Here is a 40,438-nt window from a genome sequence, read left to right on the forward strand (position 1 = left end):
CGCCCAGACCACCCTGCGCAAGGTGGTGGGCCGGCACACCCTGGACGAGACCCTGTCGGAGACCGACCGCATCAACCTGGACATCCGCGAGATCCTCGACGTCGCCACCGTCGAGTGGGGCGTAAAGGTCACGCTGGTCGAGCTCAAGGACATCCAGCTGCCCGAGAGCATGAAGCGCGCGATGGCCCGCCAGGCCGAGGCCGAGCGGGAGAAGAGGGCGAAGATCATCAACGCCCAGGGCGAGTCCCTGGCCGCAGCGGCCCTCGGGGAGGCGTCCGACATCATGATGGACCACCCCCTGGCCCTCCAACTGCGCAACCTGCAGAGCCTGGTGGAGATCGGCGTCGACAAGAACACCACCGTCGTCTTCCCCGCCCCGCTGATGAGCACCATCGGCGAACTCGGCTCCTTCCTCGCCCGCGAGACCGCGGCAGCGGGCTCCGCGACGACGCCGCCCGCCAAACGCGTCACGACCAGCCCGGACCCCGTACCGAACGGGACCCCCATGGCTGTCTGATCAACCGCGTCACCGTGGGGGGGGGGGGGGGGGGGGGGGGGGGGGGGGGGAGGGGGGGGGGGGGCGGGGGGGGGGGGGGGGGGGTGTAGGTCACCACCCCCCCCCCCCCCTCCCCCCCCCCCCCCCCCCCCCCCCCCCCCCCCCCCCCCCCCCCCCCCCCCCCCCCCCCCCCCCCCCCCCCCACGGTGACGCCGGGTAGTGGTGCCTTGTGCCATACCTGAATGGGGCTACGCTGGTGGTCAGACGTCCTGGACCCCGGCGGCACACTGCCAGTTGACACGGATGTATTGGGCGGCCCCGCGTACGGCCGCCCCGTGCTTCCCCGGCGGCTACCGGCGCGATCCCGACTCTCCTGCCGTAGGCCGCATTCGCGGACGCACGGTGCTGGGCGTGGAGCCCATGACCGTGTCCTGGGGCATCTGCAAGGACCGTTGCTCCAGTCCTCACTTTGCGAAGACACACGCCCTGTCCCGCATCATGGCGCCGTGCCGACCGCTTCCGGATAGAGGCACCATGCCCATCCCTCACGTACTGACAATGCATCGGCACAGCACAGGTGGCCGTGCCCTGACCACCGGGACAGGCGAACCCGGCGCCGGTCCGGTGTCCCGTACCGGGCCTTCCAGCGGGCTTGCGCCCGTGTGCCCGGACATCGAGCCCGGCATCCGGAGCTTGCCGTGGTGACCACGCCGGACAGAACCCAGGCCGCCGACACCTCACCCCATGAGCTGCAGATCGAACAGCTCCTCGCCCGCCGGCGCTCGGTCGTCGCCTGGTGCAACCGTCATCTGATGGCCATCCACGCCCTGTCCACCCTCATGACCGACCACCCGGGCGTAGTCGACGCGGCTCTGTCCGAAGTGCTCAGCGACCCGGCCGAGCCAGCTACCGCCCGCGCCCCAGGAGAGGAATCTGCCGCTGCTGCGCCCGCTCCTCACCGAGCACGCTCGCACCCCGCTCCCGCGCATCTGCCCGCTACGAGGGACCGCTGTCCCGACGTAGCCGCCTCCCCGTTCGACCGCGTCGAACTCGCTCTCCACCTCATCGGAGACCGCTCCTGCGCCGCCGTCTCCCACCTGCTCGGTCTCCCCGAGCGCGCCGTCGTCGCCTCCTTGCGCTCGGGACTGTGGGTGCTGTTCACCCCCTGCGACGGCGATTCCGGCCACTCGCCGCGGGCGCAGCACTCCGCCACCGCAGCGGACCACCGCCACGGCCCGGCCTGAACCGCAGTGGAGGCGGACCACAGCCTGCGGTGCCCTTCGTGGTGCCGCCGGCCCTGCACGTGAACAGACAGCGAGGAAGACCCCTCTATGAGCACCCGCATCAACAACGAGGCGCCCGACGCCGCCCAACCAGCGCCTCAGACCCGGCCCCCGGACAAGGCGGCACCGGCGGGGCGGATCTCGCGGATGTCCAGGTTGATGCGGTCGGTCTCCGACAGGGTCTCGTCCAGGGTGTGCCGGCCCACCACCTTGCGCAGGGTGGTCTGGGCGATCTGGTTGATCGCGTCGTGCACGTTCTCGATCGCGATGACCGACTTCACGGCATCTACGCCACCGCCGACACGTCGACGCTGACGTTGTCGCGCGTGATGATCCCCTGCGACTGAATGGGCATCGTGACGATCCGCAGCGAGACCCGGTGCAGCACGTCGACGAACGGGATGATCAGTCTCAGCCCCGGGGCACGTGCCCCCGCGATCCGGCCGAACCGGAACACGACCCCCTTCTCGTACTGCCGCACGATGCGGATCGACGTCGCCAACCCGATCAGGGCCAGGACGACGAATACACCACGACTGTGATCAAGGCTGCCTTGTCGGCTCCCTCGGAAGACGGGCCAGTGCTCGGCGAGCAGTCAGGTCCGGGGAATGCGTTGCCTGCCGGACTACCGGACAGGCGCGGGGCCGATGGCAGGTCCCGTGGTGAGCCTGCGCCGCCTGCGGGACCCGGGGGTAGGGCCGAACGGGCCCCGCAGCCACGCTGACCGGCCCACCCGAACCGGCCCTGGCGGAAGGCCCAGGACATGGTGCGGCATCACGGGATGCGAACCAGTTCCCCGACTGCGGTCGCGCAGCCGGGCCCCCGGGCGGCTGTCGCTGTCCAGGACCGAGTCCGGGGACTAGTGTGGGTGGTGCTGCCCTGGTCCCCGGCCGCGCCGCTTCACCGCGATGTCGCACCGGAGCACTTCCGCTCACTCGTCGCAGGGCCGTGTTTCGTTCTTTGGACCCGGTGGCCCTGGGCTACCCGATGCGTCCAGCGAGGCGTCTCTCCTGCCTCGCCCTCCTCGACAGGCCATCGAAGCCCTGGCGGTACTCATGTACCTGCTGCTCCTCCCAACGGTGCTCCCGCTCGCCCTGATCGGCACGATGACGGTGCTGTCCTGGTGGGAGGACTGCCTGATCCCGCCAAGACAGTCCGAGGGGCTCCCCGCAGCGTCGGTGGTCGTGTCCCTTCGCCCCTCGGCGCTTGCCGAGATGTTGGCCGATGGGCAGCACCGCACGCTCGCAGGGACCGCGGAACGGGGACGCACAGCTCGTACGTCGCTGAAGCCTGCGCCTGTTTCAGGACTCGGCTCGACCGGCGTGCTCGCGCACCCCGTCGCATCCGTCAACCCTTCAGAGAGGAGAAGAAAGCATGAACTGCTACGAGTGTCACCAGTCCGGGACGGCCACCGCTGCCGTCGCAGTCTGCCGGAACTGCGGAGCCGCCCTCTGCCCCGATCACGTCAAGGTCAACCCGCAGCATCTGGAGCGGCCGGAAGGCATGGGTGTGACCACCCTCAAGGAACCCGCTCGCCGCATCACGTGCCTCACCTGTCATGACGCGGAGCACCAGTTCTGACCTGGCCGCGCCACCCACCGGGCACCAGCAACAACAGACCGCCCGGGACGACCGAGCGACCGGAGGCAGCAAGTGAACGTCGAGGAACACGCACGGTCCGGGATGGTGCCGCAACTGCGTCTGGACGAGCTGCTCGAAGAACTCCAGACCCAGATCCGGGTGGTCCGCGGCACGCGAGGGCGCCTTCACGGGCTGCTGCAGGCGATCCTGTCGGTGGGCCGCGAGCTCGATCTCTCCCAGGTGCTGCGCCACATCACCGAGGCCGCGGTGGTCCTGGTCGATGCCGAATACGGCGCACTTGGTGTCATCGGTCCCGATCAGAGCCTCACCCAGTTCATCACTATCGGTGTCAGCGAGGCCGAGCAGGCCCAGATCGGGGCTCTGCCCGCCGGGCACGGCGTACTCGGGGAACTGATCAGGCATCCGGAACCGCTGCGGCTGGCAGAGCTGTCGCAGCACCCGGCCTCGCACGGCTTCCCTCCGCATCACCCGGCGATGCACTCCTTCCTGGGTGTGCCCGTCAGTGTCCGAGGAGAAGTGTTCGGCAACCTCTACCTCACCGGGAAACGCGGTGGTGCGCAGTTCGACAGCGAGGACGAAGCCGTCCTGTCGACCCTGGCCGTAGCGGCAGGGGTGGCGATCGACAACGCCCGCCTGTACGCGGAGGCACAGGTCAGAGAGCGCTGGATGGCTGCCGGCGCCGAACTCACCCGCGGCCTGCTCTCCGGAACCCCGGAGACGAAGGTGCTGGAGCTGATGCTGACCCGGGCGCAGGACATCACCTCGGCCGATCTCGGCGTGGTCGACCTGGTCACTGCCGGAACGCAGGAACTGCGCGGCGTACTCGCGCTCGGGGAGGGTGCCGCGCTGCATCGTGGTGTGAGGCTGCCGCGCGAGGGAACTCTGAGCGGGGCGGCCCTGGCCGCAGGGCAGTTGATCGTCACCTCGGATGTGGGGAGTGATCCGAGGGCCACCTACTGTCCCGAACGCTGGACGGGGCTGGGGCCGACGGTCGCCGTTCCCATGAGTACCAGTGACGGAGATCGCGGGGTACTCGTCCTCGCGCGCACCGCCGGGTGCCCGCCTTTCACCCAGGCGGAGATCGAGCCGCTGCCCGGCTTCGCCGGCCAGGCCGCCCTCGCGCTGGAACTCGCCGACCGGCGCAGGGCGGCCGAGCAGGTGAGCCTGCTGGAGGACCGCGACCGTATCGCGCGCGACCTCCACGACCTGGCCATCCAACGGCTGTTCGCCACGGGAATGACACTGCAGAGCGCGCATCGCTTCGTGGCGCACCCGGAAGGGACCGAGCGGATCGACCGGGCGGTCGACGACCTCGACACCACCATCAAAATCATCCGGTCCACGATCTTCGGTCTGCGGGCCCACGACAGCACCGCGACCGGCCACGGCCTGCGGGCCCGTGCGTCCAAGACCGCCGAGGAAGCCGTTCTCGCGCTGGGGTTCACTCCTTCCCTGCTCATGGAGGGACTGCTCGACACCGATGTCCCGCACGCCATGGCGGACGAGGTCGTGGCGGTGCTGAGCGAAGCGCTGGCGAACATCGCCCGGCACGCACACGCCTCGTCCGCGGAGATCGCACTCGTCGTCCGCAAGGAGCGGCTCACCCTGACCGTCACCGACGACGGTGTCGGAATCGGCGAAGGCGGACACCGCAGCGGGCTGCGCAATCTCAGCGAGCGAGCGCGGAACCTGGGCGGTGAACTCACCCTGGCCGCACCGCCCGAGAGCGGCACCCTTCTGTGCTGGGGCGTACCGCTTCCCGATCGGCGCTAGCGCGGCCCTGCGTATCACGTGTTGTGGCACAGCGGTGCGAGCCGGACCGCCAGGACCGCTGCCTGGACGCGGCGCTCGACCCCGAGTTTCGCCAGAAGCCGCGCGATGTGGTTCTTCACGGTCTTCTCCGACAGATAGATACGCTTGCCGATCTGCCGATTGGTGAGACCCTCACCGATGAGATCCAGTATCTCGCGTTCGCGCACGGTCAGAGCGCCCAACTGTCCTGCCTCTGAACCCGGTTGCCCGGAGGGCGCGCGCAGACTGCCCATCAACCGTCCGATGGTCGCCGGGTCCAGCATCGACTGCCCCGACGCCGCTGTCCGCACCGCCGTGACCAGATCAGAGCCCTTGATCTGTCTCAGGACGTAGCCAGCCGCCCCGGCCATGATCGCGTCCAGCAGGGCATCGTCATCGTCGAACGACGTCAGCATCAGACAGGCCATCTCTGGCATCCGGGCACGCAGTTCACGGCTGACGGTGATGCCGTCACCGTCAGGAAGGCGAATGTCCAGGATCGCGACGTCCGGACGCAGCGCCGGGCCGCGGACCAGCGCCTGGGCGCTGGTACTCGCCTCGCCGACCACCGTGATGTCCGGCTCCAGATCGAGCAGGTCATGCGCTCCGCGTCGTACGACCTCTTGATCGTCGAGCAGGAAGACCCGGATCGGTGACTCCGGTGTGAAAACGCGTTCCTGGCTCACATCGCCCTCCGGGCGTCGGTTGTCCCCGTCGATCGGGCCTGGCCCTCTTCAGTACCCGCCCATGTCCGTAGCCCCACCGCCGCTCCCAGCCCGAGGGTCCTCCGGCGCACATTCCGCACCGCGACGGCAACGAACTCCGCGGCGCGCACCGGCCGCAGTGCCGGCCCCCAACTGCCACACCTAGGGAGCGAACAGCCATGACCACTCCACGAGTTGACCCGGCCCCTGTATCAAGATGCTCTGCGGGAAGCCTGGCGTCTCAGGCCCGATGAGCCCATTGAGGCTCGACATCGGCCCAGGCCCGATCCCACTCGATCAACCGCCGGCGAAAGCCGATACGTACGACAACCAGCCGGACATCGAGCACCGCGAAGATGACACCCGCGAACGCGGCGACACCTGCACCCGCGGACCGCGCCACGACGGCACAGGGATCAAGCGGTGCCGCTGTGACTCGACTGCGCCGATCAACCCAGATCGTGGTTGTCGTCCCGCTGAGGCTGTCGGCCGTTACCGTGGCGATCCCGGTCTTCTCGTGGCCCCGGACGCTCCAGCGGACAACGGCCTTGCCTTTCGTACCGACCACTCCGCGCTCTGTGTTCAGGTTCTCCGCGGGAGCACTCCCGATCAGCGTCGCCTGCACCGGATTCCGGGAACTTCGTTGCTGCTCACCCCTGTCCGGCTCGTGGTGGCAGGTGGCCTCGACCGCCACCTCGCAGGCGAGCGGGGCGGCGAGCACGAGAAATGCTCCCAGCAGGAGCCGGGTCCACGCCTCGACAATGTCCGAGGTCCGGCGCAGCGGATTGCTCCGCCACCGCCACATCGCGGTCCGGCGCTCGTCATCACACCTGCGCCTCCGCGGCGCTCTCCTGCGCGATACCGGTGGCCCACGAGGAGATCCGGTCGAAGTCCCGATAGTCCCCGCCGCGTCCGGACTCGACGATCATCCGTGCCATGCGGCCTCGCGCCCCGGCTTCGAGCCGGCCGCCGAACGTCACGTGCTGCCGGGCGTCGAGGCGCACCGACGCGCGCCGGGCGCCCCGCACCGGTGGGATGTCCCGCTTGTCGGCCGACGCGTCGAGCGGACCACTGCTGAACAGCCACACCGCCCGATCCAGCAGCGCGGCACGGTGCCGGCGCGCGAACCGCACCGCGTCCCCGTGCCAGCGGCCCGCGTACAGCGCGCCGCCGAGAACCACCACGTCGTACGGGCTCACGTCCCTGACCTCGGAAGCGGGATACACCTCGGCGTCCATCCCGTGGGTGCGCAAGGCATCCGCGACGGCGTCGGCTATCCCCTGTGTCGAACCGTTCTTCGTCCCATACGCGATGAGTGCTCGCCGTGCCATGGCCGATCCTCCCTCTCAGAGTTTGTGGATCCAGGCGTCCGCGACGTCCTTCAGGTCTTCCTCCACCGCCTCGCCCACGCTGTCGTCGATACGCCAGGTCAGCTCGGAGACGACATCGATCACACCGTCGACCTGCTGGATCATCCGCTGCGCGACCGTGGCCTCGATGCGCCGCTCCACCTCGCCCGTGAGCGTGACCACCCCGTCGTGCACGTCGACAGCAACCGCTGCGGGTGGCAGGCACAGGGCCCCGCCCAGTACCTCTTCCACGGCCTCACGGTGCAGGTGCGCGTCCGGCCGCAGGAAGATCTGCAGCAGGTCCCGCCGGGTCACGATGCCGACCAGGCGGTCCTCCTCGTCGACGACCGGCAGCCGTTCGACCCCGTGCTGCGCCATCATCCGCGCGCCGACGGCGACGGTGTCCTCGGCGTGCACCGTGACGGCCGGCTTCGACATCAGTTGGCCGGCCGAATGGGACCGAACCCTGACATCGTCGTCCCCGACCCCTCGCCCCTTGGGCAGGAAGCGCAGGCGCGGGGGCTCGGGGGAACCCGCTGTGCGTGCCTGGTGGAGCATGAGGTCGGTGCCGGAGACCACCCCGATCACCCGCTCGTCGCCGTCCACGACGGGCAGACCACTGATCCTTTGGTGGGCAAGGAGACGGGCGACCTCCTTGAACGGAGTGCCGAACTCGACGTGTACAACGTCGCCCGTCATCACAGAGCCGATCTTGCTGTGTCGCATGACTGCCGGCCCCTCAGCTCAACCAGTGGTTGTCGCGCACGATCGCCCTGCTCTCCCAGCCACGGCCAAGGCCCCACACCCGACCGGCATGGCCGACAGCGAGGGCGATGAGAATCGCGCCGTACAGGACGTGGTAGTCGACCAGCGGGTTGGACGACATGCTCGGCGCACCGGTCGCGAGGTGCTGGGCCGGCGGCCACTCGGCAGCCCACATCAACGCCATCATCACGGTGCCCGCGACGGCGGCGAACCGCAGCGCCACGCCCGACATCACGGTGACGCCGATGGCCAACAGCCCCAGCATGAACAGCCAGTCCACCCAGGTGTCGCCCGCCATGCTGTGGAAGGTCGACTGCAACGGTCCCGCAGCGACCCCGCTCAGGAAGCCCTTGGTCGGCGAGCCTCCGTCGATCCAGCCCTTGCCCGAAGCGGTCGCATAGCCCAACCCGAAAGTCTTGTCGAGGAAAGCCCAGAGGAAGACGAACCCGGTCAGGATCCGTACGCCCGCGAAGACCATGGCGAACGCGGTCGACCGGGTGGTGTCACGCGCCGCGACGGATGTCGCCGAGGTCGATGCCCTGCGGCGCGAGGGGAGCCCTAGTCCGGCTCGCCCGCTCGAATGATCGTGAACTGCCATAGCGATCCCGTCCTCCTGGCGCTGCCACCGCAAGTGCGGTGACCTCTCCAATGTCCCGCTCCGGCCGTCGTCGCGCTCTGGGCCGAAGGACCATGCAGGGGGCCAACCGGCCCTAATACGAGGCGCGATCAAGTTCTCGGCAGAAGCGGCTGCAAGCCGTGGAGAGCACACGCCGGACGTGACACATGTGTCTGGACACAGCGGCTCCGTCAAGAGGAGTCCTACGAGGACAACGTCCCGCTCCTCATGATCGGCCAGAACCGGCAAGCAGAGCTCCAGCAGGCAAAAGCTGATCACGACTTCGTCGGGCAAGAATTGGAGCTCCAGACGAACACCGAACCGACTCGGGCGATCCATGCCATGACCACAGAACTTCACCGCCGAATGTTGGAAGCCCCGACCAGCGGTAACAGTCCTGACACGGGTAACCGTCGGTAGAGCGATCGCCGGGTGAGCGCCGGAGCCGCATCGACGGCCTCGTTCGATATCCGGACTGCCTGGACGACCAGTTTGTTCCGGCGTCGCGCTACAGCTGTAGGCGAAAGTCTGAACAGGCCGCCCCGCAGCCGTGCAGGAAGAGACCGATCGGCCCATGGAGTACGGTCCGGAGCCTTGCCAGGCTCAACTCAGATTTCACTGGCACGCTCGTCGCGGAACGCCACCTGCCGACCATCATGCCCTCCCCTGCAACGCGAACCCTTCGCCGAAGCCCTGACCGCGGTCGAGGAGTACCTGGAGATGCCGTACCGCATACGACGCCGCCCGGCGTCCTCGGACCTGGTCCGGCAGCAACTCACGGACGAGGTCAGCAGTCTGCCGGCGCGCATGGCGTTCCACCAGGCAGGCTCCAGATCGAAGCGTCGTCCGTCGCAGGGCCGTACGCGATCCTCGTCGCCACGGCCCGCGCGGAAGCCGGCGCACAGATGAGTCTCGCCTGGCAGCAGGCACCCATCAGGACCGACGAGGGGATGAACCTCGGCTCCACCTATCCCCGTGACCGATCAACAGCCGCCCGAGCAGCCTGCATTGAGGTGATGCGCCGTCACCTCTGAGAAGCAGCAGCGATCTTGGTGCCAACTATCCCTCTTTTGTGCCAACCAAAAACCCTCGTCACAGCAGGCTAACGCCGTACGCGCGGCATACCCAGACCGATCCACGAGATGATCTCCCGCTGGATCTCGTTGTTGCCGCCGCCGAAGGTGAAGATCACCGCCGAGCGGTAGCCGCGCTCCAGTTCACCGTGGAGGACGGCGCCCGCCGAGCCCTCCTTCAGCGCGCCGGCCGCCGCGACGATCTCCATGAGCCACGCGTAGGCGTCCCGGCGGGCCTCGGAGCCGTAGACCTTGACCGCGGAGGCGTCCTGGGGGGTCAGGGTGCCGTCCTGGACGGCACCCACCATCCGCCAGTTGAGGAGCTTGAGCGCGTCGAGGCGCATGTGGGTCCGGGCGAGGAGGCGGCGCACCCAGGGCAGGTCGATCACGCGGCGGCCGTCGGTGAGCTTGGTCTCCGACGCCCAGCGCTGCACGTTGTGCAGGGCGCGGATCGCCATCGTGCCGTGGGCGGCGAGCGTGACCCGCTCGTGGTTGAGCTGGTTGGTGATCAGCCGCCAGCCCTGGTTCTCCTCGCCGACGCGGTGCGAGACGGGGACGCGGACGTTCTCGTAGTAGCTGGCCGTGGTGTCGTGCGAGGCGAGGGTGTTGATGACCGTGCACGAGTAGCCGGGGTCGGTGGTCGGCATCAGGAGCATGGTGATGCCCTTGTGCGGCGGGGCGTCCGGGTCGGTGCGGACGGCGAGCCAGACCCAGTCGGCGGTGTCGCCGTTGGTGGTCCAGATCTTGTGGCCGTTGACGACGTACTCGTCGCCGTCCCGTACCGCGCGGGTCTTCAGGGACGCCAGGTCGGTGCCCGCGTCGGGCTCGCTGTAGCCGATCGCGAAGTCGATCTCACCGGCGAGGATGCGGGGCAGGAACCAGGACTTCTGCTCGTCGGTGCCGTACTGCATGATCGTCGGGCCGACGGTGTTGAGGGCCATCAGCGGCAGCGGTACGCCGGCCTGGGCGGCCTCGTCGAAGAAGATGAACTGGTCCGTCGCGGTCAGTCCGCGGCCGCCGTACTCCTTGGGCCAGCCCACGCCGAGCCAGCCGTCGGCGCCGAGGCGTCGGATGGTGTCGCGGTAGAAGCGCTTCTGGGCGTCCCGGTCGGTGAAACGGGCGTGCGCGTTGTCCGGGACCAGATCGGCGAAGTAGGTGCTCAGTTCCGTGCGCAGCCGTTGCTGTTCGGGTGTGTGGTCGAGATGCACGACGCCTCCAGGCTCCCAGGCCGGTCCTGACGGCGCACACCGTAGAACGTGTTCCAGAAATTGGGAACGGTCAGACCAGGGTCGCCATGAAGTCCGTGCACACCTGGGCGCACTCGCGGCACGCCTTCGCCGCGTCCTCGTTGCCGGCATGCCGGTCCAGGACCTGGGCGCACTCAAGGCACACCGACCGGCACCATTCCAGCTGGACGCGGATGCCGGCCTCGTCGAGATGGTTCTCCTCGGAGAGCACACGGCAGGTCGCGTCGCACACCTCCGCGCACATGATGCCCTTGCGGCGCAGTAGTTCCTGCTCCTCGGTGCCGTCCGGATCGACCAGGCTCGCACGCAGCGCACAGATGCGTGCACACTCGGTGCACGCCTGGGCACAGGCGAAGCGGTCCTCCAGGAAACGGAAGAGTTCCTGCTGGGAAGTAGTCGTCGTCACACCGGGCGGGTAGCCGTGGTCCGGGCCGCCAAACCCGGTGTTCCCGGGGTTTCCGGCCTGCCGGGCCGAGTCGGTTCACCCGGGGTGCCCGGGGTACTCGCGTGGCATGAACCAAGCCGTGAACACCGAATGGATGGACATCGCCGCGGGCCGGGGCGGCCTCGCGGCCGGGCTGATCGTGGCGGGTGTGGTGATCGTCGGGGTCCTGATCGGCGCCTTCTGGCTGGGCTCCCGGGTCAGGCGCAACGAGTCTCGCCCGCCCACGCCCGACGAACAGCCGAAACTGCCCGAGGGCGGTCCGGTCCGTGAGGTCCGGGAGCACCGGGAGGCCGACGAGATGCCCAGGAGCGAGACCCGGCTGAACCCGCACGAGCTGCCGGGCCACGGCAACAGTCCCACCCGGACGGGCTCGTCGCAGGAGCGGCCCCGCTGGGACGAGGGCGGCAGCGGCGGCTTCGGCAGCGGTGGACCGGGACGCAGCTGACGTGTCCGGCCGGTGAAGGTGCTCAAGCACTTCCACGGCCGGGCACCTCTGCGTCCGGGCACTTCCACACCCTGTACGGCTGGGAGCGCAGGCGGGGAAGCTGAGGCCAGCGACCGGGGACCGGGTCTGCGAAGCGGACGGCCCAACGCTTCAGGGAGCTGCGGCACCGGAACCCGGGAAGCGGTCTCGGATGGGCGACAGCCCGGCACCTTCCCCGGCTCCGACCTTCCGGTGGGCGACAGCCCGGCACCTTCCCCGGCTCCGACCTCCGGTTCGCCGAACGTCCGGCTCCCGGGGCGGCCCGAGGGTGCGACACCCCGGCGGCCGCCCCGGGAGCCTTGTCTGCCCTCAGCCCTCCCCGCGGCTCCCCGCCGCCGTCGCCGTCGCCGCAGCCCCCTCGACGGCGACACCACCGCCCGCCGGGTTGGACGCGGCGACCTGCGTGTGCCCGGCCCCCGCGTTCCAGGGGCGGCGCAGCAGGACGAGGGCGACCAGCGCGGCGAGCAGGGTGAGTGAGCCTGCGACCGTCAGGCACAGCCGCAGCCCGTCCAGGAAGGCCTCGCCCAGGGCGCCCATGGCCCGCCCGGTGTCCGCCCCCAGGTCGAGCCCGGCGACCGCGCCCAGGCCTCCCTGTTCCGCCGCCGCGAGGACCCGTTCCCCCGCCGGCCCGGTCACCCCGGCCTCGGCCAGGTGAGCGGGGAAGGTGTTCAGCGCCCGGGTGGTGAGCAGGGCCCCCAGGACGGCCGGGCCGAGCGCGCCGCCGACCTGGCGGAAGGCGTTGTTGCCCGCCGCGGCCATGCCCGCGAGGTGGTGCGGCACGGAGGCCACGGCCGTCGCGGTCATCGGGGTCATGACGACCCCCATTCCCAGCCCCAGGGGCGCCAGCCGCCAGGCCAGTGACAGGAAGGAGGTGTCCGCGTCGACGCCGGTCAGCGCGAACAGCGAGGCGGAGACGAGGAGCAGACCACCCGCGATCAGCACGCGCGCGGAGATCCGGTGCATGAGGCGGCCCACGGGCCCGCCGACCAGGAGGGCGCACGCGGTCACCACCAGCAGTCGCCGGGCCGCCTCCAGGGTGTCGAGTCGCTGCACCATCCCGAAGTAGAGGCTGAGCAGGAAGAAGAAGCCGATCAGCGCGAGGAAGGTGATCATCGCGACGAGTGTGGTGGCGGTGAAGGCCGGGCTGCGGAACAACGCGAGGTCGAGCATCGGACTGTCGCTGCGCCGCTCCGCGAGCACGAAGGCGACACCGCCCACGACGGCCACCGCGAGGGCCGTCAGCACCTTCGGGCCGGTGAAGGAATCGGCTCCGCCCTCGATGACGCCGTACACCAGGGCGGTGACGGTCACCGTGGCGGAGATCTGGCCGGGCCAGTCCAGCCGCCGCTCGAAGGGCGCGCGCGAGTCGGTCAGCAGCCGGGCTGCGATGCCGGCGGCGAACAGCGAGACCGGGATCGCCAGCAGGTAGATCCAACGCCAGGCGAAGTGGTCGAGGATCACCCCGGCGACGATCGGGCCGACGGCGAGCGCCGCCATCAGCGAGGTGGCCCACAGGCCGATGAACGTGCCGCGCTCCCGGTGGTCGGGTACCGCGTGGCTGATCAGCGCCAGCGTGGTGGGCAGCAGCGTGGCCGCGCCGAGTCCGGCGAGTGCCTGGCCGATCCACAGCATCTGCACCGACTGGGCGGTGAGCGCGACGGTGGCACCGGCCGCGGAGAACAGCAGCCCGCCCAGGAAGACCTTCTTGCGTCCGTACACGTCACCGACGACTCCGGCGGTCAGGATGAACGCGGCCATGGGCAGGACGAACGCGTCCTGGACCCACGACAGTTGGGCGGTCGTCGCGTTCAGCGCCGACTGGATGACGGGCAGGCTCACGGCGACCGTGGTGACCGGCAGGTAGGCGACGAAGACGCCGAGGCAGGCCATGACGAGCGTGGCCGTGCGCCGCTCGGCCGGCCCGCTTGCCGGGGTCGTGACATTCACGGGGAACTCTCCTCTACGGCGACGCACGCCGCGGTCGTTCACTTGCTTCTCGGGATCTCGGGCGCCCCAGCTTCGGTGACACGGGCCCGAACCCCCAACGCCGTAGCCGAAAGTGCATGTAAACCTCCACGGCGGTCACCCCTGCTGCCACACTTCTCCCATGGCCGACGAGATCGACAGGAAAATCCTCCGCGCCCTGCACCACGCCCCGCGTGCCTCGTTCCGGATGATCGGTGAGGTCGCCGGAGTGTCGGAGCAGACCGCTGCCCGGCGCTACCAGGCTCTGCGGCGCGAGGGCGTGATGCGGGTGGTGGGCCTGGTCAACCCGGAGGCACACGGCCTCGCGCGCTGGATCACCCGCATCCGCTGCCGCCCCGACCGGGTCGCACCGCTCGCGGACGCGCTCACCCGCCGACCCGACATCGCCTACGTCGGTCTCGCCTCCGGCGGTTCGGAGATCATCTGCATGATCCACTCGCCGGTCGACGCCGCGCGCGACGACATCCTGCTCCGGCAGCTGCCCAAGGCCGCCTCCGTGCTGGACGTCAGCATCGACCTGCTGATCCACCCCTTCGGCACCAACGGCTTCTCCGGGTGGGGCGGCTACGGCGGTCACCTCACTCCCGAGCAGGTGGACCTGCTCACCGCCGACCGGCCTCCCGCGCCCGCGGAGCCCCACGACCCGCCCGGCGCGGAGGACACCCCGCTGCTCGACGCGCTCACCGAGGACGGCCGTACCACCCACACCCGGCTCGCCGAACTCACCGGCTGGTCCACTGCACGCGTCGCCCGCCGGCTCGCCGCCCTGGAGTCATCGGGGGCGCTGTCGTACAGCGTCGACCTGCTCGCCGAACGGCTGGGATACCACCTCAACGCCACCCTCTGGCTGCGCGTCGCCCCGGCTCATCTCCAGCGTGTCGGCGAGGAGTTGGCGGGCCACGACGAGGTGGCCTTCGCCGGAGCCATGAGCGGCGACCACAACATCATGGTCGTCGTCACCTGCCGGGACGCGGAGGACCTCTACCGCTACCTCACCACCCGTGTGGCCGCGGTGCCCGGCATCGACGCCTACAGCGTCAGCATCAGGCTCCGCCGCCTCAAGCAGGCCGCTTCGCTCATCGCGCACGGGAGGCTCGTCCCTTCGGGTCCGGCATAGCGGCCGCCTGAGGCCGGCGTCCTCCCCCTGCCAGTACGCGGAGCCGAACCGGTGCGGCCCGGCCATGCCGACCGTCAGCCCGGGGAACCCGCCCTGCCCACTCGGGCATCCGGCGCCGACGCGCAGCCCCCGGCGAGTACGCGACCCGCACGGTCACGGGGCCGGGCGACGGCGTCCGTACGTCGAGTTCGGCGGCCGCCGCGCGCACCCCGTCGCGGACGCCGATATCAGCGGCAGCGCCATGCAGCCCCGGCGCACCGCCGGTGCTCATCGCTCCACACCGGCTCCAGCCTGGCGGGCCGGCTCCGCACCAGCCGCGTCCCGGCCGCCGCGTGCCGGTGGGGCTCGGCGTGGGGCCGGCCGACGAACCCGGCGGCCGACGACCCCGGGTCCACTCGGCTCCGCCGGCCGCTTCCGGTCACGCCGGCCGCGGGAAACCGGACAACTGCTTCTCGGATCCCGGACGTTGACCCGCCACCGAGGCGACAGCAGAATGATGCCCGCCCCTTGAGAGCGCTCTCAGGCACTCCGCCCATCCTTCCGAGGAGACCCATGAACGGCAGCCCACGCCGGCCCCTCAGCCGCCGTACGCTCATCGCGACCGGCATCGGTGCCGCGGTCGTCACCGCGACCGGCACCGGCCCGGCCCGGGCGGCGCAGGGCGGGTCCGCGGCCGCCGCGCCAGGCCGTGCGCGGGCCTTCCTCGCCGCCGCCATGGACGCCTACCCGGACCACGGCCCGATCCGGCTCACCCAGAGCTACGCCGACCAGGCGGGCCTGTTCAGCACCGCGTTCACCTACGACAACGCCCTGGTGATCCTGGCCCTCCTCGCCGGCCCCGCAGGTGAGAGCCGGGCCGTGGCGCTCGGTGACGCGCTCCTCTACGCCCAGTCCCACGACCCCGCCCACGACGACGGCAGACTGCGACAGGCGTACAACGTCGGTCCCTACACCTTCTACGACGGCTCCCCGCAGCCGGACGGTTTCGTCCGGGCGGACGGCACGGCCAACGTCGGTACGCAGTTCGGCTTCACCGGCACCGCGGTGGGCGACATGGCGTGGGCCGGTATCGCGCTCGCCGCGCTCGCGGGGCGGACCGGTGAGCGGCGTTTCCTCACCGGCGCGGTGCGGATCGGCGAGTGGATCGAGCGGGTGGCGCGCACCGACGAGCCACTGGGCGGCTACAAGTTCGGCGTCAACGGGGCCGACGAGCGGCTGCCGTTCACCTCGACCGAGCACAACACCGACCTGGTCGGCCTGTTCGGGCGGCTGGCCCGGCTCACCGGGGACAGGGTCTGGCGGGAGCGTCGCGCACGGGCGCGAGCGTTCGTGGAGAAGATGTGGGAGCCGTCGGGCGGCTTCTTCTACACCGGCACCAACGACGGCGTGACGATCAACAAGTCCCCGGTCCCCGAGGACACCCAGACCTGGACCCACCTCGCGCTCGACTCCCGGACGCACGCCCGCTCGCTCGACTGGGCCGCGACCGCACTGGCCGTACTGGACACGGCCGACCGCCCCAACAGCACGGTCCCGTCCGGCCAGTCCTACGACGGCGTCACCTTCAGCTCCGCGAGTCTGCTGGCGAACGAAGCCGCCCCGATCGCCGACGGCCAGCCGCGGCCGGACCGCAACGGCGTCTGGTTCGAGGGCACCGCCCACCTCGCCCTGGCCCTGCGCGAGCGAGGCTCCGCCCGCGACGAGCAGCGCGCTCGCCGTCTGCTCGCCTCGATCGAACGTGCCCAGGACCTCCTCGGCGGCTCCCAGACCGTCGGCGCCACGGCACTCCCCGCCCGCTCCGGGGTCGTCTCGGCGAGCAGTCCGCTCGACACCGGTTTCGGGTTCGGCTACTACCCCTACCGGCACGCGGGCGCCACCGCCTGGTACCTCCTGGCCGCAGCCCGGGCCAATCCGCTGCGGACGTGACCTGGTCTCCGGTCTCCGGTCTCCGGTCTCCGGTCTCCGGGAAAGGGCACCACACGGCACGGTCCCACGACGTCCCGGCCCTGGACCGCCGGGCTATGAGGCGGTGGCCGACTCCAGGGACCGCAGGTGTTCCCGCAGCCACTGCTCGGTGTTGCTCACATGGAGCAGCGCAGCCGCCTGGCTGAGGGCCGCGTCACGTGCGGACAGGGCCGCGAAGATCGCCTCGTGCTCGGCGAGGGTGCGGCCCGCAGCCCGGGTGTCGACCAGGCCGCGCCAGATGCGCGCCCGCAGCGTGCGGCCGGAGATGCCTTGGAGGACGGCGAGCAGCGACTCGTTGCCGGTGGCCGAGACGACGGCCCGGTGGAAGGCCGCGTCATGGACGTTGAGCAGCTCCACGTCGTCACGCGCCTCACGCATGGCGTCCAGGTGCCGCTCGACCTCGGCGAGCTGCTCGTCGGTGATCCGCGTCGCGGCCAGCGCGGTGGCGACCGGTTCGAGGAGCCGCCGTACCTCCATCAGGTCCCGCAGGGCGCCCGAGTCGCCCTGGAGGAGTTCCACGGCCCCGCCCAGACCCTCCAGGAGGAGGCTCGGCTGGAGGCTGGTCACATAGGTGCCGTCACCGCGCCGGACCTCCAGGACCCGTGCGACAGCCAGCGCCTTGACCGCTTCGCGGGCGAGGTTGCGGGACAGGCCGAGCTGGGCCGCCAGGATGGCCTCCGGCGGCAGCTTGGAGCCGGGAGGCAGCAAACCCGTGCGGATCAGTTCACGGATCTGCTCGATGGCTTTGTCCGTCAGGGACACCGGGGCCTCCTTCCGAGGGGTGCCGCCCGATCATACGGGGGGCGACAAATGTGTGATCCATACCAGTCGGACCGGAGCCTCCGGGCACCGTCCGGGCGGTTGCGAAGGGGAGACGGAATCAGTCCTGGTGGCGCCCGAGTGCCTTCAGCAGTGCTCCGAGCTGCTCCAGGGGCTCGGGGCCGACGACGCGGAGGACGACCGTGTCGGCGCCCGCGGCCGCCAGGGCGTGCACGTCCTCGGCGGCCTCCGTCGCCGTGCCGGAGACGGTGAAGACCTCTTCCTGGGGGCGGCCGAGCCAGCTGCCGTGGCCCTCGGTGTGCGGGTGAAGGGTGTGGGCGACCCGTGTGGGGTCGTCGCCGACGTGGCAGAAGGCGAACACGCTCAGGGTGTGGTCGGCGCGGGCACCGCCCTTCGCGGTCAGGGCCCGGACGTTCTCCAGGTCGCGTGGGCCGTGGCCCTCCGCGATCAGCGTGCCGTCGGCGACACGGCCGGAGAGTGCGAGGGAGCGCGGCCGGACGACGCCGGCGACGACCGACGGTACCTCCGCCGGAGGATGGACCAACTGGACGCCGTCCAGGCGCACTTCACGGCCGTCCAGGTCGACCTTCTCGCCGCGCAGCAGTGCGCGCACGGTGGTGATCGTCTCCTCCAGGAGAGCGAGGGGCGAGCTGGGCGCCACCCCCACCTGCTCCATCCACTCGCGCACGCCGTGTCCGATCCCGGCCACGAGCCGGCCCGGGAACACCCGTGCCAGGGTGGCCAGTTCCATCGCCAGCAGTGCCGGACTCCGCAACGGCGCGGGCGTGATGCCGATGCCCACCCGCAGCCGCCGCGTCGCGCCCAGCGCCACGGCCGCCGCGGACACGCCGCCGTTCCACCCGAGGTCCTCGACGACCCACAGGTCGTCCGCGCCGAGTGCCTCGGCCCGGCGCGCGAAACCGGGCAGCCCCTCCGGGGCCCAGTCACGGTCGTACATGACACCGATCCGCAGGTTCGTCATACGAGAAACCTATGCGGCGGGCGAGGTGTCGATCAACGGTGTCCGCGGGAGCGGCACCGTCGCGCCGCGGCACACGCGCCCCGGCATCCAGGCCGGACTTCGGGCCACCATCCGCTGTCGCTCCGCGTGACCTTCACTGCCTCAAGGTCGATACTGCCGACAGCAGCACCGCGGGCCGACTCACCTCCGACCGCCATCACCAGCCCGACGTCCCGTCCTCGAAGTCGGCCCATGTCGGCGTCAAAACCGCCGGAACCCGCTCCCGACCGCCGTGGACCGCGAGGATCGCCACCCGACCTTGGCTACCCTGAACTGCTCGATCACAGGTCATCGGCCCATCTGCACGTACCACCAGGAGGTACCCATGAAGATGTTGATCAACGTTCCGGAAACCGTGGTCGCGGACGCCCTGCGCGGCATGGCAGCCGCCCATCCGGAGTTGACCGTGGATGTCGAGAACCGTGTGATCGTACGGCGGGACGCCCCCGTCGCCGGGAAGGTCGCCCTGATCTCCGGCGGCGGCTCGGGGCACGAACCGCTGCACGGCGGTTTCGTCGGGCCCGGCATGCTGTCGGCGGCCTGCCCCGGTGAGGTGTTCACGTCTCCGGTCCCGGACCAGATGGTGCGGGCGGCGGCCGCCGTGGACAGTGGGGCCGGTGTGCTGTTCATCGTGAAGAACTACACGGGTGACGTGCTCAACTTCGACATGGCGGCCGAACTCGCCGAGGACGAGGGCATTCAGGTCGCCAAGGTCCTGGTCAACGATGACGTGGCGGTGACCGACAGTCTCTACACGGCCGGTCGGCGCGGCACCGGGGCCACCCTGTTCGTGGAGAAGATCGCGGGCGCCGCTGCGGAGGAGGGGCAGCCGCTGGAGCGGGTGGAGGCCATCGCCCGTCAGGTGAACGAGAACTCGCGCAGTTTCGGCGTGGCGCTGAGCGCGTGCACCACACCGGCCAAGGGCAGCCCGACCTTCGATCTGCCGACCGGCGAACTGGAGCTGGGCGTCGGCATCCACGGCGAGCCGGGCCGGGAGCGCCGGTCGATGATGACCTCGCGGGAGATCGCCGACTTCTCCGTGCACGCGATCCTGGACGACATGAGCCCGCGCAACCCCGTGCTCGTCCTGGTCAACGGCATGGGGGCGACCCCGCTCCTGGAGCTGTACGGCTTCAACGCCGAGGTGCAGCGGGTGCTCACCGACCGTGGGGTCGCCGTGGCGCGCACCCTGGTCGGCAACTACGTCACCTCGCTCGACATGGCCGGCGCCTCGGTCACCCTGTGCCAGGTGGACGAGGAGCTGCTGCGCCTGTGGGACGCGCCGGTGCGGACGCCGGGGCTGCGCTGGGGAGTATGAGCAGGCGATCAACGTTCCGACCACGCAAGGAGATCCAGTGCTCGACGCCGACTTCTTCCGCCGTTGGATGACGGCGACCGCCGCCTCCGTCGAACGTGAGGCGGAACGGCTCACCTCGCTCGACTCCCCCATCGGGGACGCCGACCACGGCAGCAATCTTCAGCGCGGGTTCGCCGCGGTGGCCGCGACCCTGGAGAAGGAGGCCCCGAACACCCCGGGCGCGGTCCTCATCCTCTCCGGAAGCCGGCTCATCTCGACGGTCGGCGGTGCCTCGGGGCCCTTGTACGGGACGCTGCTGCGGCGGACCGGCAAGGCGCTCGGGGACGGCGCCGAGGTCAGTGAGGAGCAGCTCACGGAGGCGCTGCGGGCGGGAGTGGACGCGGTCATGGCGCTGGGCGGGGCCGCCCCGGGCGACAAGACCATGATCGACGCGCTGGTGCCCGCCGTCGACGCCCTCGGTACCGGGTTCGCGGCGGCGCGGACGGCCGCCGAGCAGGGGGCCGTGGCGACAACGCCGTTGCAGGCACGCAAGGGCAGGGCGAGTTATCTCGGCGAGCGCAGCATCGGCCACCAGGACCCTGGTGCGACCTCGGCGTCCCTGTTGATCGGCGCTCTCGCGGAGGCCGCCGGTGATTCCGGTGAGTGACGGGGAGCTGGTCGGGATCGTGCTGGTGTCGCACAGCGCGGAGGTCGCCGCGTCCGTGGCGGAGCTGGCGAAGGGGCTCGTGGGAGGCGGCACGGAGGTGCCCGTCGCCGTGGCAGGTGGCACCGAGGGCGGCGGGCTCGGTACGAGTGCGGAGCTGATCGCGGCCGCGGCCGCCTCCGTGGACAGGGGCGCCGGGGTCGCCGTCCTCGCCGACCTCGGCAGTGCGGTGCTCACCGTCAAGGCGCTGCTGGCGGAGGGCGACGAACTCCCGGCCGGCACCCGCCTGGTGGACGCCCCGTTCGTCGAAGGAGCGGTGGCCGCGGTGGTCACGGCGGCCACGGGTGCCGACCTCGCTGCGGTGGAGGCGGCCGCCGCGGAGGCGTACAGCTACCGCAAGGTATGACGACAACGCCTGTCTGACGCCGTACGCCGCGACGGCGAGGGCCGAGCGCAGGGACTCGACCAGCTCGGCCTCCGCCGCCGTCGCGCGCCCGGCTGGAGCGGGACGGCCCGCAGGCCGGGCTCGGTGCGGGTCAGGCGGGCGGCAATGCGGCCGGAATCGCGATGGACGCCGAACCGGGTGCCCACGGCCCGGCGGTCCTCGGTCCGCCCTGCGTGAACCTCGGCGAAGTGTCCCGGCCCGAGCAGCAGGCCGGCACCATCGTGTTCCTGCTCTCGGACGCGGCGAGCGACAGCGTGGCCCTGCCGGTGGACGGCGGTGGACGGCGGTCTTACGGGGCCTCGCCGGATCATTTCTCCCGTACGAACAGTTTCGCCAGCCGCTCCCCCGTCGCGACGGCCGCGGCGTGGTTCTCGATGGGCTTCGCCTGCGAGTCCTTGAAGACGATGTAGGTGACGCCGGAGGGCGTGCCGCCGCCGCGCGGGTCGGGCTTGATCCCGAGGGCGTCCGCGGTGGCGTAGGACGCCTCGCCGATGATCCCGCTCGGGCCCACGTCCCCGACGACGGCGTACTGCACCCGGTCCTCGTACACGACGGCTGCGACCGCGCCGCCGTGCACCCCGTGGTCGCGGTAGTCCCAGATCCGGCTCGGGGTCGGGACCACGATGTACGGCAGGCGTTCCGCGCTCAGATAGCGGCCGTCGGACTGCTCGTAGGCGGTGGCCTCGGAGAACAGCGGGTCGGTGCGGCGGTTGCAGAGGCGGCCGGGCCGGCCGTCGCAGTCGATGTCCATGTCGGCCTTCCAGAACACGGCGTCCCGGGTGCCGCACACCGGGATCGTCGCGGGTGTGCCCTCGTCCGCACGGTAGCGGCCGCGCGAGACGGGGGCGCAGTCCCGGACCCTGGCCAGCAGGTCGGCGGCCTTGACGTCACCTTCGCGCCGCACCACCGGCGTCGTCCGGGCTGCGGCCGGCTCCATGGCGGGGGAGGTCGTGGGGGCGAGCAGAGCGGCGCTTGCCGCGGCCAGCGTCAGCGACTGGACACGCACGATAAGGGACCCTCTCCTGGGGAACGGTGACGCACACTCAGCCCAATCTGATGCGGCTTCAGCTGTGCGGCCACCGCAGGGGGTCCGGACGGGGCAGGAGCCGGGGACCCGGGCTCTCGACGAACTCAGGCCTCCCGGCCACCGGCACCGGCGCGGGAACAGCGACGACAGCGACCCGCGCCACCGGCCCGAACTCCTCGTCGCGCGAGGGGAGTTCAGCCGTGGAGGGCTTCAGCATACGTAGCGCTTCCGGGTCGGACCGACGCGGTCCGCCCCCTTGATGCGAGCACACCACTGGCGCCATATTGGTCCGGACCATTGCCGACGTGTCCTCCGGGGAGGCAGAGCCGTGCGAGGCGTTCCCGTTCCCCTGTGTCTGTGCGCCGCCCTCGTGTTCGTCGGCTCCTGCGGGTGGGGCGGACCGGACGGCGACGAGAACGGACGGCTGCCCGCCGCGCCCGTCGGCGTCACCGCCGCCGCGGGCAGCGCGAGCAGCGTGCACGTGATGTGGAACGCCGTGACCTCCGACGCGGGCATCCACGGCTACGAGGTGTATCGCGGCACCACGAAGATCGAGGATGTGCCGGGTTCGCAGCACATGGTGGATGTCACCAGGCTCGAACCCGCCACCCCCTACGTCTTCACCGTGCGCGCCCGCGACACCGAGGGTCGTCTCGGCCCGCCGAGCCGGGAGGTGCGGGCGACGACTCCCGCGGCCACGGCGGCGGACCGCTCGGCCCCGACCCGCCCGGAAGGGCTGCGGGGCCGGGTGGCGGGCAGCCGGGCGGTCCAGCTGTCCTGGGCCGCCTCCACTGACGACCGGGATGTGCTGTCGTACGACGTCTACCAGGGCGCCAGCAAGATCCACAGCGTGGGCGGAGACCAGACGGCGACCGTGCTCACGGGACTGCGTCCGGGTACCCGCTACTCCTTCACGGTCCGCGCCCGGGACGCGGCCGACAACCTCTCACCGGCCGGGAACACCGTCCGCCTCACCACCGCGGGCAGGGACGACGGCCGGGACACCGCCCCGACGGACTTCCGCGCCACGACCCGGCTCGGCGGTGACGGCGCGTACTACCTCGACCTGTCCTGGCTGCCGCCCCGCACGGACGGTGTCGTGACCGAGTACCAGATCCTGCTCGACGGCACCGCGGCCACCTCGCTCGTGTTCGGTGGGACGCCCCCGCGCGGGAGGGCGACGTACGGCTTCTACCTGGGGCGGGCGGCCGGGGAGAGCCACCGGGTGCGGATCCGGGCCCGGCTGCCCGACGGTACCTGGGGCGGTCTGTCGGTGGAGCGGACGGTGACGACGGGCCCGTCCGCGGCCCCATGAAAGCCCCTCGCCGTTGCGCCGGGCGAAGGAAGGCATCACCTGCCTGGAGGCACTCCGCGTGCGGGCCGGGCCGTGAACCCATTGGCTTTCTCTGAGGCAGCACGGGCCCTCCCCCACCTCGGCGGCGCCACGGATGTACCGCCAACCGTGCCGCCGGAGGGCAGTCCATGCGCACTACTCAGCCACTTCTCCGCTCCGGCCTGACCGTCGCGGCCGTCGCCGCGCTGCCGCTCACCCTGACCGCCGGGCAGGCCGCCGCCGCGTCGGGCATCTCCGTGAGCACCTCCGGATCCACGGTCTCCGTCACGACCACGGCATGCTCCCGCACCGCCACCACCGGCGGCTGGGGTACTGCCTCGCTCCTCACCAGCAGTCAGTCCAGCTTCGCCCAGGGACGTCAGGTGGCCCTGTCGGGGACCACCTCACTCCAGTCCGCGGCCTGGTCGAGCGTGAGCCCCGGCACGTACACGGTCATCGTGATGTGCGCCTACAACAACAGCACGGCGGGCACCCAGTCGATCATCGTCTCGGGGTCCGCGACGCCCACGATCTCGGCGACGGCCTCCGCCTCCCCCTCCCCCTCCCCCTCCCGCGGTGTCCTGGGCGGGCTGGGTGGCGCGACCAAGGACTACGGCACCCTGACGCTGGCGGTCGGCGGCGGTCTGGTGGCGGTCGGCGCGGTGGCCACGGGGTGGTTCCTGCGTCGCCGCTCGCGGCCGTACCGCCTCTGAAAGCCCTCAGCTGTCGGAGAGTTCGGAGAGTTCGGGGAGTTCCTCCAAAGCCTCGGTGAGCCACCGGGTCCAGAAGGTCTCCAGCTCGATGCCCGCGCGCAGGACCAGGTGCTGAAGCCTGGCCTGCGCGCTGTCGTTGCCGGGCGGGAAGTCGCGCTTCTGGATCTCCTCGTACTCGGCCAACTGCCGCCGATGCAGGTCGAGATGGCGGCGCAGGTCGGCTTCGAGACCCTCGGTGCCGACGACGGCCGCCGCGCGCAGCCGCAGCAGCATGGCGTCCCGGTGCGGCTTGGGGTCCTGCGCGGCGGCCGTCCAGCGTTCGAGTTCGGCGCGGCCCGCGGGCAGGACCTCGTAGCTCTTCTTCTGCCCCCGGGTCGGCTGGGCCGCGGGAATGGCCCGGATGTGGCCCTCGGCCTCCAGTTTTCCCAGCTCGCGATAGATCTGCTGGTGCGAGGCCGACCAGAAGTAGCCGATCGACCGGTCGAACCGCCGGGTCAGGTCCAGCCCCGCCGACGGCCTTTCGAGCAGTGCGGTGAGGATCGCGTGCGGGAGTGACATGGAGTCATCCTAGGGACGGCGCCTGCTGGTCTACAGGGCGGCCGCGACCTCGGTGCCCTGCTTGATCGCCCGCTTGGCGTCCAGCTCGGCGGCCACGTCGGCGCCGCCGATCAGGTGCGCGCTGCGGCCCGCGGCGACGAGGTCGTCGTACAGGTCCCGGCGCGGTTCCTGCCCGGTGCACAGGACGATCGTGTCGACCTCCAGGACCGTGCTCTCCTCACCGACGGTGATGTGCAGGCCGGCGTCGTCGATACGGTCGTAGCGCACACCCGGCATCATGCCGACACCCCGGTGCTTGAGCTCGGCGCGGTGGATCCAGCCGGTCGTCTTGCCGAGCCCGGCGCCGACCTTGCCGGTCTTGCGCTGGAGCAGGTGCACGGAGCGCGGCGGGGCGGGGCGTTCGGGGGCGGTGAGTCCACCGGGTGCCGTGTAGTCCATGTCGACGCCCCACAGCCGGAAGTACGTCGCCGGGTCCTCGCTCGCCTTGTCGCCGCCGTCGGTGAGGAATTCGGCGACGTCGAAGCCGATGCCCCCGGCGCCGAGGATCGCGACCCGGTCGCCGACGGGGGCCTCGTCGCGCAGGACGTCGAGGTAGCCGACCACGCTGGGGTGGTCGACGCCCGGGATGTCCGGGGTGCGCGGGGTGACGCCGGTGGCGACGACGACCTCGTCGTAGGCGGCCAGATCCGCCGCGTCGACGGGGGTGTCGAGCCGTACGTCCACGCCGTGGGCGTCGAGCTGGTGGCGGAAGTAGCGGATCGTCTCGTCGAACTCCTGCTTGCCGGGAACCCGGCGGGCCACGTTGAGCTGGCCGCCGATCTCACTTGCCGCGTCGAACAGCGTGACCTCGTGGCCGCGTTCGGCGGCGGACACCGCGCAGGCCAGCCCGGCCGGTCCGGCGCCCACGACCGCGACGCGTTTGCGCAGCCGGGTCGGGGCCAGCACCAGCTCGGTCTCGTGGCAGGCGCGCGGGTTGACCAGGCAGGAGGTGATCTTCAGGCTGAAGGTGTGGTCGAGACAGGCCTGGTTGCAGCCGATGCAGGTGTTGATGGCCTCGGGACGGCCCTCGGCCGCCTTGTTCACGAACTCCGGATCGGCCAGCATCGGTCGGGCCATCGACACCATGTCCGCGCACCCGTCGGCGAGCAACTCCTCGGCCAGCTCGGGGGTGTTGATGCGGTTGGTGGTCACCAGCGGGATCGACACCTCGCCCATGAGGCGCTTGGTCACCCAGGTGTAGGCGCCGCGCGGCACCGAGGTCGCGATGGTGGGGATACGGGCCTCGTGCCAGCCGATGCCGGTGTTGATGATCGTGGCCCCGGCGGCCTCGACGGCCTTGGCGAGCGTGATCACCTCGTCGAGCGTCGAGCCGCCCGGGACGAGGTCCAGCATGGACAGCCGGTAGACGATGATGAAGTCCTCGCCGACGGCCTCGCGCACCCGCCGCACGATCTCGACCGGGAAGCGCATGCGGTTCTCGTACGACCCTCCCCACCCGTCGGTGCGGTGGTTGGTCTGCGCGGCGATGAACTCGTTGATGAGGTAGCCCTCGGACCCCATGATCTCCACGCCGTCGTACCCGGCCTGCCGGGCCAGGCGGGCGGCGCGGGCGTAGTCCTCGATCGTCCGCTCCACCTCGGCGTCGGTGAGCTCGCGCGGCGGGAACGGGCTGATGGGCGCCTGCAGGGGGCTCGGCGCCACCAGGTCCTGGTGGTAGGCGTACCGGCCGAAGTGCAGGATCTGCATCGCGATCCTGCCGCCCTCGCGGTGCACGGCGTCGGTGACGGCCCGGTGCTGCTCCGCCTCCGCGTCCGTGGTGAGCTTCGCGCCGCCTTCGTAGGGCCGCCCCTCCTCGTTGGGCGCGATACCGCCGGTGACGATCAGGCCGACTCCCCCACGCGCGCGTGCCGCGTAGAACTCCGCCATGCGCTCGAAGCCGCGCTCGGCCTCCTCCAGGCCGACGTGCATCGAGCCCATCAGGACGCGGTTGGGCAGCGTGGTGAAGCCCAGGTCGAGCGGGCTCAGCAGGTGCGGGTAACGGCTCATGGGGCCCCTCCGTCGCGGTCTCGTGCCTCTCTGTTGTAGAGGACCGCACGCTCTTTATGCAACTAGTTGCACAACCGGGGAGAGGTGATCCGGGCCACGTAGGGCTACGGCGGGTTCGGTTGTGCGGGCACCCTTCTCGGCGCATTCAGGTGGATGGGCCCCTGTCGGCGGCTTCGCCGGAGTCCTGGGACATCGAGCCGGGCGCCACCACAGAACTCGGCGCGGACATGCAGGACGCCGGGACACAGGCGTCCTTGACCCGCATGCGCACCGACCCGGGCCCCGACGGCATCGGACATCGCGTTCATCGTCGCGGCTCTGCCGACCGTGAACGGCGCCGAGATGGTGGTCGTGGCGGTCCGTGTGGGCTGAGCACGGGACAGCCGATCGGCCGGCCTGCCCGGAGCTGAGCAGGCCGGCCGGTCAGCCCACGCTCAACGACTCTCCAGCCGAAGATGGAGCTCCCGCTCCTGATCCCCCGAGGCGGACGAGAGATCCCGCACCGTGAACATCGAGTCCAACGTCGTCCGGAGCTTCTCGATGGCCTGGTAGCCCCCCTGCGCCTCGGCGTCGACGGAGGACGACAGGGGCGCCGGCGGGGGGCATTCCTGCGCGTCGGTGACCTCGAAGGTGCCCAGCCACACCATCGGCCGGTTCTCATCGAGCTGCTCCGGCACGTCGTCGTCACCCCGGTCGGACGTGAAGCACGCACTCAGTGCGTCGAGGACGATCCGGGCGTCCTCCTTGCTGCATCCGCTGATCTCCAGGGAGACGGAATCCTCGTGCGGTCGCTCATGATCCATCGTGATCGCTCCTTTCTCGGCCATGGCCAGTACCACCGGGTTCCCAGCGAACCGCGCCGCATCCTCGGAAAGGCATCACCATTCACAGAGCACGACCGGCGCCGTCAGTGACGCGGACGGTCCCGGTGGGGGTCGAACAGCGGCACTGCCATCCCGGCGAGCACCAGGCCCGCGGCCACGAGGATGCCCGCGGGCAGCGCCATTCCGGCAGCCAGGAGGGACACCGCGGCGGCGAGGGTCCACCAGGCCCCTGCGCGCCGGTACTCGCGGGGTCGGGCCGGCCGGCCCGACCTCAGCGCGCGGGCGAACCGGGGGTCGTCACGCTCCAGCCGTGCCGCGAGCTGGACCAGGTGTTCGTCGTCGGGCCGGTGCATGGCTCCTCCTTCGGACGGTCCTACCGTTCGCGGTCCGCCCCCACCGCGACGGGGACCGGCTCCGGCGCGGTGTCGTCTTCGGGTGGCCGGGGACGACGTGAACCGAGGGCCCGGGCCGGCAGATGGGTCCGTCCCGCGGCCACCGGGCCGAGAACGGCCAGGACAAGGACATACCCGGCGATGAACGGCGCCAGACGTGCGTCGAGTCCCGCGCCGGCCGCCATCGCACCGAGGATCAGGGCGAACTCCCCGCGGGCCACGAGCGTGGTGGCGATGTCGGCGGCGGGCTGGGCGCCATAGCCGTAGAGGCGGGCCACGAGCAGGCCCGCGACGATGTTCATCGCCACGGTCACGGCCACCGCCGCGGCGACGGGTCCCGCGACGGACGTCACCGTGCCGGGGTCGATGGACAGCCCGAACGCGAAGAAGAAGATCGCGGCGAAGGCGTCGCGCAGTGGGTGCACCAGCCGTCGGATGCGGGGCCCGGAGGGCGTGCCGGCCAGGATGAGGCCCACCATGAAGGCGCCGATGGCGTCGGCGACGCCCAGGACCTCGGAGACACCGGCGACGAGCACCGCGGCGCCGAGGAAGCTGATGACCAGGAGTTCGTCGTCGCGGACGTGGATCAGGCGGCCGATCCAACGGGTGCCGTACCGGGCGGCGGCGGCCAGCACCAGCAGGAACCCGAAGGCCCTGCCCGCCTGCAGGAGTACTTCCACCGGGCCGTCGGCCCCGCTGATGACCGGCTGGAGCGCGGCGAGGTAGAGCGCGAGGAAGACGTCCTCTACGACGATCACGCCGAGGATGAGCCGGGTCTCGGGGCGGCCGAGCCGCCCGAGGTCGATCAGGATCTTGGTGACGATCGCGGAGGAGGAGATGCCGAGGACACCGGCGAGCACCAGCGCCTCCCGGGTCCCCCAGCCCAGGGCGAACCCGAAGCCGAGGCCCGCGCCGACGTTCGCCAGGAGGTAGATGCCGCCCGCTGCCAGGAGCCGTCTGCCGCCGGTGCGCAGGTCGTCGACGTGGAACTCCAGGCCCAGGTAGAACAGCAGCAGCACGAGGCCGAGCGCGGAGAGCATCTCGAAGTCGTGCGCGTCCTCGACCAGGACGAGGCCGGGGGTGTGCGGGCCCAGCAGGATGCCGGCGAGCATGAACAGCGGGATGGTCGGCAGTCCGATGCGGCCGCCGAGGCGGGCGAGGAACGCGGCGGCCAGGAAGGCGCCGCCCATGGCGAGCAGGGTCTCAGCGTGTCCCACGGTTCACCTCCCGCGAGGGCGCGGAAGGACGTACGGGCTGTGCTTCACGGGGATGGATGCGCGAACTCCCTTTGTGGTTGCGGTGTTCGTGCCACCGTCGCATCCGGCCGCGAGGGCCCGCCATCGGTGCCGACCCTCATTCTCCGCGGCGGGCCGGCACCTTCGGTCAGGGGCTCAACTCCTGGTGAAGCGGTACGTCTTGCTGTCCGTCAGCACGCAGAAGCCGGGCGAGACCACGATCACGCGCAGGGTCGCGGTGCGGCGGTCGTAGTCGATGCCCTCCGCCTCGAACTCTCCGGAACACGAGCTCCTGAGCGGCAGTTGGCGCAGTGCCGTGACATGGCCGGTGACGTTCGCCGTGCCGGTCGGGGCGGCGGACAGGTCGATCTGGAGGAGCGGCTTGGTGTAGCCGAAGAGTGTGCCCGCCGGGTCGTCCGACGAACACAGCAGCTGCGTGGCGCTCACGAAGTCACAGCCCTGTACGTCGCGTACGGCGTGGTCGAGGGTGACGGTGGCCGCCTGTGGAAGGTTCGCCGAGGGCGAGGTGCTCGCGTTGACGCCGGGTGTGGGGAAGACCAGGAAGCGGCTCATGGTGCCGTACTCGCCGGACAGCATCCACTGTCCGTCGGGCGAGATCGCGACCCAGGAGTTGTTGAGCGCCTCGCCGGAGCCGAGTGCGTGGACGTACTCGGACCAGGTCCCGTCCGGCGCCTGCACCCGGAACATCTTCGCGGTGCCGGAGTCGGCCTGGTAGGGCTCGATGTAGTGGCCGTCGTAGGAGGCGTCGGGGTCACCCACGTGGTTCCAGCCGCGGCTGGAGACGCCGACGGGGATGGTGCCGATGCCGGTGTACCGGTTGGCGGCCCCGGCGGGGACCTCGACCGAGGTCAGACCCTGGCTCTCGGTGAGCGGGTCGGCGCGGTCGGATCCGGCCTCGGTCCAGGTGTCGGCGGCGGAGGCGGGCGGGGCGGCGGTCATGAGGACGGTCGCCGTGAGGGTGGCCAGGGCGGCGAGGACCGCGTGACAACGCTGTCTGACGCGCAGGGGCATGGATGACTCCTGTGGCTGCCGGGGCGGGGGTGCGGTGGCTCGGCGGACAGTCTGACGACCCCAAGGTCGCCATGTACAGACCAAGTCGATGAACAAAGGGCTTTCGTCACCCCGGCGCACTTCACCGGACGCGCGCCCCCTTGTTGAGAGATGGTGGAAGAACACCACCGCGTGGTTGCGGAGGCGGTTGAGCGCGATAGAACAAGGGGAGTCGGCACCGGGGTAAGGCGTGCCGCGAGAACGGTCGAAGGCGGTTCGTGCAATGGCTGCAGCCGGAATACCCGCGTCCGAAGGCGGGGAGCCCGCGCGCGGCACCGTGCGGCCGAGCGGGCTGCTCGACGTACTGGGCATGGCCTCGGTGGTCACGGACACCGAGGGGCGCATCGTGCTCTGGAGCCCGCAGGCCGAGGAACTGTTCGGATACAGCGCGCAGGAGGCGCTCGGCACGTACGCGGCCCACCTGATGATCAACGAACAGCACGTCGACCTGGTCGTCAAGCTGTTCGCCGACGTCATGGAGACCGGCCAGAGCTGGGCCGGCGCCTTTCCCGTCCGGCACAAGGACGGCAGCACCCGGCTGGTCGAGTTCCGCAACATGCGGCTGCTGGACGACCGGGGCGGCGTCTACGCGCTGGGCCTGTGCGCCGACCACGAGATCGTGCGCCGGCTGGAGCGGGACGTGGCGCTCTCCACGCGCATGGTGTCCCAGTCCCCGATCGGCCTGGCCGTACTGGACACCGAGCTGCGGTACGTCTCGGTGAACCCGGCACTGGAGCAGCTGAACGGAGTACCGGCCGAGGACCATGTCGGGCGGAAGATCGGCGAAATCCTGCCGCACCTCGACGCGGCCGCCTTCGAGACCGCCGCGCGGGAGGTGCTGCGGACCGGCAAGCCGCTGGTCGACCTGCACACGGTCGGCCGTACGGCCGCGGACCCCGACTCGGAACACGCCTGGTCGGTCTCGCTGTACCGCCTGGAGGACGCGCTGGGAACCGTCCTGGGGGTCGCGGGCTCGGTGCTGGACGTGACCGAGCATCATCTGGCGACCGTGGAGGCCGAGACGGCCCGGCGCCGGCTGGCGCTCGTCGCCGACGCCTCCGCCCGCATCGGCACCACCCTGGACCTCGACCGCACCGCCCGGGAGCTGGCCGACGTGGCCGTGCCCGAGCTCGCCGACGTGGCGGCCGTGGATCTGCTGGAGGCGGTGGTGCAGGGCAGGCCGAGCACCCTCGGCCCCTCCGAGCCCGCCCTCATGCGCCCGCTGGCCGTCGAGGCGGCCGGCGCCCCGGAGGCTCTCGGCGCGGCGGATCCGCCCGGGCAGGTGGCCCGGTACGCCGCCGAGCGCCTGGTCACCGAGTGCGTACGCACCGGGAGCCCGGTCCTGGTGCGACGGGTCGGGCCCGACGACCTCACCCGCATCGCCCGTTCACCGGAGGCGGCGGCGCTGCTGGCCAAGGCCGGGGTGCACTCCTACCTGGCCGTGCCGCTGATCGCCCGCGGCGAGGTGCTCGGCGCCCTCGACCTCAAGCGCATCGGCAACCCGGAGCCCTTCGGCGAGGACGACCTGCTGCTGGCCCGGGAGCTCGCGGCCCGCGCCGCCGTGCAGATCGACAACGCACGCTGGTACCAGGACGCCCGCAACACCGCCCTCACCCTCCAGCGCAGCCTGCTGCCCAGCCACCCCTCCGTGACCGGCGGCCTGGAGGTCGCCTCCCGCTACCAGCCCGCGGGCGCGACCGCCGAGGTCGGCGGCGACTGGTTCGACGTGATCCCCCTGGACGGCGGCAAGACGGCGCTGGTGGTGGGCGATGTGATGGGCAGCGGCATCAACGCCGCCGCGACCATGGGCCGGCTGCGCACCGCGACGAACACCCTGGCCTCCCTCGACCTCGATCCGGCCAAGCTCCTCGAACACCTGGACAGGATCACCCAGGAACTGGACCACTCCATCGCCACCTGCGTGTACGCCGTCTACGATCCGCGGCTGGGGCAGTGCCGGATCGCCAACGCCGGGCATCTGCCACCGGTACGGATGCGCGCGGGCCGTCCGCCGGAACTGCTCGACCTGCCCACCGGGGCGCCGCTGGGCGTGGGCGGTGTCGCCTTCTCCACGACCGTCGTCGACCTCGCACCCGGCGACCGGCTCGTCCTGTACACGGACGGCCTCGTCGAGACCCGTCAGCATCCGCTCGACGAGCGTCTGGACGCACTCCTGGAACTCCTCGACGGCCCCGACCGGGCGCTGGAGACGGTCTGTGACGTGCTGCTGCGCACCCTGCACCAGCCGGACAACTCCGACGACGTGGCCCTGCTGATCGCACGGGTGCAGACACAGGGATAGCCCCCTGGGGCGCAAGGGACGGGGCCCCGGGATTCACAGGCTCTGATTACCGCTTTCTTACCGGCTTTTTCCCACACTCTCAGCAGGGCACGGCGTGGGGATGCCGGATGCCGGGCCGATGGGAGCGAGCCGTGACACACGAGCGGGACCAGGAACAGACACCGGGCGAAGAGTCACTGGACGGGCCCGGCGAGGTCCTCACGGGCCCGGGCGGACCCGAACACGGGGGTCTGCGCGGACGCTGGGAGCGGCAGCCCGTGCGGGGGCGGGCGGTGATCGCGGCGGCCACGGTCGGTGTCCTGGCCGTGGGCGGCACGGTCGCCTACGCCGCCGCCTCGGACGGCCCCCACGGCGTGGCTCCGGCGGCGGCGTCGTCGCCGTCGCCGTCGCCCTCGACGTCTCCGGACGGCAGGGGGCCGTGGTTCGGCCTCCGGGGTGGTGCCGTGCACGGTGAGGAGACCGTCAAGGACAGCCGGTCCGGCAAGTGGGTCGTCCGGACGTGGCAGTCGGGCACCGTCGAGAAGGCGGACGGCGACCACGTCACCGTGAAGAGCGAGGACGGCGCCGAGTGGAAGTGGACCGTCGGCCCGGACACCAGGGTGTTCCGGGACGGCACGTCCGGGTCAGGAGCCGGGACGCTGAAGAAGGGCGACACGGTCCATGTGACCGGCCCTCTCTCCGACGACGGAACCAGGACCGCAGCCCAGGTCTTCGTCGGCACCGGTGAGGACGACGGCCACGGCGGATTCCCGGGCCGCGGTCCATGGGGCCGGCCTCACGGGGGTCCGATGGCGGAGGGCAGGGAGTCCTGACGCTCCTCGTGCGGGGCGGCGGGCCGCCGGGACAGCAGAACCGGCGTGGCCAGCAGCAGCACCCCGGCGAGCGCGATCGCCTCACGGGTTCCGACGAGGACCGCCACCAGGCCCCACAGGGCGGTCAGGGCCGCGGTGATCAGCTTTCCGGTGACCGACCAGGCGGAGAGGGTGCGGACCACCCGGTCCGTCGGCGTCATCTCCAGCCGGTAGGTGGAGAACACCGGGTTGAAGACGGCACAGGAGGTGATCACCCCGAGCTCGATCACCATGACGAGCACCAGCCCGGCCGTCCCGGGTCCGATGAAGGCCAGGCCGAGCGGCCAGCACGCGCGCAGGACGCCCGAGGTGAACAGGACGCGGTGCCGTCCGTACCGGGCGACCAGCGGACGGGCCATCCGTGAACCGAGCAGGCCGCCGATGCACGGCACCGAGAAGGCGAGGGCGTACTGCCAGGGGGCGAAGCCCAGCGGGCCGAGCATCAGGACGGTGAGCAGCGGCACGGGCACCATGATCAGGGCGTTGACCAGGACCGTGTTGAAGAACAGGGGACGCAGGACGGGACTGGCCAGGATGCACCGCCAGCCCTCCAGGAGGGAGCCCTTCGCAGCGCCGGCGGGTGCGGGACGCGGCTCACCGCCGCCGATCGCGCGGATCCCCAGCGCCGACAACAGATAGCTGACGCCGTCGGCCACCAGGGTCGTCACCGGGCCGAAGATCCCGATGGCGGCGCCGCCGAGGGGTGGGCCGATCAGGATGGAGGTCCAGTTCGTCGCCTCGAAGCGCCCGTTGGCGACCAGCAGGTCCTCCGGACCGACGAGGGATTTGAGGAAGGCCCCCGAGGCGGAGGTGAAGGTGATGTCGGCCGCCGCGACGACCATCGACACGGCAAGGAGCTGGACGAAGCTCAGCGCGCCGAACGCGTACGCGGCCGGGACGCTCAGCAGCGCCACGAACCGGACGAGGTCCATCGCGACCATCACCGGTCGCTTGCGGCGGAACTCCACCCAGGGTCCGAGCGGCACCGCCACCACGGCCCCGGCCGCGAGTCCCGCGGCCGCCAGCGCGGACACCGCGGCCGGGCCCGCGTGCAGCACGAGGACGGCTATCAGCGGGAAGGCGCCGAACGACAGCGAGGTGCCGAACGCACTGACCGCGTAGGCCGCCCACAACCACCCGAACCGCCGGCCCAGCGACCGTCTTCCGTCCACGCCCGCAACCCCCTCGTCGACAACCTCGCGTTGACCGACGCCATCAAACAGAGTGCCGGGCCCGCCTATCAAACAACCAACGGACCGGACTGACACAACCTCAGGTTGTGCCGGAGGCGGCCTAGGCTTCCCGCATGGATCTCGACGCCGTACGCACCTTTGTCGCCGTGGCGGACGCGGGGCGCTTCCAGGAGGCCGCCGACCGGCTGGCGATCACCCAGCAGGCCGTGTCCAAGCGGGTCGCCGCGCTGGAGAAGGACCTCGGTGCCCGGCTGTTCACCCGCACTCCGCGCGGCGCCCGGCTCACCATCGACGGACAGGCGTTCCTGCCGCACGCCCGCGATCTCCTGAGAGCCGCGGAACGGGCGGCCGCTTCGGTACGGCCGGGCAGCCGGGCCCTGCGCGTCGACGTGATCGGCCGCCGACTCGCCCCCGCGGAGCTGCTGCGCGCCTTTCATCGCGCGCACCCCGGCATCGAGCTCGACGTCGTCACTCTCTTCGACGCCGACGCGGCCCTCGCCGCCCTGCGGTCCGGCACGATCGACGCCTCCTTCCGTGCCGTCCCGCACTCCGCCCGGCAGTCGCCCGACGGCATCGCGTCCGAGCGGGTCTACGACGAACCGGTCCAGCTGCTCACCGGCCCCGACCACGTGCTCGCGGCCGCCCGCACGGTGGATCCGACCCGGCTGGCCGGACACCGCATCTGGATGCCCGGCCTGGTCACCGGCACCGAGTGGGGCGCCTACTACGACGACCTCGCCGCCGCCTTCGGGCTCACCATCGAGGTCACCGGCCCCGACTTCGGCACCGACCCCCTCCTCGACACGATCGCCGACTCCTCGACCCTGGCCACGTTCGTCGGCGAACTGACCCGCCTGGTCTGGCCGTCCGACCAGGACCTGCGCCGCATCCCGGTCCACGGCCCCACGCCGATCTACCCCCACTCCCTCGTCTGGCGTGCCGACAATCCGCACCCGGCCCTCGACGCCCTCAGGTCCCACCTCCGCACGACCCGGCCCGAGCCGCCGGACACCGGCATGTGGGCACCGAGCTGGGCCTGAGGGCAGGTCGGCCGCGGCAGGCGCGGCGTCCTACGTCCTGACGCCGAGCACGACCTGGGCGTAGAGCTCCTCGGAGGCGGCCAGACGGGTCGTCAGGCCGCCGCGGGTGAAGGCGTCGACGGCGGCCTCGGCCTGGCGTTCGCTCGTCTCGACGAGGAGGCAGCCGCCGGGGGCGAGCCAGTGCGGGGCCTCGGACGCGACGCGGCGCAGGACGTCCAGGCCGTCGGTGCCGCCGTCGAGGGCGACCAGGGGCTCGTGGTCGCGGGCCTCGGACGGGAGGAGGGCCACCTCTTCGGTGGGGACGTAGGGGACGTTGGCCGCGAGGATGTCGACACGGCCCCGCAGTCCGGCCGGCAGGGCCTCGAAGAGGTCACCGGTGTGGACGTGGGCGCCTGCGTCGGCGGTGTTGCGGCGGGCACAGTCCACGGCGGCCGGGTCGATGTCGGCGGCGTGCAGTTCGACCGGGCCCAGCGCGGCGGCGAGCGCGGCGCCGACGGCACCCGAGCCGCAGCACAGGTCCACGACGACGGAGGCGTCAGGCACCTGGGCGACGGCCTGTTCGACGAGGAACTCGGTGCGGCGCCGGGGCACGAAGACACCGGGGGTCACGGTGATGCGCAGACCTCGGAACTCGGCCCAGCCGACGACGAGTTCGAGGGGATGTCCGGCGACCCGGCGCTCCACCATGGCGGTCAGTTCGTCCGGGGTACGGGCGGCGCCGAGGATCAGGCGGGCCTCGTCCTCGGCGAAGACGCAGCCCGCGGCACGCAGTGCGGCGACGACGGAGTCGGGAGACAGAAAACGGGGGAACGGTGAGGGCATGGAAGCCGAGACCCTTTCGAGGAAACGAAGGGCGCTCCGGCGGCCACCTACAGGCGGTGATCCGCGGCGATACGAGAAGGGAGCACCCGATCCGACACAGCGTTGATGGGTCTCACCTCCTCGGTGTCTCCCGGCCGGGACCTCCCTCAGCCGGACGGCCACCCTACACCGGCGACGCGGCCCGGCAGCGCCGCCGTACGGTGTGAGTTGTATTCTGCAACCAGCGATGCGAGGAGGCCCGATGAAGCCGGCCACGGCCGTGGAGACGATCCAGCACGAGATGACGGTCTTCGCGCGACGGGCGCGGGCCTCGGCAGGACGCCTGCATCCCGAACTGTCCCTGGTGTCGTACACCCTCCTCGGACATCTGGAGGAACGCGACGGCTGCCGCGCCACCGACCTGGCAGCCCACTACGCCCTGGACAAATCCACCGTGAGCCGCCAGGTCACCGCCCTGGAGCGGGCCGGACTCCTCGAGCGGCGCCCGGACCCGGAGGACCACCGCGTCCAGGTGCTGCATCTGACGGAGGCCGGCCGGAACATCCTCGGCCAGGTCACCGTGAGCCGCCGGGCCGCCGTGGGTGAGCGGCTCGCGCATTGGTCGGAGGAGGACCTGGAGCGGTTCGCCGGGTACCTCGTGCGCTACAACGCCTGGTCGCAGCCCGACTGAGGACGCCCGGGCCCCCTTCGCCTACCGCTCGGCCGGTCGTGCCGCGAGGAAGGCGGTCGTGCGCCGCAGGCGGAAGCCGAGGTGCTCGTAGAGCCGGATGGCACCGGTGTTCCCGGCAGCCGTGTGCAGGAACGGCGTCTCCCCGCGCTCGCGTATGCCGTGCGCGACGGCGAGAACCAGCCGCGTCGCGAGGCCCTGGCCGCGGACGGACGGGTCGGTGCAGACGGCGCTGATCTCGGTCCAGCCCGGCGGGTGCAGTCGCTCCCCCGCCAGCGCGACGAGCGCGCCCTCCCTGCGGATGCCCAGGTAGGTGCCCATCTCTATGGTGCGGGGCAGGAACGGGCCGGGCTGGGTCCGGGCGATCAGGTCGAGGATCTCGGGTACGTCTGCGGGGGCGAGGCGGACCGCCTCCGGATCAGGTGCGGCGTCGAGGCCGTCGTCCACCATCTGGACGCCCTCGATGTGGAAGGTGATCTCCCAGTCGTCCGGAACCGGGCCCGTGTAGCCCGCCAGCGGCACCTCGGCGCCGGGGCCGGCGAGCGCCGCGAGGTCTGCCCAGTCACCGGCGTCGGGCTCGTCCGGCAGGGCCAGCCACGGGGACACGTCCGCGGGGTAGCGCAGGACGCGGCCGCGCTTCTCGGCGAAGTGGGCGTGCGGGCCGGTCAGGGAGGCGAGGGCGGGGTTGTCGAGGACGTGCGGGCCCAGTACGTCCTCGTACGCCGCTTCTTCGTGAAGCCGTACACCGTCGGTCATCGGGCGACCTCGGTCACGGTCTTGCCGCGGGTGTGCTCGCCGGGTCCGGGACACAGCCGGTCCAGATCCACGCCCAACTCGGTCTCCGATCCGCCGTACCGCATGAAGACGTACGCCTCGGGCATCTGCTTCCTCGCTCTCCTCGCGCTGTCACCGGGGCACCGACCCGGCACTCCAGCGCCAAGGAGCGGCGCGCGGCGGCTATTCCCGGGCCTGTGCGGTGTTCACACGACCGCAATGCTCGGGGCGCTGACCTGGGGCGGAGCGCGTACGGCGACAGCGTACGGTTGACGTATGAACGGCACCCGAGGCTTCACCGGACGCCCTCGCAGGCACAACCCCGGGCTCCCGCCCGGCCAGTACGACGCGGGCGACGACTGGCCCGTACTCTCCGCCGAGGTCACACCGGACCTGTCACCGGCCGACTGGACGTTCCGCGTGGACGGCCTGGTCGAACAGCCGCGCACCTGGGACTGGGACGAGGCACACACACTGCCGGAGTCGGCCTACGAGGGTGACATCCACTGTGTGACGAGCTGGTCGAAGTTCGGGGTGCGGTTCGCGGGTGTCTCACTGGACGCGTTCCTCGATGTGGTGCGGCCACATGGGTCCGCCACACACGCCGTCGCCTATTCGCACACCGGATACACCACCAACCTCCCCCTCGCGGACCTGACCGGCGGGCGGGCCTGGATCGCGTGGGAGTACGACGGGAAGCCGCTGCCGGCCGAACACGGTGGCCCGGCGCGGCTGCTGGTGCCGCACCTCTACTTCTGGAAGAGCGCCAAGTGGGTCGCGGGGCTGACGCTGCTCGACCACGACGAGCCGGGTTTCTGGGAGCAGAACGGCTATCACGCGCGGGGCAACCCGTGGGAGGAGCAGAGGTACTCCGGTGACTGAGACGCTGCCCTCCCCCGCCTTCGTCCCCGGCACCCGGTTCGCCGTGCCCGGACGGATCGCCGTGAGCACCCGGGCTGCGGCGACGTGGCAGACCGCCACGCTCACCGAGATCCGCCGGGAGACCCCGCACGCCTCCACGTTCCGCTTCGCGGTGCCCGCCTGGCAGGGGCATCTGCCGGGCCAGCATCTGATGCTTCGGCTGACCGCCGCGGACGGCTACGCCGCCCAGCGGCACTACTCGATCGCGTCCCCGCCCGACGACTCCGGGCACATCGAGCTGACCTTGGACCACGTCGAGGACGGTGAGGTCTCGGGCTGGTTCCACACCGTGGCCGAGCCCGGTGACGAGGTCGAGGTGCGCGGGCCGCTGAGCGGGTTCTTCGCCTGGCCCGGTGACCGGCCCGCGCTGCTGATCGGGGCCGGCTCCGGAGTCGTCCCGCTGATGTCGATGGTGCGGCACCACCGGGCACGTGCGCTGTCCGTGCCGCTTCGGCTGCTGGTGTCGGCGCGCAGTCCCGAGGAGCTCATCTACGCGCGGGAGTTGGGCGCCGAGACGACGACCGTGTTCACGCGGAGCGCCCCGGACGGTGTGCGCGTGGGACGTATGGCCGCCGCACATGTGATGCCGTTCCTGGCCGAACAGCCGGATGATGGTTGGGAGGCCTATGTGTGCGGGTCCAACGCGTTCGCCGAGCATGCCTCGCGGCTCCTTGTGGAAGCGGGACAGCCTGTGGACCGTATCCGGATCGAGCGCTTCGGCTGACCGACGGTGCGCAGGCGCACACCGTCCGGATGTGTGCTCCCCCACACGTGAACGACGCGGGTGAGGGGGTATTACATCCATGTGACCACTCGCAGGCGTGTGTGGTGCGGAGGTCGACATGCGAACCCGGGTGCGCGGTTGGCGCTGGCGGCGCAATCCGCTCAGGCGCCGGTCGGACGTCGTCGAGGCCTGGACGGTGCTGACCGTCGCCCTGCTGCTGTTGCTGGTCGCCCCGCTGGCCGGGGCGGTCGTCGGCCGATGGGCACATGACGACGCCCGCGCGGTGGCGGCCGAGCAGCGCGCCGCACGTCATCGGGTCCGCGCGGAGGTCGTCGGCGAGGTCCCGGACTCGCCGCCCACGGTCCAGGGCGGCCGCGAGCGCTCCTACTGGGTGACCGTGCGCTGGGCGCAGGCCGGGGGCGCTGTGAAGACGGCCGAGGCCCGCGTCCCGGCCGGCACCCACCAGGGCGCGAAGGTCGACGTGTGGTTCGACTCCCGTGGCCGGAGTGTGGACCCGCCACCCGACGGCACCGCGATCTGGCAGCACACCCTGACGATGGGCGCCTGTGGCACGGCCGCGGCGATCGCGTTGATCCTCCTCGCGCACTCGCTGGTGCGCGGTGCGGCCAACCGGCACCGGCTCGCCGAGTGGGAGCGGGAGTGGGCGCTCACCGAACCCCAGTGGAGCCGACGCCGGGCCTGAGACCGCCGCACGGGGCCCGGCCCCGTCTCTCTCACCCTGGCATGCGGATGCCGCCGCTCCCGCCCGGACGATCCCGCCCCCTTGCGGCCTGGGCCGACGTCTGCGCCTGTCC

At 71.4% G+C, this 40,438-nt stretch carries 42 protein-coding genes; 19 read left to right on the forward strand and 23 right to left on the reverse strand.

Going from position 1 to position 40,438, the window contains the following annotated elements; translation table 11 throughout:
- Together ACZ48Z_RS05500 and ACZ48Z_RS05505 are read left to right on the forward strand one after the other, a co-directional pair.
- Positions 1-517 (forward strand): SPFH domain-containing protein (locus ACZ48Z_RS05500; RefSeq protein ID WP_468734474.1); only part of this gene is annotated, 517 nt, incomplete at its 5' end.
- A 677-nt stretch (positions 518-1,194) separates the two neighbouring features.
- The gene (locus ACZ48Z_RS05505) at positions 1,195-1,740 is read left to right on the forward strand and encodes a hypothetical protein (protein ID WP_468734475.1); all 546 of its coding nucleotides are present in this window, start codon (positions 1,195-1,197) and stop codon (positions 1,738-1,740) included.
- A gap of 137 nt (positions 1,741-1,877) precedes the next feature.
- On the opposite strand, the gene ACZ48Z_RS05510 is transcribed toward ACZ48Z_RS05505, so the two are convergent.
- Complete coding sequence (locus ACZ48Z_RS05510; protein WP_468734476.1) at positions 1,878-2,060, reverse strand: hypothetical protein; 183 nt, start codon at positions 2,058-2,060, stop codon at positions 1,878-1,880.
- Positions 2,061-2,065: 5 nt separating this feature from the next.
- Complete coding sequence (locus ACZ48Z_RS05515) at positions 2,066-2,281, reverse strand: SPFH domain-containing protein (RefSeq protein WP_468734477.1); 216 nt, start codon at positions 2,279-2,281, stop codon at positions 2,066-2,068.
- 872 nt (positions 2,282-3,153) lie between these two features.
- Here ACZ48Z_RS05515 and ACZ48Z_RS05520 point away from each other — a divergent pair.
- Both ACZ48Z_RS05520 and ACZ48Z_RS05525 read left to right on the forward strand, forming a co-directional pair.
- Entirely contained in the window at positions 3,154-3,360 is a 207-nt protein-coding gene (locus ACZ48Z_RS05520) for a DUF2180 family protein (RefSeq protein WP_468734478.1), read from the forward strand.
- Between the two features lie 102 nt (positions 3,361-3,462).
- Positions 3,463-5,154 carry a sensor histidine kinase gene (locus tag ACZ48Z_RS05525; RefSeq protein ID WP_468734861.1) on the forward strand — a complete coding sequence of 564 codons (1,692 nt, stop codon included), beginning with the start codon at positions 3,463-3,465 and terminating at the stop codon, positions 5,152-5,154.
- Positions 5,155-5,168: 14 nt separating this feature from the next.
- Here the strand turns inward: ACZ48Z_RS05525 and ACZ48Z_RS05530 are convergent, their stop codons facing one another.
- From ACZ48Z_RS05530 to ACZ48Z_RS05560, 7 genes are all read right to left on the reverse strand, one after another.
- Positions 5,169-5,858 (reverse strand): response regulator, encoded by a 690-nt coding sequence (locus ACZ48Z_RS05530; protein WP_468734479.1) that lies wholly within the window; start codon positions 5,856-5,858, stop codon positions 5,169-5,171.
- Positions 5,859-6,117: 259 nt separating this feature from the next.
- The gene (locus ACZ48Z_RS05535; protein ID WP_468734480.1) at positions 6,118-6,681 is read right to left on the reverse strand and encodes an Rv1733c family protein; all 564 of its coding nucleotides are present in this window, start codon (positions 6,679-6,681) and stop codon (positions 6,118-6,120) included.
- A gap of 19 nt (positions 6,682-6,700) precedes the next feature.
- A complete protein-coding gene (locus ACZ48Z_RS05540) occupies positions 6,701-7,207 on the reverse strand; it encodes a flavodoxin domain-containing protein (RefSeq protein WP_468734481.1) in 507 nt (168 codons plus the stop codon).
- A 15-nt stretch (positions 7,208-7,222) separates the two neighbouring features.
- Positions 7,223-7,951 carry a CBS domain-containing protein gene (locus ACZ48Z_RS05545; protein ID WP_468734482.1) on the reverse strand — a complete coding sequence of 243 codons (729 nt, stop codon included), beginning with the start codon at positions 7,949-7,951 and terminating at the stop codon, positions 7,223-7,225.
- Between the two features lie 13 nt (positions 7,952-7,964).
- Positions 7,965-8,588: a hypothetical protein gene (locus ACZ48Z_RS05550; RefSeq protein ID WP_468734483.1), complete on the reverse strand. Its 624-nt coding sequence runs from the start codon at positions 8,586-8,588 to the stop codon at positions 7,965-7,967.
- Between the two features lie 1,120 nt (positions 8,589-9,708).
- Positions 9,709-10,887, reverse strand: coding sequence for an acyl-CoA dehydrogenase family protein (locus tag ACZ48Z_RS05555; protein WP_468734484.1), 1,179 nt, complete (start codon positions 10,885-10,887; stop codon positions 9,709-9,711).
- Between the two features lie 70 nt (positions 10,888-10,957).
- The gene (locus ACZ48Z_RS05560; RefSeq protein ID WP_468734485.1) at positions 10,958-11,332 is read right to left on the reverse strand and encodes a four-helix bundle copper-binding protein; all 375 of its coding nucleotides are present in this window, start codon (positions 11,330-11,332) and stop codon (positions 10,958-10,960) included.
- A 106-nt stretch (positions 11,333-11,438) separates the two neighbouring features.
- Here ACZ48Z_RS05560 and ACZ48Z_RS05565 point away from each other — a divergent pair, with 106 nt between their 5' ends.
- On the forward strand, positions 11,439-11,816 hold the full coding sequence (locus ACZ48Z_RS05565; RefSeq protein ID WP_468734486.1) for a DUF6479 family protein: 378 nt from the start codon (positions 11,439-11,441) through the stop codon (positions 11,814-11,816).
- A 348-nt stretch (positions 11,817-12,164) separates the two neighbouring features.
- On the opposite strand, the gene ACZ48Z_RS05570 is transcribed toward ACZ48Z_RS05565, so the two are convergent.
- On the reverse strand, positions 12,165-13,802 hold the full coding sequence (locus tag ACZ48Z_RS05570; RefSeq protein WP_468734487.1) for an MFS transporter: 1,638 nt from the start codon (positions 13,800-13,802) through the stop codon (positions 12,165-12,167).
- A 160-nt stretch (positions 13,803-13,962) separates the two neighbouring features.
- On the opposite strand from ACZ48Z_RS05570, the gene ACZ48Z_RS05575 reads away from it, so the two are divergent.
- Positions 13,963-14,958, forward strand: coding sequence for an Lrp/AsnC family transcriptional regulator (locus tag ACZ48Z_RS05575; RefSeq protein WP_468734488.1), 996 nt, complete (start codon positions 13,963-13,965; stop codon positions 14,956-14,958).
- Between the two features lie 552 nt (positions 14,959-15,510).
- On the forward strand, positions 15,511-16,884 hold the full coding sequence (locus ACZ48Z_RS05580) for a Tat pathway signal sequence domain protein (protein ID WP_468734489.1): 1,374 nt from the start codon (positions 15,511-15,513) through the stop codon (positions 16,882-16,884).
- Positions 16,885-16,977: 93 nt separating this feature from the next.
- Here the strand turns inward: ACZ48Z_RS05580 and ACZ48Z_RS05585 are convergent, their stop codons facing one another.
- Together ACZ48Z_RS05585 and ACZ48Z_RS05590 are read right to left on the reverse strand one after the other, a co-directional pair.
- Positions 16,978-17,685: a FadR/GntR family transcriptional regulator gene (locus ACZ48Z_RS05585; RefSeq protein WP_468734490.1), complete on the reverse strand. Its 708-nt coding sequence runs from the start codon at positions 17,683-17,685 to the stop codon at positions 16,978-16,980.
- Between the two features lie 118 nt (positions 17,686-17,803).
- The gene (locus ACZ48Z_RS05590; protein WP_468734491.1) at positions 17,804-18,685 is read right to left on the reverse strand and encodes an LLM class flavin-dependent oxidoreductase; all 882 of its coding nucleotides are present in this window, start codon (positions 18,683-18,685) and stop codon (positions 17,804-17,806) included.
- A gap of 364 nt (positions 18,686-19,049) precedes the next feature.
- Here ACZ48Z_RS05590 and dhaK point away from each other — a divergent pair, with 364 nt between their 5' ends.
- The 3 genes from dhaK to ACZ48Z_RS05605 are packed head-to-tail and all read left to right on the forward strand — an operon-like array spanning position 19,050 to position 21,091.
- The gene (dhaK, locus tag ACZ48Z_RS05595) at positions 19,050-20,042 is read left to right on the forward strand and encodes a dihydroxyacetone kinase subunit DhaK (protein WP_468734492.1); all 993 of its coding nucleotides are present in this window, start codon (positions 19,050-19,052) and stop codon (positions 20,040-20,042) included.
- A gap of 37 nt (positions 20,043-20,079) precedes the next feature.
- Positions 20,080-20,688 (forward strand): dihydroxyacetone kinase subunit DhaL, encoded by a 609-nt coding sequence (gene dhaL / locus ACZ48Z_RS05600; protein WP_468734493.1) that lies wholly within the window; start codon positions 20,080-20,082, stop codon positions 20,686-20,688.
- Entirely contained in the window at positions 20,681-21,091 is a 411-nt protein-coding gene (locus ACZ48Z_RS05605; protein WP_468734494.1) for a PTS-dependent dihydroxyacetone kinase phosphotransferase subunit DhaM, read from the forward strand. The genes dhaL and ACZ48Z_RS05605 overlap by 8 nt, the downstream gene beginning before the upstream one ends.
- 346 nt (positions 21,092-21,437) lie before the next feature.
- On the opposite strand, the gene ACZ48Z_RS05610 is transcribed toward ACZ48Z_RS05605, so the two are convergent.
- The gene (locus tag ACZ48Z_RS05610) at positions 21,438-22,136 is read right to left on the reverse strand and encodes a glycoside hydrolase family 75 protein (RefSeq protein WP_468734495.1); all 699 of its coding nucleotides are present in this window, start codon (positions 22,134-22,136) and stop codon (positions 21,438-21,440) included.
- A 349-nt stretch (positions 22,137-22,485) separates the two neighbouring features.
- Here ACZ48Z_RS05610 and ACZ48Z_RS05615 point away from each other — a divergent pair, with 349 nt between their 5' ends.
- Positions 22,486-23,472: a fibronectin type III domain-containing protein gene (locus ACZ48Z_RS05615; protein ID WP_468734496.1), complete on the forward strand. Its 987-nt coding sequence runs from the start codon at positions 22,486-22,488 to the stop codon at positions 23,470-23,472.
- A 167-nt stretch (positions 23,473-23,639) separates the two neighbouring features.
- Positions 23,640-24,203, forward strand: coding sequence for a hypothetical protein (locus ACZ48Z_RS05620; protein WP_468734497.1), 564 nt, complete (start codon positions 23,640-23,642; stop codon positions 24,201-24,203).
- A gap of 6 nt (positions 24,204-24,209) precedes the next feature.
- Here the strand turns inward: ACZ48Z_RS05620 and ACZ48Z_RS05625 are convergent, their stop codons facing one another.
- The 6 genes from ACZ48Z_RS05625 to ACZ48Z_RS05650 form a co-directional block, all read right to left on the reverse strand.
- Positions 24,210-24,761, reverse strand: coding sequence for a PadR family transcriptional regulator (locus tag ACZ48Z_RS05625; RefSeq protein WP_468734498.1), 552 nt, complete (start codon positions 24,759-24,761; stop codon positions 24,210-24,212).
- Between the two features lie 30 nt (positions 24,762-24,791).
- Positions 24,792-26,807: an FAD-dependent oxidoreductase gene (locus ACZ48Z_RS05630; protein ID WP_468734499.1), complete on the reverse strand. Its 2,016-nt coding sequence runs from the start codon at positions 26,805-26,807 to the stop codon at positions 24,792-24,794.
- A gap of 434 nt (positions 26,808-27,241) precedes the next feature.
- Complete coding sequence (locus tag ACZ48Z_RS05635) at positions 27,242-27,610, reverse strand: hypothetical protein (RefSeq protein WP_468734500.1); 369 nt, start codon at positions 27,608-27,610, stop codon at positions 27,242-27,244.
- A 104-nt stretch (positions 27,611-27,714) separates the two neighbouring features.
- Complete coding sequence (locus ACZ48Z_RS05640) at positions 27,715-27,984, reverse strand: DUF3040 domain-containing protein (RefSeq protein WP_468734501.1); 270 nt, start codon at positions 27,982-27,984, stop codon at positions 27,715-27,717.
- Positions 27,985-28,004: 20 nt separating this feature from the next.
- Complete coding sequence (locus ACZ48Z_RS05645; protein ID WP_468734502.1) at positions 28,005-29,240, reverse strand: cation:proton antiporter; 1,236 nt, start codon at positions 29,238-29,240, stop codon at positions 28,005-28,007.
- A 174-nt stretch (positions 29,241-29,414) separates the two neighbouring features.
- Entirely contained in the window at positions 29,415-30,290 is an 876-nt protein-coding gene (locus ACZ48Z_RS05650) for a hypothetical protein (RefSeq protein ID WP_468734503.1), read from the reverse strand.
- Between the two features lie 262 nt (positions 30,291-30,552).
- On the opposite strand from ACZ48Z_RS05650, the gene ACZ48Z_RS05655 reads away from it, so the two are divergent.
- Positions 30,553-32,631 (forward strand): SpoIIE family protein phosphatase, encoded by a 2,079-nt coding sequence (locus tag ACZ48Z_RS05655; RefSeq protein WP_468734504.1) that lies wholly within the window; start codon positions 30,553-30,555, stop codon positions 32,629-32,631.
- 131 nt (positions 32,632-32,762) lie between these two features.
- Positions 32,763-33,443 (forward strand): DUF5666 domain-containing protein, encoded by a 681-nt coding sequence (locus ACZ48Z_RS05660; RefSeq protein ID WP_468734505.1) that lies wholly within the window; start codon positions 32,763-32,765, stop codon positions 33,441-33,443.
- Here ACZ48Z_RS05660 and ACZ48Z_RS05665 read toward each other — a convergent pair.
- Positions 33,407-34,654, reverse strand: coding sequence for an MFS transporter (locus tag ACZ48Z_RS05665; protein ID WP_468734506.1), 1,248 nt, complete (start codon positions 34,652-34,654; stop codon positions 33,407-33,409). The two genes, ACZ48Z_RS05660 and ACZ48Z_RS05665, sit on opposite strands and share 37 nt — an antisense overlap.
- Before the next feature lie 134 nt (positions 34,655-34,788).
- Between ACZ48Z_RS05665 and ACZ48Z_RS05670 the strand changes: the two genes are divergently transcribed.
- Positions 34,789-35,715, forward strand: coding sequence for a LysR family transcriptional regulator (locus ACZ48Z_RS05670; protein ID WP_468734507.1), 927 nt, complete (start codon positions 34,789-34,791; stop codon positions 35,713-35,715).
- Positions 35,716-35,745: 30 nt separating this feature from the next.
- On the opposite strand, the gene ACZ48Z_RS05675 is transcribed toward ACZ48Z_RS05670, so the two are convergent.
- A complete protein-coding gene (locus ACZ48Z_RS05675; protein ID WP_468734508.1) occupies positions 35,746-36,537 on the reverse strand; it encodes a putative protein N(5)-glutamine methyltransferase in 792 nt (263 codons plus the stop codon).
- 241 nt (positions 36,538-36,778) lie between these two features.
- Here ACZ48Z_RS05675 and ACZ48Z_RS05680 point away from each other — a divergent pair, with 241 nt between their 5' ends.
- Positions 36,779-37,207, forward strand: a complete 429-nt coding sequence (locus ACZ48Z_RS05680; RefSeq protein ID WP_468734509.1) for a MarR family winged helix-turn-helix transcriptional regulator — start codon at positions 36,779-36,781, stop codon at positions 37,205-37,207.
- A 21-nt stretch (positions 37,208-37,228) separates the two neighbouring features.
- Here the strand turns inward: ACZ48Z_RS05680 and ACZ48Z_RS05685 are convergent, their stop codons facing one another.
- Together ACZ48Z_RS05685 and ACZ48Z_RS05690 are read right to left on the reverse strand one after the other, a co-directional pair.
- Entirely contained in the window at positions 37,229-37,960 is a 732-nt protein-coding gene (locus ACZ48Z_RS05685) for a GNAT family N-acetyltransferase (protein ID WP_468734510.1), read from the reverse strand.
- Positions 37,957-38,085 carry a hypothetical protein gene (locus ACZ48Z_RS05690; RefSeq protein WP_468734511.1) on the reverse strand — a complete coding sequence of 43 codons (129 nt, stop codon included), beginning with the start codon at positions 38,083-38,085 and terminating at the stop codon, positions 37,957-37,959. The genes ACZ48Z_RS05685 and ACZ48Z_RS05690 overlap by 4 nt, the downstream gene beginning before the upstream one ends.
- 169 nt (positions 38,086-38,254) lie before the next feature.
- Here ACZ48Z_RS05690 and ACZ48Z_RS05695 point away from each other — a divergent pair, with 169 nt between their 5' ends.
- The 3 genes from ACZ48Z_RS05695 to ACZ48Z_RS05705 all read left to right on the forward strand — a co-directional run bounded on the left by ACZ48Z_RS05695 (position 38,255) and on the right by ACZ48Z_RS05705 (position 40,326).
- Positions 38,255-38,860: a sulfite oxidase-like oxidoreductase gene (locus tag ACZ48Z_RS05695; RefSeq protein ID WP_468734512.1), complete on the forward strand. Its 606-nt coding sequence runs from the start codon at positions 38,255-38,257 to the stop codon at positions 38,858-38,860.
- The gene (locus tag ACZ48Z_RS05700; protein ID WP_468734513.1) at positions 38,853-39,623 is read left to right on the forward strand and encodes a ferredoxin reductase; all 771 of its coding nucleotides are present in this window, start codon (positions 38,853-38,855) and stop codon (positions 39,621-39,623) included. Before ACZ48Z_RS05695 ends, ACZ48Z_RS05700 begins: the two co-directional genes overlap by 8 nt.
- Positions 39,624-39,741: 118 nt before the next feature.
- On the forward strand, positions 39,742-40,326 hold the full coding sequence (locus tag ACZ48Z_RS05705) for an Rv1733c family protein (protein ID WP_468734514.1): 585 nt from the start codon (positions 39,742-39,744) through the stop codon (positions 40,324-40,326).
- The last annotated feature ends 112 nt before the right edge of the window (positions 40,327-40,438 follow it).

The sequence above is a fragment of the Streptomyces sp. NPDC031225 genome (assembly GCF_055570355.1).

Bases quoted from the DNA above. Each gene is read 5' to 3' on its own strand.
- ACZ48Z_RS05520 (WP_468734478.1), top strand. From the start codon at position 3,154: ATGAACTGCTACGAGTGTCACCAGTCCGGGACGGCCACCGCTGCCGTC.
- ACZ48Z_RS05525 (WP_468734861.1), top strand. From the start codon at position 3,463: ATGGTGCCGCAACTGCGTCTGGACGAGCTGCTCGAAGAACTCCAGACC.
- ACZ48Z_RS05535 (WP_468734480.1), bottom strand. From the start codon at position 6,681: ATGTGGCGGTGGCGGAGCAATCCGCTGCGCCGGACCTCGGACATTGTC.
- ACZ48Z_RS05540 (WP_468734481.1), bottom strand. From the start codon at position 7,207: ATGGCACGGCGAGCACTCATCGCGTATGGGACGAAGAACGGTTCGACA.
- ACZ48Z_RS05545 (WP_468734482.1), bottom strand. From the start codon at position 7,951: ATGCGACACAGCAAGATCGGCTCTGTGATGACGGGCGACGTTGTACAC.
- ACZ48Z_RS05550 (WP_468734483.1), bottom strand. From the start codon at position 8,588: ATGGCAGTTCACGATCATTCGAGCGGGCGAGCCGGACTAGGGCTCCCC.
- ACZ48Z_RS05565 (WP_468734486.1), top strand. From the start codon at position 11,439: ATGAACCAAGCCGTGAACACCGAATGGATGGACATCGCCGCGGGCCGG.
- ACZ48Z_RS05575 (WP_468734488.1), top strand. From the start codon at position 13,963: ATGGCCGACGAGATCGACAGGAAAATCCTCCGCGCCCTGCACCACGCC.
- ACZ48Z_RS05580 (WP_468734489.1), top strand. From the start codon at position 15,511: ATGAACGGCAGCCCACGCCGGCCCCTCAGCCGCCGTACGCTCATCGCG.
- ACZ48Z_RS05590 (WP_468734491.1), bottom strand. From the start codon at position 18,685: ATGACGAACCTGCGGATCGGTGTCATGTACGACCGTGACTGGGCCCCG.
- dhaK (WP_468734492.1), top strand. From the start codon at position 19,050: ATGAAGATGTTGATCAACGTTCCGGAAACCGTGGTCGCGGACGCCCTG.
- ACZ48Z_RS05620 (WP_468734497.1), top strand. From the start codon at position 23,640: ATGCGCACTACTCAGCCACTTCTCCGCTCCGGCCTGACCGTCGCGGCC.
- ACZ48Z_RS05625 (WP_468734498.1), bottom strand. From the start codon at position 24,761: ATGTCACTCCCGCACGCGATCCTCACCGCACTGCTCGAAAGGCCGTCG.
- ACZ48Z_RS05630 (WP_468734499.1), bottom strand. From the start codon at position 26,807: ATGAGCCGTTACCCGCACCTGCTGAGCCCGCTCGACCTGGGCTTCACC.
- ACZ48Z_RS05635 (WP_468734500.1), bottom strand. From the start codon at position 27,610: ATGGATCATGAGCGACCGCACGAGGATTCCGTCTCCCTGGAGATCAGC.
- ACZ48Z_RS05640 (WP_468734501.1), bottom strand. From the start codon at position 27,984: ATGCACCGGCCCGACGACGAACACCTGGTCCAGCTCGCGGCACGGCTG.
- ACZ48Z_RS05650 (WP_468734503.1), bottom strand. From the start codon at position 30,290: ATGCCCCTGCGCGTCAGACAGCGTTGTCACGCGGTCCTCGCCGCCCTG.
- ACZ48Z_RS05655 (WP_468734504.1), top strand. From the start codon at position 30,553: ATGGCTGCAGCCGGAATACCCGCGTCCGAAGGCGGGGAGCCCGCGCGC.
- ACZ48Z_RS05670 (WP_468734507.1), top strand. From the start codon at position 34,789: ATGGATCTCGACGCCGTACGCACCTTTGTCGCCGTGGCGGACGCGGGG.
- ACZ48Z_RS05675 (WP_468734508.1), bottom strand. From the start codon at position 36,537: ATGCCCTCACCGTTCCCCCGTTTTCTGTCTCCCGACTCCGTCGTCGCC.
- ACZ48Z_RS05680 (WP_468734509.1), top strand. From the start codon at position 36,779: ATGAAGCCGGCCACGGCCGTGGAGACGATCCAGCACGAGATGACGGTC.
- ACZ48Z_RS05685 (WP_468734510.1), bottom strand. From the start codon at position 37,960: ATGACCGACGGTGTACGGCTTCACGAAGAAGCGGCGTACGAGGACGTA.
- ACZ48Z_RS05690 (WP_468734511.1), bottom strand. From the start codon at position 38,085: ATGCCCGAGGCGTACGTCTTCATGCGGTACGGCGGATCGGAGACCGAG.
- ACZ48Z_RS05695 (WP_468734512.1), top strand. From the start codon at position 38,255: ATGAACGGCACCCGAGGCTTCACCGGACGCCCTCGCAGGCACAACCCC.
- ACZ48Z_RS05705 (WP_468734514.1), top strand. From the start codon at position 39,742: ATGCGAACCCGGGTGCGCGGTTGGCGCTGGCGGCGCAATCCGCTCAGG.